This window comes from Cryobacterium sp. Y62 (assembly GCF_002929785.1).
In the GTDB taxonomy this organism is placed as follows: Bacteria; Actinomycetota; Actinomycetes; order Actinomycetales; family Microbacteriaceae; genus Cryobacterium.
On the sequence record NZ_PJJK01000104.1, the window covers coordinates 1 to 57671 of the forward strand.

Sequence of the window (57671 nt, forward strand, 5' to 3'; positions counted from 1 at the left end):
GAACTCGGGTGGGTAGGGCTTGGGCATGATGACATCTTTCCAGTGAAGACGAATCTCCACAGGTCAGGAGTCAACCAAACCGGGGGCAGTCCCTTCCTTGGCTCGGTCTCGGGTGCGTTTGTCTTTGATGTTGCAGAGCGCCAGCTAGAGCATCTTGATCGCGGCTTCGTCGCTGGGGAAGTGGCCGCGGTTCTTGGTCACTTTCCGAAGTTGGTAGTTCAACGATTCGATGCTGTTGGTCGTGTAAATGACGCGGCGCAAATCCGGCGGAGAGGCCAGGAACGGGGTGAAGCGTTCCCAGGCATCCTCGAACGTTTTCGCTGCTGCCGGATATTTCACACCCAGGGGTGACGCCGCGAACGTGAGATCAACGCGCTCCACGCTTGGTCGAACCGGCGACCATGCCCGCGCCTGATCGATAAACTTTGGATATGTCAGACCAGCACTTCGAGCAGGACGAAACCCTGCGCCTTCCCACTGTTCAGTTTCGCGTCGTTCTTGACCTAGGCGCCCGGCTCGCGGCGGCCATCACCCTGCCCCCGGAGCTGGCCCATCCCGACCTGTTTGCCGACCGCGACGATGAGGGTGAAGCCCTCAACCTGTCGATCGACTACGACAGCGGTCAGCTGCACGTGCTGCTCGACGAAGCCGGTCCCAGCTTTCACTATCACGGTACTGCCGACCCGTACGAGAGCCCGTGGCCGAAGGACCAAACCGCCATTCTGCTGGAATGGGCGCTCGTCTTGGTGCAGGAGATCGACGGCCAGGACGAGCTGCTCAACTCGATCTATGAGGCCGCAGAGTGGTTCGAACAGGGCTTCACGCTGTATGTACCCGAGACCGAACCGACCCAGCTCGAATTGATTGAGGTCGACATCATCGGCGAACTGTTGACCCTCCCGTGGCTCGGCTCCGGGCGGGTCGATCACGAGCACATCGACGGCGACAATCACCCGATCGCGTTGCTCTGGAACATGAACAACGACGACCCCGACGCGCCCATCGCTCGCGCCTGGCTCGACCCGACTACCGGTCTGCCGCGTACCGCTGCTGAGTCCGGCGTGGACTGGAACGCCGTCGCCATGAGCGAAGACGAGGTGCTGCAGTGGTTGGTCGGCATCTACACCAACCACCACGTGGCCGCGACACCAGAAGCGCAGATCATGCGCGCCGCGCTCGAACGCATGGGCGGCATTAGCTGAGCCGGCTCTTTCGCGACCCACGGGTGAGCGCCGTGAGCAGACGTTCGAGCGGACCCTTTCCCAGAAAATAGTGCCACAGACTGGTCAGGATGAATGTGAGCAACAGCATCCAGGTCAGCAACGGCCAGCCGGGGTAGTCAACCTCCCGGCCGCCCGCTACCACGATGGCCAGGACCATAATCTGCAGCGTGTAAACGGTCAGCGCCATCGATCCGGTCGCTGCGACCGGCGAGAGGATGCCGCGCACCGCACGACCCAGCCGGCCACGATTCACCGCAGTGAGCCAGAGCAGCGCGCCGATTAGCGCGATGGCGAGCCCGCCAGAGCCGATCACCTCGGCGATCGATCCCGAGTGCGCCTCAGCGCTGACTCCGGACAGCACGATGGCCGCACCGTAGCCGGCCACCGTCGCTGAAGCGCCGACACCGACGAGGGCGACCTGGGTTTTTACACGTCGCAGATCGGACCGTGCGACGATGAGACCGGCCAGGAGAAACGGCATCCAGATCAGCACCGGGTAGGTGCCGTTGAGAAAGAAATAGTCGACGAAATAGCCGAGCTCGGGCTGGTCGACATTCACGTCAGCTTGGGCGGCGCCGAGCATGGGCGCCCCCAGCAGAAACGCGACGCCGATCAGGCCGAGCAGCCACCGACGTAAAAAAAGCAGCGGCAGAAGTAGCAGAAACATGAGGGCGTAGAAATGCAGGATGATGGCGATGCCGCTGTGCAGGCTCGATAGCACCAGGCCGAGCAGAAACAAAAATAGCGCGCGCACCATAATGCCGAATACGCGATCTGAACGCTGACCCCAGCCCAGCGGATGTGCCGATCCGGTCATGATTCCGAGCGATATTCCGGCCAGGGTCGCGAACAGAATGGAGGAGCGCCCATCGACAAGCAATTCGGCATCACCCGCGCGCGGAACGGCATGGGCTACAAACATGCCGATGATCGCGAGCCCGCGAGCGATGTCGATGGCAACGACCCGTTTGCCCTGGTCAGGCCGCGTCTGCATGAGAATAGGCTACGGGTTCTCGCGGCCTCACGCAGACGGGTTCGCGCTTTCAGCCAGCGCGCCGGTCAGATGAAGGGCCAGCGTGGTCGGCTGTCATCAGCTATTGCTGGCTGGCAGATTGCTGCGCATCAAGCGCGACGCTGCAAGGCACATTCTGCACAGTCGCTGCCGCAGGCACGATCATATCGCTCTGGCCACGCTTCTTCGACACTGTACATCGATACGGAGCCGTCGATTTCGTAGTGCTCGGTGGTTTGAGCTGCTGCATCCGCTCGCCTAAAGGTGGCACGTGCTTGAGAAGTTGGCATCCGTGCAAACCTCTCAAACACGTGCCGCGAGCGCTAGCTAGTGTCACGAGTCTGCGCGTGATGGCTGGCAACCTCATGCCAGAAAGTGTGGCACCGTTCGTGCAACCCAGCGCCGATGGTAACGTCACCTAGGTCTGCCCAGCGATTGGCAGCAGTGCCCGTCTGTTTGCTCATCTCCTAGGAACTCCCTCATGCCGCAACGCCTGAACCTGTCCAAGAACCTACCGCGCAGCTTGGTCGGGTTGTCGCGCGAGATCCTGCAGGACTTGCAGCAGTTGGCGCGCACGCCCTCCCTGCTCGTGGCGTGTAACTACGGCGGCACCCTGTCGTATCACGGCGCTTCCGATGTGCCCTCCAAGCTGCTCACCGAATCGGCGCTCGCACTGCGGGCGCTTGCCGCGCTGCCCAACACTCACACGGCCGTGATGAGCGGGCGCACCCTGCGCGATCTTGCCGCTGATTCGCGGCTGCCCCGCGAGGTGCACCTGGTCGGCTCGAACGGCGCTGAGTTCGACTCGGAGTTCTTCGACACCGAGGACGGCGACGCGACCAGGCAGGATTCCGGTGCGGCCCTCGACCGGTTGCGCTCCCGCCTCGGCGTCAGTGCCGCCTTCTTCGCGGGCGACGGTGCGAGCGACGAGATGGCGATGAACACCCTGCACGGCCCCGACCTGGGAATTCACATCGGCGACGGCGAATCCGTCGCCGCGCACCGGGTCAGCGGTCCGGAAAAGCTCGCACAACTACTGGCCCTGCTCTTTGAACTGCGTAAGGACTGGCTGTTCGGCCAGCACGTCGTTGCCATAGAACGCCACTCCATGATCGGCGATGGCACGTCGACTGCCCTCGTGACGCCGGAAGCGCGCATCTGCTGGATGACGCATCCTCTGCCCGATTCTGGCTCACTGTTCGCGAGTATTCTGGGCAGTGAAGAGGCCGGTCACTTCTCGATCGAACCGGTCAAGAAGAGCCGCGTGCTCGGCCAGCGCTATGTCGACAACACCATGATCGTCGAAACCCGTTGGGCAGACGTGACTGTGACCGACTACATTGAGCCCTCGCCGCTCGGCATCACCAACCTCGTGCGCAAGCTCACCGGCACCGGTCTGGCTCGCATCGTGTTCGCGCCGCGCCCCGACTACGCCGTTGCCCACTTCAACATGCACGCGGACGGCGGTCTCGTCACCATCACCGGAACCCCCGACCCCATCGCGCTGTCGGCGCCGGGCGTCGAATTCACGGTCACCTCCGACGGACGCAACGAGACGGCCACGGCCATCGTCGACCTGTCGCAGGGCGCGGTCATGCTCAACCTGCGCTGCGGCGACACCGAGCCGTATATTCCGGATGCTGCCGGCGAAGCAGCCAGGCGCGGCGCGGTCATGAATGATTCCCGTGCCTGGGTGAACACACTCACCCTGCCGAGCGTGAAGCCGTCGCTCGTGAGCCGCTCCGCGCTCGTGTTGCGTGCCCTTTGCTACGAACCGACCGGTGCGGTGCTCGCTGCCTCGACGACGTCATTGCCCGAAGGTATCGGCGGAACCCGCAACTGGGACTACCGCTACTGCTGGCTGCGTGACGGATCGATGACGGTCAAGGCGCTCGTCGACCTCGGATCGACCAACGAAGCCGACGGCTTTTTGCACTGGCTGGCCGGCGTCGTTGAAGACAGCCCCGGCGCTCAGTGGCTGCATCCGCTCTATTCGGTCACCGGCTCGTCGCTGTCGACGGAGGCGAGCCTCGAATCACTGCCCGGCTACGCCGGATCTCGCCCGGTGCGCATCGGAAACGCCGCAGACAATCAGGTGCAGATCGACGTCTTCGGACCGGTCGCCGAGCTCATGGACACGCTCAGCGCCCGGCAGGGAACGCTCTCGGACTTTCAGTGGCACCTGCTCACCGAGATGGTCGAGGCCGTCACCAGCCGCTGGCAGGAACCCGACCACGGCATCTGGGAGGCCCGGCGCTCGCCGCGGCACCACACCTATACCAAGACGATGTGCTGGGTGACGGTGGATCGTGCCATTCGCACCGCCGTTCGGCACGGTCGCGAGGTCGGTGCCGGGTGGCAAGAACTCGCCATCACGATTCGCGACGAAGTGCTGCGCGAGGGCTGGAGCGAGGAAGCCCAGTCGTATACCGTCGCCTACGACAGCCCGGATCTGGACGCCGCCGTGCTCCATATCGGGCTGTCTGGCCTGCTCGACGTCAACGACGAACGATTTCAGAAGACGGTCAGCGCTGTCGAGCGCGAGCTGCGCGTTGGTCCGACCGTGTTCCGCTACCGCTACGACGACGGGCTGCCCGGGCTTGAAGGTGGCTTTCACATTTGCACGACCTGGCTGATCGAGGCCTACGTCCTGGCCGGGCGCCTCGATGAAGCTGAAGCGCTGTTCAACCAGCTGGTCATCCTGGTCGGCCCGACGGGGCTGCTTTCGGAGGAGTTCGATCCGGCCACCGAGAAGCACCTCGGCAACCACCCGCAGGCGTACTCGCACCTCGGCTTCATTCGCTGTGCGCAGCTCCTTGACGAGCACCGCGGGCGGTAGCGTGGGCCGGTTTTTGCGTGTCCGCAGTGAGGATGCGCCCGGGTCTCGGACACATGTCCGAAAAGTGCTATACTGAATGGATGAATTCGTTGACTGACCCTGGCCTCCTGGCCGAGGTGCCGGTCGACGTTCTCGTCGATTCGTCAAAGCTCACGCACGACCCGCGCGCCGAGCGCACCCGCGGGCTCATCCTCACGGCGATCCGTACGTTAATTGCCCAGCCGGCAGCATCCGTTTCAGTGGCCGAGATCGTTCGTCTGGCCGGAATCAGCCGCAGCTCGTTCTACGCGCATTTCGCTAGCCTCGACGTTCTTGCCGCCGAGCTGCTGCAGGCGCAGTTCGCCGACATCGGCTCGGCTGGCCTGGCTTTGCAGCCGGCGCGCGTCGGCGAGAGCGCGGCCCGATTCGGGTATGGTCGCCTTGTCGCGCACATGGTTGAAAATTTTCCCCTGTACGCGAGCGTGCTCGAGCTGCCGTTGACTCGCAGTGCGCACGATCAAATCATCGAGGCCTACGCCACCCGCATGCTCGAGTCGGTGCTTGTCTTCGACGAGACCGTGAACGCCGAGCTGGTCATGACCTATGTCGCCGGCGGTGCACTCACCCTGATCGGCTCCTGGATGCGTGGCCACCTCGACGTATCCGACGACGAACTTGTTGACCAGCTCGTGGCGCTGCTGCCCGGTTGGCTGCTCGACCCCCAGATCTCAAGCGCAACGCCCTTACGCGTTGCATCACCCACACAACACTGAAGGCGCATTCCATGAAGATTGAAATCGGCGAAACTCTGGTTTACCCACACCACGGCGCGGTCACCATCACGGCCCTCGCAACCCGCACGATCAAGGGCGTCGAAAAGCAGTTCATGACCCTCAACGTGCACACCAGCGCGCTGACCATTCAGCTGCCGGTCGACAACGTCGAGCTCGTCGGCGTGCGCGATGTCATCGATGCCGCCGGCGCAAGCGCCGTCTATGAAATTCTCCAGAACGCCTTCACCGAGGAGCCGGGCAACTGGTCACGCCGTTACAAGGCCAACCAGGAAAAGATGGCCAGCGGCAGCGTCTACCGGGTCAGCGAGGTCGTGCGCGACCTGTGGCGTCGCGACCAGGACAAGGGCGTTTCCGCCGGCGAAAAGCGGATGCTCGAAAAGGCGCGTCAGATTCTCGTCTCTGAGCTCGCTCTGGCCCAGGGCCTAACCGACCAGGAAGCCGGTGACCTGCTGCTCATCGAAATTCAGAACTACGTCGTCAGCGATGAGCCGGTGGAAGTAGCGGTCTAGTCTGACCGACCGCGCACCCAGATCGGGCGCGGTCGTCCGCTGGTCAAGCCGGGCCCGGGTAACTAGCCGGCAGGCTACGAGCGCGGCGCGGCGTGCGACTTGCGGATGCGGCGGCCGTCAGCAATGGTCTGCATCTCCTTCAGGGCGGCCTTCTGGCTCTTCCGGGTTCCGCGGGGCGGCAGCTGAATGTTCGCTTCGGCGGCGATGCCCGCCTGCAGTTGGCGGCCACGTTCGAGTTCGGCGTCGAACTCGGCACCGAACAGCAGAGCGAGGTTGGTCAGCCACAGCCAGAGCAGAAAGATCACGATGCCGGCCAGCGAACCGTAGATTTTGGCGTAATTCGAAAACGTCGTGACGTAGAATCCGAATCCCAGGGATGCGATGACGATCGCCACGAGCGCGACCAGCGCCCCGAGGCTGAGCCCGCGAAACTTCGGCTGCCGCACGTTCGGTGTGAAGTAATACAGCACCGCGATCAGCAGCACCACGGCGGCCGCGAGCAGCGGCCACTTGGCAATGGACCAGACCAGCTGCACGGTCTGGCCAAGCCCGAGGGCTACGCCGACGGCATCCGTTATGGGGCCGCTGATCGCCAGGATCAGCACGGAGACGAGCAGCAGGGCGATGCTGATGACGGTGACGAGCAGTTGCGTGGGTTTGAGCTTGAAAAACGTTCGCCCCTGGCCGAACACCCCGAGCAGCGAGACCAAGGCGATGAGCGCCGGAAACAGCGACAGCACGGCGTAATAGGTGAGCGATGCGGCAATGTCGGTGCACTGGTCGGTGCCGAATTCGCTCAGGGTGCGTTTGACGATGTACTTCCACGACCGCTTCGACACCTCGGCCGGTGTATCCGGTTTGCGGTCGTCGTCGGCGCCCGAAACCGCCGAGGTTGCGTACAGGTTCAACATTGTGCTTTCTTTCCTGGCGTGATGATTGACCCAATAGTCAGGGGAGTGCGGTGCGCGGCGGGCCTGAGTGCCCGACACGCACCGGAAACTGGCCTACTTTTTGAAGACGTCCTTGACGTCTTCGCCGACCTTCCTGGCGCTCGCTGAGGTTTGATCGGCACGGCCTTCGGCGACCTTGGAATCGTCGTTGATCGCCTTTCCGACGGCCTCCGTAGCTTTGCCCTTGAGGTCCTGCGCGGCGTTCTTGATTTTGTCTGATGCACTCATCGTGTTCTCTCTCTCGTGTGCTGTTTTCGGGGGAACGTTTCGGCGCGGGCGCGTCGAACGTAGGTAGGGGGCATCCAGTTGAGTCGCGATTTAGGGGATGCGGGTGTTGCGGCTGGCACGCACCCGGAAACCTCCGCTGATCTGCAGCAGGGCCAGGATGCGCAGGCCCAACAGCCCATCGAGGGCGTTCAGGGCCTGTTCGACGATGTGCACGACGTCCGTCGGGGAGGTTCCGCGACGACAGGTCACCGAGATCTTGAGTACGGCGTCGCGGGTGACCCGATAGGTCGAGACGCGGGTCGACAAAAATTCGGGGTGCTCGTCGAGCGCCCGCTGCAGCAATTGTTCAGCGACGGCGGAATCAACCTGGGTTGCACCCCAATTCGTCGTATTTTCGCTGATCAGGTGGCCGGAATGGCCGCGCCCCTGCCGCAGAATGAAGCTGAGCAGCAAGACAGTGACCGCCAGCAACACCGCGAGGGTGGCGATCCACAGCCAGCTGTGCGCTGTGCCATCCGGGTCGGTTCCGACGAGTGGCGTAGCCCGGAGCCAGCCTACGACCGTCGTGCGGGCTGTGTCGGCAACCTCGGTCCAGGCATCCCGAATCGCGGTTCGCGTGGCGAGCAGGCCGAGTAGTACGGCTGTGGCGAGCAACACCAGGCCGGCCACGAAAACGACGCTGCGGTTGAGCGCGCGGTTGGTGTTGTTCACGCTCCGACCCTTCCTCCGGCGGCCACGACGACGCGGGTCTCTAGCGCCGGTCGCAGTTGTAAACCGTTGAGCTGGTCGCGCACGGCCTGCTGCACCGCGTCGCGCTGCACCGTTCGGCCCGAGGTCGGGGTCAAGTGCACAGTGGCAAAGCGGCGCGAGACGCTGACCCGGGTATTGTCCGGGGCGATCCCGCCGACGCGAGCGGCGCGCCTCGCCACGGCGGATGCGATCACCTCGTCATCGACAACGGTCACCGTGCGCTCCGAGTCGATCAGGTGCCTGGCGCGGCGCCCGGGGGCAACCGCAACGACCAACAGCATGAGACCGAGCAGGGCGCAGCCCGCCGCGATCGCTCCCAGCAACGGAATGGACATGTTCGAAGCGGATGCAACGCCAGCGGCAAGTTCGGCCGGCGTCGCAAGCAGGGCCGGCTGGCCGAGCAGCAGCAGCACCATCTCGGTACCCAGCCAGCCGCACGACAGAATGACCACGACAGCCACGGCGATGGCCGCAGCCGACCGAGGCGAGTGAAGTTCGCGGCGACCGATGCGGGCGCTCCGCGCGGTCGTCGTCACGGCGGACCGGTCTATCCCGCCGTGCATGACGGTCGCGCTGCTCATCGCACTCGCCGTTCCCGCTGCACATCAACGCCAGTCAATCGCACGGTGACCCGGCCGATATCGGCGCCGGTCAGTTCACCGACGCGGCGACGAATCTGAATCTGGGCCGTGGCCGACCGAGCCAAAATGGTGCCGCCCGTGCGCGCGAGGACGGCCGGTTCGCGGCTGACGTGCCAGAGCGGAACGACGCGAATCGAGGTGCTGATCGTGAGCGCGAGCATACCGTGGTCGTCGCCGAGTTCGACACTGACCCGGTCTGGTGCCACCCCGAGCGACTCGGCGGTAGCCAGTCCGACGATCCGGCGCAGCGCGTTCGGCGCGATTCGAGTACGCCCGCGGGTCGCGGGCGGCGCGATTGTCGTGCCCGGCGCATCCGCTCTGGCGGTCGTTTCACCGAGAAACCAGTCGGTCGCCACGCTCATGACGAAGAACGCTTTCCCTGAAAGGCGCCGATCAGTGAACCGAGATCGAGGCGGCCGTCAATTACGCGGCCAACGAGCGAACCGACCAGCATGGCCAACGCCACGAATAGAAACACCCAAAAACCCAGAATGACCCAGGTCAGCGCCAGAATCGCTCCGACCAGCATGCCGGTGCGGGTTGCGCTGGTCACCGCAGTGCGGCTTTGTTCGGCTCAGCCTCGACCTCGTCGCTGGGCAGGTGAATGTCAACGATGGTCACGTTGACCTCGGTGACTTCGAGTCCGACGAGGTCTTCAATGGCCCGAATCACACTCGAGCGGATGTCGTCGGCCACCTGCTGCAGCTGCACCGGGTACTCGGCGACGATGGTCACGTCCACGGCGACCTGCGTTTCGCCGACCTCGACCGAGATGCCCTGGCTCACATCCGTGTTGTTCATGGCCTCGCGGATGGCGCCAAGCGCCCGGGCCGCGCCGCCGCCGAGGGCGTGCACACCGCTGACCTCGCGGGCGGCAATGCCGGCGACCTTGGCCACGACGCCGTCATTGATCACGGTTCTTCCCGTGCCGGTGAGCGGTTCGCCGGCCAGAGCCGTGCCGACGGGTAGGCGGTTGCCGGGCGGCGTGGTTGCAGAACTGGTGCCGTTGGTGTCGCTGAGGTCCATGGGTAGCTCCTTGAGATCGGGCCAGCTGTGCAGGCCGAAAGCGGATTGTTACCTGTAGGACGAAACCTGTGGCATATTCGTCACGCGAAGGTGAGGAAAATTTTTGAATCGTTCGCACGAGGAGGTGACGTGCCCGGAACAGTGCGTGAGCAGGTCGCCTCGCCGTTGGATACGGCAGCCGACCGGATGCTCGCCGACCGCGCCGCCGACGGCGACCTCCGAGCTTTCGAGGTGCTCGTGCGCCGGTATGGACCGCTCATGCGGGTCTACGCCACCCGGGTTCTCGGGTCTAATGACGAGACCGACGACGTGGTACAGGAATCGTTCATCACTGCCTGGCAGCAGCTCGGCCGACTCGAGGATGGCAACGCCGTGAAGAGCTGGCTGATGCGCATCGTCAGCCGCAAGAGCATCGATCGGCTGCGCGTTCGCCGCCAACACGTGAACATCGATGACACGGATGCCCCGGCGCCAGAGCGCACCGCCCCGCATGCCCTGGCCGAGGTCGAGTCGCAAACCGAAGCGCTGGCCCGAGTGCTCGCTGCTCTCCCCGAGGACCAACGGCGCTGCTGGACTCTGCGCGAAATCGCCGAGTACAGCTACGGTGATATTGCCGCCGAGTTGAACCTGCCCACATCGACCGTGCGCGGATTGCTGGCCCGGGCGCGCAAAACCTTGCTTCGCGAGATGGAGGAATGGCGATGACCGAACTGACGCCGGCAGATCGGCGCTTCGTCACCTTCGACCTCGACGACACCGATCGCGAAGAGGCCGGCCTGAACGGCCACACTATTGAACAACTCAGCGACTACCTCGACCGGGGCGGGCTACCAGCTGACCCGAGCATCGACGATTCGCCGGACTGCGAAATTGCCCTGCGCGGTCTCGAGCGCCTACGCCGAGCGCAGCTGTCGCTGCTTGAGCGCGACCTCAAGCGGGAATCCCTCCGCAACGACAGCTGGGTCGCATCGGTTCTGGAGAACATCAGCCTGGAGGCGCACGCCGGCCGGGAGATCCCGCTGGCGCACTCGTCACCGACGGCGCGTCTCGTTGTGACCGAGGGTGCTGTTCGGGGTATTCTGCGGGAGACCGGGGACCGACTGGAGAACATTTTGGTCGGACGGTGCGTGCTCGTCGGAGACGTCAGCGTGCCCGGTGAACCCATCACGATTTCGGTAGATGCGACTGTATTCCCGGGGCAGAATATTCCGGCGGTGGCCGAGCAATTGCGACAGGCGATGTATGTCGCTTTAGGAAAATACACGGAACTGGTCGTCGCGGCCATCGATATCACGGTGAGTAATCTGTATACCGCGCCCGATGCATCCGCTCATGAACAGGAGCGATGATGTCTCCGGTGCATCCCTCGACCGACGAACTCGACCAGGTGGTGCGTCGGGTTGCGGGCGTAAACTCTTTGTATCCCGCGGGGCCCCTCCGCGCGAAGGTGGTCACAGCCACCCTCGGTGCCCTGACGCATCGTCTGCCCGCAGCCTCGGTGGTGGTCAGGACCCAGGGTGCCGACGGCGTTCGGGTCACGGCCAAGATCGGCATCACTGCGGACGAGTCGGCCGGCGAAGTTTCGAGGCGTGTGCACGATGCGATCGCTGCGCACCTGCGGCAATCCGGCGATCCGGCGGTGGCCGAGATCACCGTGATCGTGGCTCGAATCGGGTGAGCGTCTGGACCTGCGCGGGGCCCGTGCTAGCTTGCCCCAGATAAAGCAGAGAGAAATGTTCCTCCAAGCGGATGCTGCGTTGCGCTGCGTCATCGACCAGATCACCCCAGCCCAGCTCGACCCCGACCTCGAGCCCGACCCCGACAGAATCCTGCACCTCAGCTACGGCGATTATCTGCTCAACGAAGCGCTGCAGCACACCACCCTGTATCGGGCCTTCCAAGCCTGGAGTATCGCCAGGCACATGGGCCTTGGCTACTCGCTGCCCGACGATCTGGTCGATAACCTGTGGAAGCAGGTCGCACCCAACATCGAAATGTGGCGCGGTTTCGGGGTTTTTCCGCCCGAGGTGCCGGTTTCCGAGGGCGCGAATCGTGAGGTCCAGCTGCTTGGCAAGGCCGGGTACTGGCGCGCCTAGCTCCGCTACACCCCGATGGCCATCCGCACGCCGAGGGCGATCATGACCACGGCGATGAACGCGTCCAGCACACGCCAGGAGGAGCGCTGGGCAAACAGGGGTCGCAGCATCCGCGCGCCAAAGCCCAAAGCGAAGAACCAGACAAAGCTTCCCGTGATCGCGCCGGCGCCCCACCACCAGCGTTCGCTCGCCCCCTGCTGATTGGCCACCGAGCCGAGAAAGATCAGGGTGTCGAGGTAGACGTGCGGGTTGAGCCAGGTCAGTGCGAGGGTCGTCGCGACGACTGCTCTGGTGCTCTCGTGCGTGATGGCCGCTGCTACGAGCACGCCGGGGCGAAAGGCGCGCACTGCGGCGAACATACCGTAGCTCAGGAGAAAGCCGACGCCGAGTACCTGCACGACGACCAATACAACCGGGGCGGTTCGAATGAGAGCGCCGATTCCCACAATGCCGGCCAGGATGAGCACGGCATCGGAGACCGAACAGATCAGCACGGCCGCGAGCACGGTGCGGTTTTTGCCCTCGATGCCGAGCCGCAGAATATACGCGTTCTGGGCGCCGATCGCGATGATGAGGGCGAGTCCGGTGCCGAAGCCGAATAGGGCGGGCAGAAGCGTATCGGCGAGGTTCATTTCTTGCTTAGTTTCGGGCGCTCTATTCGGGGGTTACACCGTTGTAGAAGTGCTCGAACACCATGCTCGTGCGGGTTGACGCCACGGCCGGATCGGCGGAGAGATGCTCGAGCACGAAATCGCGTACATCGTCGGTGTCGCGGGCCGACAGGTGAATGATGAAGTCCTCGGAACCGCCGAGAAAGAACAGCTGGACGACCCGGGGCATCACCCGGATCGAGTCGCGAAAGGCCGGGATGTGTGTGCGGGCCCCGGCGCGGATGCTGACGCTGATCAGCGCCTGCAGCCCGAAACCGATCGCCTTGGGATCGACCATGGCCGTGAAATCGGTCACGATTCCACGGCTGACCAGTGAGCGCACCCGGGAGACACAGGTGGACTCGGCGATTCCGGCCGCCGCAGCCAGACGACTGTTGGTGGTGCGGGAATCCGCCTGCAGCGCCGCGATCAGAATGCGATCGACCTCGTCGAGGGTTTCGACCTCCCGAATCCTCTTCGCGTCAGCCATGTCGCTTCTCCTCGTCACCGCATAATTCGTGAAATATTCTTAAAGTCTGGCAGATTCCACGGATTTTACCTAGTGGGAACGAATCAATAGCAGTCTTACCCCTGTCAAAGCCGATGCGTTCGGTACTGGTAACCCGAACCGGATCCCCTATGTTGGTCGGCCTTCCAAGCGGAGCTGTTGTTGGTCGCCGACGCGGTCGCCTGAGCTTTGGTGCCGGCCGGCAGCGGATGCGAATGCGGTCAGGAAGTCGCGGCGATGACGCGGTGCAGCGCATCGCGCAACACGACCAGCTCATCGAGCGGAAGATTGAGTGCTTCGACAACTTGCGGCGGGATGGTTTCGGCGACGGAGCGGAGGGCCTCTCCTTGTGCGGTCACGGTAATGTCGAGCGTGCGCTCGTCGGCCTCTCGGCGTTGCCGGCGCACGTAGCCGGTTGCTTCGAGCCGCTTGAGCAGGGGGGAGAGGGTGGCCGGATCAAGGCAGAGGGTCTGACCGAGGCCCCTAAGGGTGCGTGGGCTCTCGTCCCAAAGCGCGAGCATGACCAGATACTGCGGATGCGTAAGGCCGAGCGGCTCCAGAATGGGCCGATACAGTGAGATGACATTGCGTGAGGCGATCGCAAGGGCGAAGCAGACCTGGTTGTCGAGAGCGAGCGGATTCTCGAGCATTGGCGATGTCATGGGCGTTCCGTTCCCGCCGGTTGTTCTTCCGGCCATTAATTAGTACACTAACAGTTATGACACACGGTAAGGACAGCCGCCCGCGAATCAAGGGACGGGGCGGAATGACTGCCTGGCTCAACGGTCGTCTGTTTCCCATTCTGGGACCGCCGCCGGTCGGACTGAATGGGTCGGATCTAGTGCCTGCCGCACCCGCGCCGGTTCGTAGCTGCCCGGTCTGCGCCCAGCCGATGGATCAGCACGACATCGATCGAAGCGGCGCGCGCACCCAGCTGCACTGCCCGTCGCCGCGCACTAAACGGCAGCACTAAGCTGGGCGGCAATCAGGGGAGATCGATGACGACGGATCAGGCCGACCTCGACCTCGCTATTGCCGAGCTGGCTGCCGGCAGCGAGCGATGGGCGGCGACTACCCTCGCGGCGCGCGGCGATCTGCTGACGCGTGTCGCAGCATCCGTCGCCGCCGAAGCCGAGCCCTGGGTGCTCGCGGCCGCGCATGCCAAGAGGCTCGACCCGGCGTCGCCGCTGATCGGCGAGGAATGGCTGACGGGCCCGTACGGCGTGCTCACGTCGTTGACCGCGCTGAAGCGCACACTTCGGGTGCTCAGCACCGGGCGCAGCCCCATTGCGAACCGATGGCTGGGGCGGGCACCGGGCGGTCGGGTTACGGTTTCCGTACTTCCGTACTTCCGTACTTCCGCACAACGCCTGGGACGGGCTCCTGCTGCACGGATTCACCGCCCAGGCCTGGCTGCGACCGGGCGTCACAGCGGCACAGGCCCGCTCCCGGGCCGGACTGGGGCAGCGTGTTCCCGGCAGCGAACCCAGCGACCACTCTGGCCCTAGACCAGACCGTAGGGTAGGCCTCGTGCTCGGTGCCGGAAACATCAGCTCGATCGCACCGCTCGACGTGCTCTACGAACTCGTGGCACACAACCGGGTCTCCATCCTCAAACTCAACGCCACCTTCGATGGCCTGCTGCCGGTCTATCGCGCGGCGCTCGCCCCCCTCATCGACGACGGCCTGCTGCGCATCGTCACCGGCGGCGCGGATGTGGGCGGTTACCTCGCGCAGCACTCCGGCATCGGCCACGTGCACATTACCGGCAGCGCGACCACCCACGACGCCATCGTGTTCGCCGGTGCGAAAACGGATGCCCCGCGCCTGACCAAACCGATCACCAGCGAACTCGGCGGTGTTTCGCCGATCCTCGTACTGCCGGGCCGGTGGAGTGCCCGCGACCTGCGCTATCAGGCCGAACACGTCGCCACCATGCGGCTGCACAATGGCGGCTACAACTGCATCGCCGGGCAGGTGCTCGTGCTCAGCGCAGCCTGGCCGCAGAAGAACGCGTTTCTGGACGCGGTCGAGGCTGCCCTTGCTTTCGCACCGGCTCGGCCAGCCTGGTACCCCGGCAGTGATGAGCGGATGCTCGCAGCCCGCACCGTCTACCCGGCCGCGCGGTCGATCCCTGGCGGGCGCCTGCTCGTGGCAGCGAAGTCAGCTGTACCGGCCGAGGCGAGTCGTGAAGCACCGCAAACGGATGGTGTGGACTCAGCCGAGGCGCGGGCATCCGCTGTGCCGGAAGATATGCTCAGAACTGAATACTTCGCGCCGGTGCTCAGCGTCGTCGAACTTCCCGGCACCGGCCAGGCGTTTCTCGACACGGCCGTCGAGACCGTCAACCGCGACTTTCTGGGCACGCTCGGCGCGAATATTCTCGGGTCGCCAAGCAGTATTCGGCGGCTCGGAGCCGGGTTTGAGCAGGCCGTGGCGCGCCTGCACTACGGGACCATTGCGATCAACGCATGGACCGGCGTCGGGTTTCTGTCAGCGGCGGCGCCGTGGGGTGCGTTTCCGGGGCATACCCTCAGCGACGTGCAGAGCGGCATCGGCGTGGTGCACAATGCTCTGCTGCTCGATGACGTGGAGCGCACCGTCGTGTGGGGGCCTTTTCGGCCGTTTCCGCACTCGATCGTGCACGGGGAGTGGGCGCTGCTGCCGAAGCCTCCGTGGTTCGTGTCAGCCCGAAGTGGCGCGTCTACCGCCCGCCTGCTGACCGAATTCGCCGCGCGTCCCTCGATGCGCCGGCTGCCGGGCATCCTTGCCGCCGCCTTTCGCGCCTGACCCGGTGCAATAGATTGGCAGCACACCCAACGATGCGAGGTTCATTATGACTGGCTGGCGACTGCGCGATTTTCACTCCGACGATCTGGACGGCATTCTGCGCCTGTGGGACGGGATCAAGGCCGCCGACACCGAGCCGGTTTACGGCCTGTCCGAGGTGCTCGCCTCCTGCCAGAAGGACCATGCCGTCGTAGCCCTGCACGGAGATGAGTTGGTCGGTGCCGCCGTCGGCCGCGCCGCGCACGCGCAGGGCTGGATCGTCTTTCTGGCGACCGCGGAAAAATGGCAGAGCCAGGGCATCGGAACGGCTATGCTCGCCGCGCTCGAAGCCCGTATGGCGCCGCACGGCATGACCAAGCTGTCCGCGCTCATGCCCGAATCCGAGACCAAGGTCGACGCGTTTCTCAACCGCGGCTTCGAGGTCAAGAAGAACCTGCGCTATTTCGAACGACACATTCCAGTTCAGCGCGAGGAGCTCAAGCTGCTCGGCGAGCTCGGCGGCCGCGTGCTGCCCCGCGACCTCTGGCAGAAGGTCGGCGGCATGGCGCGCGAGAAGGAACTCCTCGAACGCCGACTGGTCATGCCCCTGGCCAAACCCGAACTGGCCGAGCGATACGGTGTTTCTCCGCCCAAAGCGGTCGTGCTGTTCGGCCCTCCCGGCACGGGAAAGACCACCTTCGCCAAGGCGATCGCTTCTCGCCTGGAATGGTCATTCATCGAGGTGTTCCCATCGCGCCTGGCGGCCGACCCGCAAGGCCTGGCCGGAGCGTTGCGCGAAACGTTCCTGAAGATCTCGGAGCTCGAACACGCGGTGGTGTTCATCGACGAGGTCGAAGAGATCGCGTCCCAGCGATCAGGCGAACCACCATCGGCGATGCAGGGCGTGACCAACGAACTGCTCAAGATTATCCCCGCCTTCCGTGACCAGCCCGGGCGCCTGCTGGTCTGTGCGACCAACTTTATTCGCGCGCTCGACTCCGCTTTCTTGCGTCACGGCCGGTTCGACTACGTCGTGCCGATCGGATTACCGGATGTCGCCGCGCGTCAGGCTATCTGGGAACGCTATATCCCCGAGGCGGTGTCCGACGAGGTCGACCTTGCGGTACTGGTCGAAAAGAGCGAGGGATTCTCGCCCGCCGACGTTGAGTATGCCGCGCATCGGGCGTCTCAGCACGCCCTCGAGAAGGCGCTGTACTCAGCCGACGACGGTCCGGCGATCAATGGGCCGCGCACCGAAGACTATGTCACGGCCATCTCGGAGACGCGCATGACCGTCTCCGCCGAGGTCGCGGCCGAGTTCCTCGAAGACATCGAGCGTCTTGCCCGATTGTAGTCAAACGGATGCCCGGGCCCACCTTCGGAACGTGGGCCCATGACCTATCACGGGCCCGGAAGGGATTGCTGGCTCAGGCGACGGAGTCAGTGATCTCGTCGTCCAGATCGGTGGCTGAGGCCCCGGGGATCAAAACCGTAACGGGCGCGCGCCCCGCTCGCGGGCGCTGCCCGGTCTTGACTCTCGCCTGGTAGAGGTGGGACTCAACCGTGCGTACCGATACGTAGAGTGCAGTCGCGATCTGTCGGTTGGTCAGGCCTCGCTCGGCCAGTATGGTGATCTCTTTCTCCCTCCCGGTCAACAAGCGAGCGCCGTCGGAGGCCACGAACGACTCAGTGCGTTTCGCGCTGTCGGTTGGTTCCAGAGCCGGCCTGGTCGCTGCGCCGTTCGGAAAGCTCGAGCCCACGTTTGAAACGCTCGGTGCATCGACAGCGATCGACGCGCTGCGGGCATCCGTTTCGCCGTCTCGCTCGGTGAGCAGTCGCGTCACGTGGCCAACGGGCTGCCCGAGCTGCACGAAGATCTCGATCAGCCAGGAACGAATGATGGGGGAACGATTACCGGCCGTTTCGTAGAGGTAGACGGCCAGTAGCTGAGCGCTGTCGGTGCCCGAATTGAGCAGAAACCCCAGATCGAACCGGTCGGTCGTCGTTGACCTGCGGGCAGCGGATGCCGCCGCCATCAGCCCCAGCCGGGCGAGCGAAGTCGCGCGCAGGCATTGCAGCCACGGCTGCCAGCGGTCCTGTTCGCTCCCGGCCGGCCGGCTCAATTCTCCGCCGACGAAGCCCAGCAGCGCCAAGCTGCCCAGGTCCCCCTGGCGGATGGCGCTGGTGATCCAACCGTCCACCTCCTCGAGTGCGCCGGAACGGTCGAAACAGGTCAGGCAACGGATGGCGGCGTCGGTCTGAAAAATCTCCAGGGCTAAACCCTCAGCCGAGTACACATCCGATTCGCGGAGCGACCGGTCGCGCTCATTGAGGTCGGTAGCGAGATCAAGCAGGCGCACTGCTTCGACGGCGCGCCCCAGCTGGGCGAGGCTTAAGGCTGTCAGGCAGGCCGCGTGAATGCGGGTGACGGTGTCGTAGCCGGGCGTGCGAGCGAGGCTTTGACCGGCGGTGACCGCGAGCGGCCACTGCTGATTCTGCACCGTTTCGGTCAGGCTAATGAAGGCCAACTCGCCGGCCATCGTGGGGTCGCCGGTAAACCAGCCTGCCGCCCGTACATGCAGCGCAGCAAAATCGATGCCGGTCATGACGCCGAAGGTTGCCAGTTCGCGCAGCCAGCGCAGCAACACAACGCCGTCGGCCGGCATGCGCAGGTACTCTTCCGCCTCGGCCAATTCCGCCAGGGCTGCTGCCGGGCGGCCGTCGCCGGCCAAGGCCCGAGAATACTCGATCAGCGTCGATAGCCCGGGGGCGAGCCGCAGAGCGAGGCTCGCGAGCAGCAATGAGCGGTCAGTGAGGCCTCGCCTGCCGCTGCGCTGGGCGGCGATGAGCAGAATATCGGCGACGGTGTCAGCGGGCAACCGGTCGAGTACTTCGGGAAGCAGGGCAGCGGATACCGTCCAGCTGTCGGCGATGACGAGGCTCTCGGCCGAGGTCATCACGCCGCCGTGCGTGCGGTCCATCAGCAGCAGGTCGACGATTTGGGCCGTCATGTTCCGTAGTAGGTCGGGATCACAGTCGGCCAGCGCGCCGTCGGAGAACATGGTCGGGGCATGCAACCGACCGGCCGGCCGTCGGTGTAGAAAGCCCCGACGCAGCAGGTCGCGCAGGGCTACCGGGCGGCACAGCAGAGTCGCGTGCGAGTAAGAAATGCCATCCAACCGGCCGATCAGGGCGAGCACGGCGAATTGGTCGGGCGTCAGATCGCGCAATTGATGCGCCACCACATCGAGAATTCTCCGCGACGGCGGGAATCGTGAGAAGGAGACCAGCTCCTGGTCGTCGGGCGGCTGTTGCTGGCGCATGACTTCGGCCGTGAGCTCCCGTAGTAGCATTCGAGACCCACCGCTGCGTGAGTGCAGCAGCGCGCGAGCACCGCGTTCGAATTGACCGGTCGGAGCGAAGTGGGTTACGAGCTCCGACGATTCAGCGGGGGAGAGCGCTTCCAAGTCGACGCGGTCGGCGCCGCCCTTGACCCATAGCTCGTCGACCAGGCGAACCGTGGCAGCGTCGGTCGCCGGCCCGGTCGGCAGCAGATCGCTCGCCAGAAGCAGTACGATCTCGCCCCCGACGGCCAGTCGATACAGGCAATCCATGGTCTGGGCATCGAGCAGGTGCGCATCGTCCACGCTGATGACCGGCCGCTCGCACTGGCCGTGATCGCGCGCGTACTTCAGCAGCCGAGTAGCGGTGACCGGCCTGGTCCCACCGAGTGCGAGGGCGAGACGCAGGTTGGAGCCGTTGCTGATCGACCCAAACGGTACCGCGTGCGAGAGTGCGGTGGCCGCGATATCGACCGGGTCGCCGCCATCCGAGCGCAGTATCGTTGCCACCGACCCGAGCAACTGGGATTTGCCGTAGCCAGGCGGTCCGAAGATGACGACGCTGCGCCCCGACTGTACGATGTCGGCGATGCCCCGAGCATTCCGACCAACGGTTGCGGGGGCGTTGACCGGCATCCGCTTCCCGTCCTGGTGCTTTTGGCCGTCCACGTCGCCCCCGGTTCGGCCGATGCATACCGCCTTGCGCCAGGACCTATAAAAAGATGTTGAGCATTACGATACCCACTTTTGAGGGGTATTGATCCGGCGGGGAGTCCTTAGGCTACTGGGATCGAGAAACTGACTACTGGTTTTTCCTGTCAAAGAACTGACCTTTGTTCAACTTGTGCTAGTGGGCGCTGGTAATGCCGCAGAGTCGTTCATCAAGACGGTGAGCGGATGCCGCCGCCGCGGCCCCAGCGCCCGCTACACGCTCGCGAGGACTTCGCGCGAGTTTCTGTCCGGCCTTGACTCGCGCGTGATAAAGATACGATTCGATCGTGCGCACCGAAAGAAACGGCGACTCGGCGATGTCCCCTTGCTCGGGCATTGTGTGGCGATCGACGTGACTTCCTTTTCCCGCTCGGTCAGCACAACCGGCTCGGTCAGCACAACCGGCTCGATCAGGAGCGAGGACGGCACTGTCTGTCATCGGCAGCTGGCGACTGGCCAGCGAGAACCCCTCGGTACGCAGTCGGCTGAGATCGGTGGCTCCCCCTCCCGCCCCGGCGGGGTGTGCATCTTCGAAATTTTCGCCCGCGCAGTATTCATCAGGCCTCCGCGGGCCAGTGAGCTGGCGTGTAGACCATGAATCCATGGGCGCCAGCCCTCACGGTACGGGCGTGCGAAGTGGGCTTTCCGCGGCGCACAGGTCGGCTCCAGCTCCGGATCCGCCGCTGCTGAGGGGGTACAAAAGGGCCAGAGTGACCCGGTCGAACTGGGTGGTTGGGTCGAATTCGCGCACGAGCTGGCCCGATTGCGACGCACTGAGCGGTTCGAGGCTGTTGTCGAACTCACGGGGCGTTACTAGCATGGCAACGAATCAGATTGCTGCACCCGATACCGCAAGGAAACCCCGTGATCATTGAGGCCCAGGGCTTGACCAAGACCTATCAATCCAAGAGCGGGCCGGTGCACGCGCTCGCCGGGCTCGACCTGTCCGTGCCGCGTGGCACGGTCAAGGCGCTGCTCGGCCCGAACGGCGCCGGCAAAACCACCGTCGTCAAAATGCTGACAACTCTGATTCGACCGGATGCCGGCACCGCCGTTATCGACGGAATCGACGTCATTCGCCACCCCAAATCGGTGCGGCGCATCATCGGGGTGTCCGGCCAGTACGCCGCCGTCGACGAGAACCTCACCGGGTTTGAAAACCTCGAAATGGTCGGTCGGCTGTATCACCTGGGCGGCCCGGCCGCCCGCAAACGCGCACAGGAGCTGATCGACCTGTTCGAGCTCACCGCCGCCGGCAATAGACCGGTCAAGGGTTTTTCCGGCGGAATGCGGCGCCGCATCGACCTCGCCGGGGCGCTCGTGATCAATCCCAAGGTGCTCTTTCTCGACGAACCGACGACCGGGCTCGACCCACGCAGTCGCATCGCCCTGTGGGACGTGATCAAACGCCTCGTCGCCGACGGCACGACGGTGCTGCTGACCACGCAATACCTCGAAGAGGCTGACCAGCTCGCCGATGACATCGTCGTGATCGACGACGGCCGGGTCATCGCTGAGGGCACTTCCGATCAGCTCAAGGCGCAGATCGGCGGGCACCGCGTGGTGGTCGCTCTCGTCGACGCTGCCGACGGCGCGGTCGCCCGCGACGTTCTCGCCCGGCACGGATCGGGTATCCCGACGATCTCCACCGACGGCCGGGGAGTCGAAGTTGCCGTCACCGACGGCCCCAACGCGCTGCAGAACATGCTCGCCGACCTGCGCGCCGCAGAGGTCAGCCTGCATGATGCCGGCATGCGCCGCCCAACCCTTGATGACGTCTTTCTCAAGCTCACCGGTCACAAGGCCGACCTCAGCGCGGCCGACGACGACGATTCCAGCGGGCCCAAGCTCTCGAAACGGGCGCAGGCCAAACGAGACAAGGCGCGTGCAGCGAAGGCCGCAGCTGCAGATTTGGAGAGCGTCAAATGAATGCCCGTCACGCTGATATCCCGGCTCAGCCCACACCGTCCGCGTCCGATGCCACTCCCACCGCGTTTGCGATGGCTGACTCTGCCACCACGAAAGCTGCATCGGCCGTAGCCGTCGCGAACGCTGTGCGGGCAGGCGCTCGAGCGGCCGCCCTACCCCCGCTCCCCACCTGGAACCCGTTCTCCCTCTGGTATTCCGACGGCTGGACCGTCACCAAACGCAACCTGATCAAGATCAAGCGTTCGCCGGATATGCTCGTCTTCGCCGTGATCCAGCCCATCATGTTCGTGCTGTTGTTCAGCCAGGTCTACGGTGGCGCCATCGCGGTCGAAGGCAGCGACTACACCCAGTTCCTGATGGCGGGTATTTTCGCGCAGACCGTCGTGTTCGGGGCCACGTTCTCCGGCGCCGCGATGGCGCTTGACCTCAAAGAAGGGATCATCGACCGCTTTCGGAGCTTGCCGATGAACGCATCCGCTGTGCTGATTGGACGCACAAACGGTGACCTAATGCTGAACACCATCTCCATGGTGATCATGATGGCCACCGGGCTCGCGGTCGGCTGGCGGGTCACCACCTCGCCGCCCGAATTTCTAGCAGGAGTCGGGCTGCTACTACTGTTCGGCTACGCGTTCAGCTGGGTGATGGCGCTGCTCGGCATGAGCGTGAAGAGCCCGGAGGTCATCAACAATGCGTCCTTCCTGATTCTGTTCCCGCTGACCTTCGTCTCGAATGCGTTCGTACCGAGTGAAACCCTGCCGACCGCGCTGCGCGTTTTCGCCGAGTGGAACCCAGTATCCTCGCTTGTACAGGCCGTGCGGCAGCTGTTCGGCAACCTCGGCACGGCGCCGGTTCCGGATATCTGGACCATGCAGAACCCGGTGCTGACCGTGTTGATCGGCATCACCGTGATGCTGCTCGTGTTCGTGCCGCTGTGCATTCGCAAGTTCGCGTCGATCAGCTCCCGCTGACCCGGCGAAATCCGAACCACTCTAGAGGGAGTCACTCATGACCGAACATGCCGTAGGTATTGTCGACGGCTTCAGCGGATTCGCCGTCGTCGATCTCGACGCCGCGCGAACCTTCTACGCCGAGACTTTGGGCCTCGAGGTCTCGGCGGGCGAGATGGGGATGCTGCGCATCACCCTGCCCGGCGGGGCGACCGTCATCGTCTACCCGAAGCCCGACTTCGTACCGGCCACCTATACAATTCTGAACCTAGCGGTCAGCGACCTCGATGCCACCGTCGATGAGCTCACCGAGCGCGGCGTGGAGTTTCTTCGCTACGACGCCTTCGAGCAGAACGACAAGGGCATCGCGGCCGGCGAAGGGCAGGGGCCGGACATCGCCTGGTTTACCGACCCGTCCGGCAACATTTTGTCGGTGCTGAAGAACCCATAGGTTCTTAGTGGCCGCGACCCTTGCCCTTGTTGGGGTTCTTGGTCGGACGGGTGCGCCCAGGGGCACTCTCGGTTCTCTTGCGCACGGCCGGTTTGGCCTTCGCAGCGGCAACCCGAATTACCTTGGCAGCAGCCTTGGCCTTGTCGGTCTTCTTGGGCTTGCGCGGTGGCTTGGGCGGGCGACCGTCGCTGCGAACCTCGGGCTGCTCGCCGTCTGCGGCGGCGTCAGCCGCGGCGGCGGCACCGGCATCCGTTCGCGAACTGGCCTTGGACCGACCGCGCACGATGCCGATAAACTCTTCGATGTCCGCGGTGGTTTCGCGGGTGATCCAGGCGAGGGCGATCTGGGTATCAGCCACGCCGGTGACCGGGCGGGAGACGACGTCTTTGCGGCCGTACAGCCGGGCGACCCCGTGCGGCACGATGATGATGCCGACGCCGGCGGCGACCAGCTCCATGGTTTCGTCGAGGTCTCGCATCAGCGGCAGGGGGCGGCGAGTTCCGTCGCGCACCTCGTCGGCGAGGTCGCGCCATTCGGGCACGTCGTCGGGGTCTTGCAGCAAGTGCTCCGCGGCCAGATCGGCCAGCAGGACGGTCTCGGCCTGCAGGGTCGCGTGATCCTTTGACGCCACCACGACCGGAATCTCGCTGTACAGGTTGATGACGCTCAGGTTGGTCTCATTGATCGGTAGGCGCACGAGGCTGACCTCGGCCCGACCGTCATGGAGCACCGTGATCTGCTCTGCCGTTTCGGTGCGAAACACGGTGAGGGGCACGTCGGGGCGGCGGTCGCCCCAGATCCGGGTCCATTTGGTGGGGGTGACACCGGCGACGAAGGCGATGGAAAAGCTCACCGGCATCCTTTCTGGGGCAGTTGAGACAGGCGCAGGGTAGTTGAGGGGCCATTTGCCCAAACGAGGACCCTCTCAGGCTATACGCTTGAGCAATGAGTTCCGAGAAGAAGCCCCAGACCATGAAGCCCGCCACGGCGGCCCAGAAACTCGGGATTCTGCTGGGCGGCGCACCGGTCGAGTTCCAGACCGAATTTGTCAGCCGCATTGAGCTCGCCGAGCTCATGGCCAACCCGCCGGAGTGGCTCACGCTGCTGCGCGCCAACGGTCCGCACCCGCGTCAGGTCGTCGCCGCCAAGCTCGGCGTCTCGATCTCCGGCCTGGCCCGCAGCAAAATCACCGACCCGCTGACCACCGCCGAGATATCCGCCCTGCTGCAGCAGCCGCCAGCCTGGCTCGTGCTTGAACGTTCCACCCAGGCCGGCGTGCGCGCCGACCAGATCGCGGTGAAAGACCGCGACGCGCACCGCGCGGCCAAGAAGGCGCACGTCGAGCGTCAGGCTTCGCAGGAGCAGGCCAAGCGCGACCGCTCCTAGCGTTTGAGCGCTGAGAGGTCGTAAATCGTCTGGTCGAGGGCAGTTTTAGGCCGATATGCGACCCCTCACCCGGGCTTCCGCGTCGGCGGGCGTCTGGTACGTCCGCTCGTTTTCGGCACATTTTCGGTACGTGTGCGGCGCGGTGGCGACCGCCTGCTGTCGTGACTGAAAGTGGATGCCGCGCTGTAGCATCCACTCGACTGAGCGTTTCTAGGCGGCCGGCTCCAGGTACTGCGTGCGCAAGAAATTGACGACGTCGCCGAGCTCGGCCTGCGAGATCGAGTGTGGCAGACCCTCGTAGATGCGCTCGGTGAGCGTGCTGTGCCCGGGCAACCACGCCTGGGTGCGTGTGACGGCGCTCGCGGGAATGACGCCGTCGACGGTGCCACGACCCCAGAACACGGGAAGCGGGCGCTCGGCCAAACGTGCGTCGCCGGACTGCGGGCCGCTGGCGACGAACCCGGAGAGGTTCACGGCGAAGCTGAACCGGTCTGGCGCCATGCGCAGCAACTGCAGTGCCATGGCGCCACCCTGCGAAAATCCGAGCAGACCGACGGTGGACGGCTGCTGCGGCAGGGCGTCGAGCCAGGCCAGCACGGCGGCAACGCCCGCGTCGACCGCGGCGTTGTCGGGGTTTCCGGGATCGTTGATTGGAAACCAGGCCCAGCCGTCGCCGACCGGCAGCGGCGCGCGCAGTGCCGCGATCACCGGCTCAAGCGGAAGGTGCGGCGTGAGCGAGAACAAGTCGCCCTCGTGCGAGCCGTATCCGTGCAACACGAGCAGGAGCGGGCGGTCAACTTGGTCGGCGCCGGACGCGGACCAGAGCACGGCGGCGGCGTCGATGGTAGTGCTGGTGGTCATGGGTTCCTCCCGGGTTTGCGCCGCGTGGGCGCCGTGTCCTCCCATACTTTCACTGCACGGCCCGTTTCTGGCACTTGGGAACGACGCCGGTGCACGCGCGGAGCCCACGTAGGACAGAATGGCCTCATGAGCGTGCGAACCCCTGATCCAGACCCGGACTGGACGCCAAAGCCCCCCGCGGGAGCCCCGAACACGAATCCGGGTTGGCTGAAGGATGTTGAACTTGCCGAGATTCGTCGTCGCCTTCCCATCTTGTACATCGAAGCCGTGCCAGTGCGGGTCGACAGTCTCGGCCAGGTCGTCGAGGTCGGCGTGCTGCTGCGCGCCCGGTCGACCGGCGAGATGACGCGCACGCTGGTCTCCGGCCGGGTGCTCTACGGCGAGACCCTGCGCGATGCGCTCTTTCGTCACCTCGAGAAGGACCTCGGCCCGATGGCTTTCCCGCAGCTTCCGGTCAGCCCGGTACCGTTCACCGTCGCCGAGTACTTTCCGATGCCGGGCATTACCGCTTATACAGATGACCGCCAGCACGCCGTCTCGCTGGCTTACGTCGTTCCCGTCACCGGCACCTGCGACCCGCGGCAGGATGCCCTTGAACTCACCTGGATGACCCCGACCGAGGCCGTGTCACCGGGAGTCTCGGCCGAGATGGAAGGCGGTCGCGGAGCGCTGCTGCGTGCAGCGATGGCGTCGGTCGGTCTGCTCTACTGAGGTGGCGGCGCGCGCCTCACGGCGCCACTGTGAGAAGGCGGCACTGGTTTGAACACGTGCGAACTTTTCTAACGCGTACCACGAGCTGTCCGGCGGCATCCGCTTGACGGGGCGTGCGGAATACACGAGCCGCTCGGACTGTACCGGGCGCGCTACACGGGCTGGGGCAGCGCCGAACTCAGGCCGAGCGTCTTGAGAAACAGGCGCGCGTAGCGGTCGACGTCGACGTCAAGCGCGACCTCGGCGGCCTCCCACTCGCTGGCCAGGCCGTGCACGATGTCCTCGCCGGGATGCGTGCGCTGGTCGACCAGGGTCTGGCCGCGACCGTATCCGGACAACTGCACGCGCAGGGGTAGCATCTCGGTGGTCACGCCATCCGGGTCGACAAGGGCGCACAGCGCCCCAGCGTCGCCAATGAGTCCGGTGTATTCTGCGTTGCGGCCAGCGCCGAGAGCGACCCTGTTGCTCAATAGTCGGCCGACGACCTGCGCGAGATTCGACTCTTTGCGCAGGAGCTCGAGAGCAACAGGCTCACCAATCGATACCTGGTTGAACACGTCCAGTCCGTACATGAACGTCGGTACTCCGGAATCGAGCACGATCGCTGCGGCTTCCGGGTCGTGCCAGACATTGAATTCGGCGACCGCTGTCGCGTTACCGACCGTGGTCGAACCGCCCATGAAGACGATGCGCTCAATGTTGTCGGCACACTCGGGGTACTGGCGCAGCAGCAGGGCGAGGTTGGTTTGCGGGGCGAGCCCGACCAGGGTGACCGGGCGCGGACTGGCCACAATGAGCCGGCGCATGAGCTCGATCGAGCTGATCGACTCGGCCTTGCGGCCGGTCGCCGGCAGCAGCAGCGTGCCGAGGCCGCTTTCGCCGTGCACGTGTGCGGCCGAGCGGGCCGGCTCCAGCAGGGGGCGGCGGGCGCCGGCGGCGACCGGCACGAGTGGAGCGTCTGCGACGTCGAGAATGCGCAGGGTGTTATCGACGACGCGTTCCAGTGAGGCGTTGCCCGCAACACAACTGATGCCGAGCACATTGATGGCGGGGTGCTTGATGGCGAACAGGATAGCCAGCGCGTCGTCGACGCCGGTGTCGACGTCGAGGATGACGGGGGTGGCGGCCGTGGAAATAGTCATCCGTTCACCCTATGGGCTTCCCCGCGCCCCAAAACCCCATTGAGGGGTTTTGGGCCATAACGTACCGCTGGTCGGCAATTTCTCCGCGGGCGACTCGTCGAGTGGGCGGCTGGAGCGCCGCCCGGTTGCTAGCGAACCAGTCGCACCTCGTGCAGCGTCTCGCCGAGCACCTCTTCGTTGCGCTCGAGGCCGTCGGCCAGATAGCCGTTGCGGGCATAGAAGGCGTGCGCTCGGGGGTTGTCGGCGGCCACCCATAGAGACGAGGCACCGGGGTCGACCACAGAGTCGAACAGTTTCTGGCCGACGCCTGAGCCGTGGTTTGCCTCAAGCAGGTACAGAAAAAACAACTCGTGCGGGGTGGGCTGGTCACCGTCGCGCGTCGGTCCGCTGCCAGCGAAGCCCACGATCTCGCCATCGATGAGCACGACGTTTTGGCGATATTCCGCACCTTGGGTCGTGAAGCGGCGCCAGAGAGCGGCGAGGCGCTGGGGCCGCAACTGTGACAGAGCGGCCTGGCTGAGCAGGTGATCGTAAGTTTCATGCCAGCAGGCGGCGTGTACGAGGCCCAGGCTTTCGGCATCGGCTTCTTCTACGGATCGAACGACAACGGTGGTGTTCATGATTCGACACTATCCGTGTTTGCGGGTGCCGCTTGACACGTCGCGGTGCGCGCAGAAAACGGGCCGGGCTCCGAAGAGACTGGCCCGCTTTCTTTACACGGATGCTGCTGGCTGGCTAGCCCTGCGAGCGGCGGGGAGCCGAGCGGCCAGCGCCACCCGAGCTCGGTCCGCGGACGAGTCCGCCGACCTGAAGGCTGCCGACTCGGGCTCCGCCCGAGCGGCCAGCGGCCGAACCGGAACGGGGTGCGCTGGTGGCAGCGCCGGCCGGACGGCCGGAGCGTTCACGACGCGCGCCACCGGCCGAAGCCGAGTCGCGGCTGGCGCCACGGCCGCCGTCGTTACGGTCGGTGCGGGCACCGCCCTGGCTTCCACCGGAACGGCTGGCGCCGGCGTCGCGGCCTCCATCTGAACGGCCACCCTGCGAGCGACCACCCTGGGAGCGACCACCTTGCGACTGGCGCTGCTGCTGCGGCGCCTCGACGCGGGGCGCGGGCTTGACATAAGCGGCCACGTTGCCCACGAGGGCGTCGACGGCGGGGGAGGAAGCGTCAACGCGTTGCGGGGTCACCTTGATGGCGGCCTTGCGCAGCAGGGCGTCGGTGTCGCGCTTCTGCTCGGGGAGCACGACGGTGACGACGTCACCAGCGCTGCCGGCACGGGCGGTACGGCCCGAGCGGTGCAGGTAAGCCTTGTGCTCGGCCGGCGGGTCAACGTGAATCACGAGTTCGATGTCGTCGACGTGCACACCGCGAGCGGCGACATCCGTTGCGACGAGAACCTTGACGGTGCCGGCGCTGAACGCGGCGAGGTTACGGTCGCGGGCCACCTGCGAGAGGTTTCCGTGCAAGTCGACGGAGGGAATGCCGGCGTCGGTGAGGCTCTTGGCGAGCTTCTTGGCCTGGTGCTTGGTGCGCATGAAGAGGATGCGACGGCCGGAGCCGCTCGCTAGCTTCTGCACGAGCTCTTTCTTGGCGTCGACGCCGGTGACCTCGAACACGTGGTGGGTCATGGCCGAGACGTGGCTGTTGGCTTCGTCGACGGAGTGCATCACCGGGTCGTGCAGAAAACGCTTGACGATCTTGTCCACGCCGTTGTCGAGCGTGGCGGAGAACAGCATGCGCTGGCCATTGCCTGGCGTCTTGTCGAGAATGCGGGTGACGACGGGCAGAAAGCCGAGGTCGGCCATGTGGTCAGCCTCGTCGAGCACGGTGATCTCGACCGAGTCGAGGTTGACGAAGCCCTGCTTCATGAGGTCTTCGAGGCGACCTGGGCAGGCCACGACGATGTCGACGCCGGCCTTGAGCGCGGTGACCTGACGACCCTGCGAGACGCCACCGAAGATGGTGGTGGTGTTGAGGCCGTAAGCCTCGGCGAGCGGCGTGATGGCGTTGGTGATCTGCGTGGCGAGCTCGCGGGTCGGCGCGAGGATCAGACCGAGCGGGCGACCGGGGCGACGCTTGCCGCCGGCGAGGTTGCCGCCGAGGCGAGACACCATCGGAATGGCGAAGGCCAGGGTTTTGCCCGAGCCGGTCTTGCCGCGGCCGAGCACGTCGCGGCCGTTCAGGGTGTCAGGAAGGGTGTCGACCTGAATCGGGAAGGCGGTGTCGATTCCCTGTGAAGAGAGAACCTTTACCAGGGGGGCCGGCACGCCGAGCGTGCTGAAAGTTGTAGACAAGGTGGTGCCTTTCAGGCATCAGTCTCCTCGCCCGTTCGGTTTACCGCGCAGCGGCAACCAAACCAGGAGGATTCACATGGCGAAGGTGCCGAGGGGCACATCCGTTCGCCGTAAGAATGTTTCATTCGAAAAATCAGATCAGCCTTGGTGGGCCGCCGGATAGAGAAGAGGGCGTTCTACGACGCAGCAAGCGCAACTACGCACTCGCAAGTAGTCCCACTCTAGCGGATGCTGTCAAATCGGCTCGCTGGCCGCTACGAGTGGTCGCCGTGGTACAGCTCGCCGACGGGCACCTCGACGTCGATGACATTGCCGCTTTGCGGCAGCGGACAGGCCCACATTGGATCGTAGGCGCAGGAGGGGTTGTAGGCGAAGTTGAAGTCGAGAATGAGGGTGTCGTCGTCGACGCCGGGGCCGAGATCGGCCCCCTTGATGGTGTCGAGCAGGTAGCGTCCGCCCCCGTAAGTTCCATCGCTTTTGCCGGCCAGAGCGTCTTTCAGCGGCAGGAACAGCCCGCCGCCATAGCTCGTGAGCCGCCAGATATCGAGCGAACCGAGGTAGGGTAGCCGCACGGTACCCACCAGGTCGAACGGCACCGTTCCATCGGTTCCGGTCTCCACATTCAGGCGGTACGGCTGCTCAGCGCGGTGCACCCGGGCCTCGAACCGCCAGTCCGGGTCGTAGGCCGCAATGGGTAGCCCGGTGAAGGCCGAACGATCGTCGGGCAGCAGCGGCGACGATGGATGCCCCGCAAACAGTTCATCACGCCCCGACCGCCACAGCTCATGCCCGCTTTTCGGGCTGTGCACATTGAGCTGGCGCACCCCCGCGTACAGGCCGGTGACACGGCGGCGCCAATCGGCGATCTGCAAGGCACCCAGAGAAGAACTCATGGTGGTTACGCTACCGCGCGCTCGACCTCGTGCGCAGGGCTGTCGTAGGTCGGCGATGCCTGCGAAAGGTATGGCGCTGAAGCATCCGTTAGTAATCTTCGGTCTCGGTGGGTGCCGAACGCTGTGACAGGGGCACGAAGTTCGAATCGTCGATTCCGACGTCGTGCTGCCAGGTCGGCGCGAGGTGCTTGAGCCGCAGCATCCGCCACTGCCAAAATGCCCAGAACGTCGGCCAGAGCGCGAGCGTGACCGGGCGGCCGCGAAAAATAAGCTGGTCACGGTAGAGCGTTTTGCCGGTGTCGGCCGGGTCGGGGGCGATTGCCATGCGGTGATCCCAGAGGGTGACCGCACTCAGGGCGCCGGATACTCCGCGGCCGGTGTCGCGCAGAATGCGCACCCCGTCGAGCCGGTGGGTGGAGTTGGCGAGCCGAATGATCTGGGTTCCCATCGGCACCAGGCCGAGCATGGAGAACACCGCGGGGTGCTCGCCGGGTTCCCAACGGGTGGGGAAGCCGTCGGCTTCGAGGGACTTGACGGCCATGAACGGGCTGCTCACCTCCCGAAAAACGGCGGGACTGTGGATTGCGTGCCAGGCGGCATCCGGTGTGCAGTCGAGGATCTCTTTCAGCAGTACGCGCATGGTTCCAGTTTGGTCTGAGCGTGGCATGCAGTACAACTGCGTGCGGTAGAAATGACGTGTGGCAATTCGGTTCTGGCTCGTTGTGGTGCACCGCGAGCACGTGCTGCGCGGTGTCGATTTGGGCATCGCGCGCGCCAACCGCGGCGTCGGGGACCTAATCTCGCACATGGGCGAGGCCGACGGTATCGTCTACTACTCGCCGAAAACTGCGATCGAGGGCGATCCACTCAAAGAATTCACCGCGATTGGCCGAATAGCGGATGCCCACGCCTACCAGGTCGGCGACCCCGCGAACGAGTATCGGCCGTGGCGTCGCCGGGCCGACTACGATCTGGATGCCTGGCCCACCAGCATCCGCCCGCTGTTGTCGGTGCTGCAGCTGACCCGAGGCAATCCGGATTGGGGCTTTCAGCTGCGCCGCGGCATGCTGGAGATCTCCCGGCACGACTTCGAGATGATTCGGCAGCAGATGCGCCGACCCTCTGCCGACGACCGGTAGGGGCACGCTGGCTCGGTGCCGATAGCGGGGGCGGTAGCGCGTCGGGTCCGGTCGCCCAGCAACCCTCATTAGACTCACGGCTATGAATGGCGATCTCTGGTGGGTACCCTCGGTCATCGTCATCGGCCTCGTGTTGGCCGGAGTCTGGGCGCTGGTGGCAGCTTCGCGGCGGCGCACCCGGGCTCGAATCGATCAGGTGAGCGCCGAGGCCGCCGAGCTGGCCCGCAGCGCGAATATCAGTCTGGTGCGCGCCGACGATCTGGTGCAGGACGCGACCGATGAGCTCGGCTTCGCCATCGCGCAGTTCGGCGAATCCCGGGCGCGGGAGTTCGCCAGGGCGCTCAGCACGTCGAAACGCCAGCTCAGCGATGCCTTCGCGCTGCAGCAAAAGCTCGACGACGCCGTGCCAGACACAGCTGCCGAGCGTACCCGCTGGAACCAGCAGATCATCCAGCTCGCCGATGAGGCCACCGGCCGGCTGACCGGCCAGGCGCGTAATTTCACCGCCAAGCGCGGCGTGGAACGCAACGCGCCGCAGCAACTCGACGAACTGCGCCGACGCCTCGATCGCGTGTTCGATCGGGTCGCCGGTGGAGCGAACACGCTCGCCCGGCTCGGCTTGAGTTATTTGCCACCGGCGCTCGCCCCAATCAGCGGCAACGTTCTGCGGGCGCAAACCGCACTCGACCTGGCCGTGGCTACCGCCGATACTGCCGCTGCGCGCCTCGAGGCCGCGTCGTCCGAACCGGTGGGGGAGCGGCTGCAGGCTGCCGAGCACTCCCTGTTTCAGGCGACACAACTGCTCGACGCGATTGAAACCGGTGAGGACCAACTGCACCGCGGTTTCGCGAACCTGCAGCAGGCACTGGATGCTGCCGGCTCGGAACTCGCGCAGGCGCGCGCCCTGCGCGATGGTCACGAGGAATCCGACACCAGCGCGTCCCTGAACCTCGTCATCACCGAGGCGGCCGCCGTGCAGGCGTCGTTGCGGGAGCCCGGGAGGCTCAGCGACCCATCCTCGGATCTCGTGAAGCTGGAGGCGGCGATGAACGGGCTGGACAGCATCCGTTCTGAGGCACGCAATCGGCAGTTGCGGCTCGAGAACGCCCGCACCGCCCTGGCCGGGGCGCTGCTCACCGCCCGCAGCCAGATTACAATCACCCGCGACTTTGTGGCCGCCCATCGCGGTCGGGTGCAGGCCGCCGCGCGCACTCGTTTGGCCGAGTCTGAACGGCAGCTCGCGCTCGCCGTGGCCGAGGCCGACCCAGTGACCGCACTGGACACCGCTCGTCGAGCGATGATGCACGCCACGGATGCCGACGCCCTCGCCCGCTACGACGTGCACTGACCTTGTGGGCGCCGACCTTGTGGGCGCCGACTGTGCCGGCGCTGAACGTCTGGGCGCTGACCCGCGGGCGCTGAGCCCAGGGTGTTGACCCGCGGGCGCTGAACGTCGGTCAGCCGAACGGCGGAAGCCGAGGACCGGCCGAGGCTGCGGCCCGACGCCGGATCGCCGGCGTAATTTCGCGCTGCAGCCAGCTGATGGCGTGGGCCTGATCAAACCGGCGGGCGCAGAGTCCACAGCCTAGCGGCCGGGTGGGCTTCCGATACCGAAAATGGGTGTGTCCGGCGGGGCAGAGACCCACCCAGGGAGCGAGCTCGTTGGCGATCTCACCATCGTGGGTGCGCTTGCCATCGTAGCCGAGGTCGTGGGCTATCTTCTTCCAGCGCGGACCATGCCCGGCGCGCGGCCCGGCCAGGGCATGCGCGAGTTCGTGCAACAGAATCTGGTGCACGTCGTCGTCGGCATAACGCGCGGCGAGGTAGCGCGACACGGTGATGTGTTTCGCGCTGAAATTGCACAGGCCGGCCCGCTTCTTGGCGTTGTCGAAGCCGAAGGTCCAGTTGGGGTCGAGGTGCAGCACGATAAGCGCGTCGGCCCATCGTCGCACCTGGGCGAGATCGGCCATCAGGGCGTCACCGTTCCCACGCAGCAATTGCGCGTCGGCGCGAGATCGGACGCCTGCATCACGAGGGCGCCACCGTTCCCGCGCCACCATCGGGTGCGAGGTCAGACATCAAGAACATCAAGGTGCCACCCCCACACGGCTCAAATTAACTGCGTACAGCCGGTCGTCGCCTTCCGCCGGGAAACCGCGGCCATCCGTGTTATTACTCACAAACCACAGTGTGCCAGCCGGCCCCGACACCACGTCGCGCAACCGGCCGTATCCGTTGACAAACCACTCGGTGGAGGTGTCGGTGGAGGAGGCGCTCAGAATCGGAATACTCCATAAGCGCTGGCCGCGCAGGCTCGCCAGGAAGATGGTGTCATTCACAATGGCGATGCCGCTCGGGCTAGCTTCGTCGGTCGACCACTGACGTTCCGGGTCGAGATACGCCGGGTCGCCGACCTGGCCCTCGACCAGCGGCCAGCCGTAGTTGCCGCCGGGAACGATGCGGTTGAGTTCGTCCCAAGTGTTCTGGCCGAACTCGCTCGCCCATAGCTGGCCGCGGGAATCCCAGGCCAGGCCCTGCGGGTTCCGATGCCCGAACGAGTACACCAGCGTGCCGAACGGATTATCCTCTGGCGCGGTACCGGTCGGTGTCATTCGTAAAATCTTGCCGCCGAGCGAGTCCAAGTCCTGGGAATTGGCAGTGTCTCCGGCGTCCCCGACCGTGGCGTAGAGCAGCCCGTCTGGGCCGAACGCGAGGCGCCCACCGTTGTGATTGCCGGCTCGGGGGATCGAGTCGAGCACGAGGGTGGGCGCTCCGAGGGTGTGGTTGCCGGGGGAGCCGGCCAACGGCATCCGTTCGATGCGGTTGTCGGAGGCCGTGGAGAAGTAGGCGTAGACCCAGCCCGCACCGCCGGGGGCCGCCGTGTCGGCCAGAAAAGTGAGGCCGAGCAGCCCGCCCTCACCGCTCGGCTGCGCTGCCGACACCGTGCCGGCGTCGCGCAGGCTGCCGTCGGGCAGTAACTCTCGAACCCTGGTTGTGTCGCGCTCGCTGACGAGCGTGGCGCCAGTGGGCAGCCGCAGAATCGACCAGGGAGCTTGAAGTCCCGTTGCGATCACGACCGGTTCGCCGACCGGATGCACCGGCGCGGGTTGGCCTTCGTCCGTGGCGGTAGCCGTCGGTGTTGGCTGGGCCGGAGTCGACGATGCGGGCGTAGTCCGGGGCGCCTCCGCGCTGCAGGCGGCCAGCGCCACCGCCACCAGCGAAGCCGTGACGATCGCACGCCATCGCCAAAAAGTCTGATTTGTCATTAGTCACCTCGCCTTCGTGCTGAACACAGCATGCCGCACATCGCACTGGGCGGCCAGTACTCGACCGGGACTTGCCGAGCGGCGCGGCGCCGCTTTACCACCGGTACGAGGTCTGGCATTCGCCCGGCGGCAATTACCGGGCAGAGAGTGCGCATAACTCCTGCAAATTCTGCAGGCGAGAAGCGGGTGCCGCGAAATTTGCGCGGATGTTCTGGTCACCGGCAACAAATTGCCGGAGTTATGCACAGCGATCAGCTCTGCGCGTCGCGGGCCGCGATGTGCGACTCGACCACGGCAACGGCCAGCAGCGAGCTGTCGAGTTCGTCGGCGTCGGCGCCGTCTTTCTCGCGCAGAAACACCGCTGCGGTGAAGTCCGCGAGTGCACCCTCGAGATTGCCCTGGTCGAAATACACCTTGCCGCGGTGCTGGCGGCCGTAGGCGGCGAGGCGGGTCCACTCGTGCACCTCGGAGTCGAGAATGCAATGAGTCAGCTCGCTCGCTGCCTCGACGAGCTTGCCCTGAAACTGCAAAACCTGTGCACGACGGATGCGACTGGCCACCGCCTGCTCCCTGTTGCCGGTGAAGCGCGACTGGCGGACGGCCTCGTTGGCAACCTCCCAGGCCTCATCGAGCCGGCCAACGAGGCGCAGCAGGGCGACCTTTTCGTTCAGCGCGGCGAGGCTGCGCAGTGTCCCGAGTTCTTCAAGCCGCTCACCGGCCGCCTGGAGGTCCACTTTCTCGCGCAGGGTGATGGGGTCGTAACCGATGATGAAACTCAGGGTGTGTTCCTGTAATGACGAAGGCGGCCGCGGCCGCGCGGAGAATTGACGGGTGCCCCTAGAATACCGCCGCCCGCGGGCCTCCGGTCGCCAGCGTGCCCGCCTGCCCGTGGCTTATTCAGGAAATCCGCCGCGCTGGTCGTGTCACCCTCGCCAGATCAGTGGATGCAGCCAGGGGCTTCGCGCATCGCTCCTGAATTAGCCCCCAGCCCGACGAGAATCTGGCGCCGGTCGCCGGTCGCCGGTCGCCGGTCGCCAATGGTCGCTGGCGCGGGCACGCTGGCGCGGGCACGGTGGCTTATTCAGGAAATCTGCCGCGCTGATTGTGTCACCCCCGCCAGATCAGTGGATGCCGCGCCCATCGCCGCGCACTTGTCCTGAATTAGCCACAGGGACGCCGGGCTAGTGCCCGATCTGAAAGACCGTGCGGCCGGGCAGCGGCGACTGCGTCGACGTCTCGTCGGTCGCCACGAGCGAACCGGCCATGAACTGCTTGAGTTCGGTGCCCTCGATCACCTTCGCCGGGTGGGGGCCGTTCGCGAGCAGCCGTGGAATCCAGTTGAGGTCGATCGGCGTGTGCGCCGCGATGAACACGATGTTGCCGAACCGGCGACCCTTGAGCACCTGCGTCTCGGCGAAACCGATCACGTGCGGAAACACCGCGGAGAGGGTTGTGGCCTGGCCGCGCGCGAATGCGAGGCCGGGGCCATCCGCTACGTTGACGGCGAGCACGCCGCGGGGCGACAGCAGCGGGGCGGCGAGCGCGAAGAACTCGCGGCTTGTGACGTGCTTCGGGGTGCGCGCCCCCGAGAAGATGTCGACCACGACGAGGTCGACCGCGCCGTGCAGCCCGGCCGGAAGCTTGCCGAGCACCTCGCGGGCATCGCCGTGTCGCACGCGCAGCTGGGCGCGCTTGTCCCAGGGCAGCACAGAACGCACCAGGTCGATCAGATCGCTCTCGATTTCGACCACCTGCTGGCGCGAGCCCGGCCGGGTCGCCTCGACGTAGCGCGGCAGGGTGAGGGCGCCGGCCCCGAGGTGCACGGCCGTGATCGGCTCGTGCGGGTCGCCGAGCAGGTCGATGACGTGCCCGATGCGCTGGATGTACTCGAAAAACAGCTCATCCGGGTGATCGATGTTCACGTGGGACTGCGGCGTGCCGTCGACCACGAGCTGAAAGCTGCCCGGGGTGAACCGGTCAGGTTCGATCACCGCAGTGTGTCCGCTCAACTTCAACACGACAGACGGATGCCCCTCTGCCACCTCACCCTTACGCCCAGTACTCATCGTCCTAGTCTGCGCCTTGTCAGCGTGCCCACGCCGCAGCATTCGTTTCGCGAAAGCGGGTAAACGGTTGGCTCAGCCTCGTGAACCAACCGCGTACCCGCTTCCGCGAGAATCGGCGAAGAATCGGCGAAGAAGCGGCGAAGAAGCGGCGTGGGATGAAAAAGAGGGTGTTATACCTGAGAGTTTGCAGATTTGCAACAATTGGGTGGACATGACGCGAATGGGGGCATATAGTTGATCCTTGCGCTCCCAGACAAACTATGCCTTCATATTGCGGTCGGCTTTGCGTGTTCAAGCCACCTTGAGGCACACCTCTTATGAGGGTCTGCGGAGTCATCACCAATAACAGTAACTAGACCTGACGGGGTCCACGGAGGTTATTTCCTTGGCTGCTGCGCGCAACGCAACCACCAACTCACCCAAGAACGGCCGCTCGCACGAGCGTCTGTCGTTCGCAAAGATCAGCGACCACTTGAACGTTCCGGATCTGCTTGCTTTGCAGACCGAGAGCTTCGACTGGCTCGTCGGCAACGACATCTGGAAGGCTCGCATCGCCGAAGCCCAAGCTGCCGGACGCCAGGACCTGCCGAATCGCACCGGGCTCGATGAGATCTTCGAGGAGATCTCTCCCATCGAGGACCTCGGCGAAACGATGCAGTTGTCCTTCACCAACCCGGAGCTCGAGCCGGAGAAGTACACCATTGACGAGTGCAAGGAAAAGGGTAAGACCTACTCTGCACCCCTCTACGTGAATGCTGAGTTCATGAACCACCTCACCGGTGAGATCAAGACTCAGACCGTGTTCATGGGCGACTTCCCGTTGATGACCCCCAAGGGCACCTTCGTGATCAACGGCACCGAGCGTGTCGTCGTGTCGCAGCTGGTGCGTTCCCCGGGCGTGTACTTCAACCGTGAGCAGGAGAAGACGTCTGACAAGGACATCTACTCCGCCCGTGTCATCCCGAGCCGTGGTGCTTGGCTTGAATTCGAGATCGACAAGCGCGACCAAGTTGGCGTGCGCATCGACCGCAAACGCAAGCAGTCCGTGACCGTGTTCCTGAAGGCTCTCGGCCTCACCAGCGAGCAGATTCTCGAAGAGTTCAAGGGCTACGCGTCCATCGAGCTCACCCTCGAGAAGGACAACATCCTCACCAAGGAAGAAGCCCTCAAGGACATCTACCGCAAGCTTCGGCCCGGCGAGCAGGTTGCCGCCGAGGCTGCGCGTGCGCTGCTCGACAACTTCTTCTTCAACTCCAAGCGCTACGATCTGGCCAAGGTTGGTCGTTACAAGATCAACCGCAAGCTCGGCCTCGAAGCTCCGCTGAGTGACTCCGTACTGACGCTGACAGACATCCTGGCCACCATCAAGTACCTCGTGGCACTGCACGACAACCAGACCACCCTTCCGGGTCTGCGCGACGGCAAGATGACCGACATTAACATCGACATCGACGACATCGACCACTTCGGTAACCGTCGGATCCGTGCTGTTGGCGAGCTCATCCAGAATCAGGTGCGTACCGGTCTGTCCCGCATGGAGCGCGTCGTTCGCGAGCGCATGACCACACAGGACATCGAAGCGATCACCCCGCAGACCTTGATCAACGTGCGCCCTGTCGTCGCCGCGATCAAGGAGTTCTTCGGCACGTCGCAGCTCTCGCAGTTCATGGACCAGAACAACCCGCTCGCAGGCCTCACGCACAAGCGTCGCCTGTCCGCGCTGGGCCCGGGTGGATTGTCCCGTGACCGCGCCGGCGTCGAGGTGCGAGACGTTCACCCCTCGCACTACGGCCGCATGTGTCCCATCGAGACTCCTGAGGGCCCGAACATCGGCCTGATCGGTTCGCTCGCCTCGTTCGCGCAGATCAATGCGTTCGGATTCATCGAGACGCCGTACCGTCGTGTGCTGAACAACAAGGTCACCGAGACGATCGACTACCTCACCGCGAGCGAAGAGGACGACTTCATCGTCGCCCAGGCCAACGCGCCACTGACCAAGGACTCGCACTTCGCCGAGACCCGCGTGCTTGCTCGTAAGAAGGGTGGCGAGGTCGACCTCGTTCCCGCTGAAGACATCGGCTACATGGATGTCTCGCCGCGCCAGATGGTGTCGGTCGCGACCAGCCTCATCCCGTTCCTCGAGCACGACGATGCAAACCGTGCGCTCATGGGTGCCAACATGCAGCGTCAGGCGGTGCCGCTGCTGCTCAGCGACAGCCCGCTCGTCGGAACCGGCATGGAGGTCTACACGGCTATCGACGCCGGTGACGTGCTCACCGCGCTGAAGCCCGGTGTGGTCTCCGAGGTGTCGGCTGATGTCGTCACCATCCAGCTCGATGAGGGCGGCACGCAGGACTACTACCTACGCAAGTTCTCGCGCTCCAACCAAGGCACGAGCTTTAACCACCGCGTGATCGTCAACGCCGGTGAGCGCATCGAAGCCGGCGAGGTTATCGCCGACGGACCCGCCACCGACCAGGGAGAACTCGCCCTCGGAAAGAACCTGCTCGTGGCATTCATGCCGTGGGAAGGCTACAACTTCGAGGACGCGATCATCCTGAGCCAGAACCTGGTCAAGGACGACACCCTCTCCTCGATTCACATCGAAGAGTACGAAGTGGATGCCCGCGACACCAAGCTGGGTAAGGAAGAGATCACTCGCGACCTTCCCAACGTGTCTCCGGACTTCCTCGCCGACCTCGACGAGCGTGGCATCATTCGCATCGGAGCCGAGGTTCGCCCCGGCGATATCCTCGTCGGCAAGGTCACGCCGAAGGGCGAGACCGAGCTGTCTGCCGAGGAGCGCCTGCTGCGCGCCATCTTCAACGAGAAGAGCCGCGAAGTTCGCGACACCTCGCTCAAGGTTCCCCACGGTGAGCGCGGCACCATTATCGGTGTCAAGGTGTTCGACTCGCAGGACGGCGACGACGAGCTCGGCTCGGGCGTCAACCAGCGCGTGGTCGTGTTCATCGCTCAGAAGCGCAAGATCACCGAGGGTGACAAGCTCGCCGGCCGTCACGGCAACAAGGGTGTTATCTCCCGTATTCTGCCGATCGAGGACATGCCGTTCCTCGCCGACGGAACCCCGGTTGACATCATCCTCAACCCGCTCGGTATCCCCGGTCGCATGAACTTCGGCCAGGTGCTCGAAACGCACCTCGGCTGGATTGCGAAGCAGGGCTGGAACGTCGAGGGCAAGCCGAAATGGGCTGCTCGTCTTCCGGAGCACGCCTTCAGCGCCGCCCCCGGCACGAAGGTCGCCACCCCGGTATTCGACGGTGCGCTCGAGATCGAGATCGAGGGCCTCCTGGACTCCACGACCCTGACCCGCGACGGCGAACGCCTCATCGGTTCCACCGGAAAGACCCAGCTCTTCGACGGTCGCTCCGGCGAACCGTTCCCGATGCCGGTGTCCGTTGGATACATGTACATCCTGAAGCTCCACCACCTCGTCGACGACAAGATCCACGCTCGCTCGACCGGCCCGTACTCCATGATCACGCAGCAGCCGCTGGGTGGTAAGGCGCAGTTCGGTGGACAGCGTTTCGGTGAGATGGAGGTGTGGGCGCTCGAAGCATATGGAGCCGCTTATGCCCTACAGGAACTCCTGACCATCAAGAGCGACGATATCCTCGGCCGTGTCAAGGTGTACGAAGCCATCGTCAAGGGCGAGAACATTCAGGAACCCGGCATTCCCGAGAGCTTCAAGGTTCTTATCAAGGAAATGCAGTCGCTCTGCTTGAACGTCGAGGTACTCTCGGCCGATGGCACCGCAGTCAGCCTGCGCGACACGGATGACGAGGTGTTCCGTGCTGCGGAAGAACTCGGCATCAACATTTCCACCCGGTTTGAGTCGTCGTCCATCGACGACATCTAAGCCCGGTCCAAAGAAACTTCGAAAACTTTCCAAGGAGAGAAATTGCTCGATGTAACAACATTTGACGAGCTTCGTATTGGCCTGGCTACTGCAGACGACATCCGTCGTTGGTCGCACGGTGAGGTCAAGAAGCCCGAAACCATCAACTACCGCACGCTCAAGCCGGAAAAAGACGGCCTGTTCGGTGAGCAGATCTTCGGACCCTCACGGGACTGGGAATGCTCATGTGGCAAGTACAAGCGTGTTCGCTTCAAAGGCATCGTCTGCGAGCGTTGCGGTGTAGAGGTCACGAAGTCGTCGGTGCGCCGTGAGCGCATGGGTCACATCGAACTCGCTGCCCCGGTCACGCACATCTGGTACTTCAAGGGTGTGCCCTCGCGTCTCGGTTACCTGCTGGACATGGCTCCGAAGGACCTTGAAAAGGTCATCTACTTCGCCGCATACATGGTCATCACGGTGGATGAAGACGGTCGCCACCAGGACATGCCTGGCCTCGAGAACGAGCTGCGTCTCGAACTCAAGACCATCGAGTCCAGCCGAGACTCGCGCATCGCCGATCGCCTGCAGCGCCTCGAAACCGACCTCGCAGCGCTGGAGGCCGAAGGCGCAAAGAGCGACCAGAAGAAGCGCACCAAGGACGCCGCCGAAAAGGAAATGGGCCAGATTCGCAAGTCTCTGGACGAGCAGGTTGCTCACCTCGAGCGCGTGTGGGAAGACTTCCGCACCCTCAAGGTCGGCGACCTGAAGCCGGAAGACTCCGTCTTCCACGAGCTCCAAGACCGTTTCGGCATGTACTTCGAGGCCTTCATGGGCGCCGAAGCCATCAAGAAGCGCCTTGAAGCCTTCGACCTGGTCACCGAGAGCGAAAACCTGCACCTGCAGATCGCCGAGGGCAAGGGTCAGAAGAAGATCCGTGCCATCAAGCGTCTGCGCGTAGTCAACGCGTTCATCATGACCGGCAACTCACCGGCCGGAATGGTGCTCGACGTCGTCCCAGTGCTCCCGCCCGAACTGCGCCCGATGGTGCAGCTTGACGGTGGCCGCTTCGCTACCAGCGACCTCAACGACCTCTACCGTCGTGTGATCAACCGCAACAACCGTCTGCGTCGTCTGCTTGACCTCGGTGCTCCCGAGATCATTGTCAACAACGAGAAGCGGATGCTGCAGGAGGCCGTCGACGCACTGTTCGACAACGGTCGCCGTGGTCGCCCGGTCACCGGAACCGGTAACCGTGCCCTCAAGTCCCTGAGCGACATGCTCAAGGGAAAGCAGGGTCGTTTCCGCCAGAACCTGCTCGGCAAGCGCGTGGACTACTCCGGCCGTTCGGTCATCGTGGTCGGGCCGCAGCTCAAGCTGCACCAGTGTGGTCTGCCCAAGCAGATGGCACTCGAGCTGTTCAAGCCGTTCGTGATCAAGCGCCTGATCGACCTGAGCCACGCTCAGAACATCAAGGCCGCCAAGCGTATGGTTGAGAGGAGCCGTCCGCAGGTCTGGGACGTGCTCGAGGAAATCATCCGCGAGCGCCCCGTCATGCTCAACCGTGCACCCACCCTGCACCGCTTGGGCATCCAGGCCTTCGAGCCTCAGCTCGTTGAGGGAAAGGCGATCCAGCTGCACCCGCTCGTCTGCGCGGCGTTCAACGCCGACTTCGACGGTGACCAGATGGCCGTGCACCTGCCGTTGTCGGTTGAAGCCCAGGCCGAGGCTCGCATCTTGATGCTCGCTTCGAACAACATCCTCAAGCCGTCCGATGGCCGCCCGGTGACCCTGCCCACCCAGGACATGATCATCGGTCTGCACCACCTCACCACGATGAAGGAAGGTGTGGTCGGAGAAGGCCGCGCGTTCTCCACCGTGTCCGAGGCGATTCTCGCGTTCGACCAGAAGACGCTCGACCTGAACGCCAAGGTGCGCATTCGCCTGACCGACAAGTTCTTCACCGAGGGCACGCAGCCCGATGGTGTCGAACTGGTCAACGGCCAGGCTGTCGGCACCGTTCTGGTCACTACGAGCCTCGGTCGCGCCATATTCAACGAAGCGCTTCCGGCTGACTACCCGTACTTCGAAGACGTTGCCAACAAGGTCACCATGTCGACCATCGTCAACGACCTCGCGGAGCGGTACGTCAAGGTTGAGGTCGCTGCAACCCTCGACCGGATCAAGGATGCCGGTTTCTACTGGGCAACCCGTTCCGGTGTGACCGTTGCGCTCAGCGACATTTTGACTCCTCCGAACAAGAAGGAGATCGTCGCCGGCTACGAGAAGCAGGCTGCCAAGGTTCAGGGCCAGTTCGACAAGGGTCTGACGACCGACCTCGAGCGTCGCCAGGAGCTCATCCAGATCTGGACTCGCGCTACGGAAGATGTCGCCGCAGCGATGCAGGCGAACTTCCCGGCCGACAACACCATCAACCGCATGGTGACCTCTGGTGCTCGTGGTAACTGGCTGCAAGTGCGTAACATCGCCGGCATGCGAGGCCTCGTGAACAACCCGAAGGGTGAGATCATCCCTCGCCCGATCATCTCGAGCTACCGCGAAGGCCTGTCCGTCGCCGAGTACTTTATTGCTACTCACGGTGCTCGTAAGGGTCTGGCCGACACGGCTCTGCGTACCGCCGACTCGGGGTACCTCACCCGTCGTCTGGTGGACGTTTCGCAAGATGTCATCATCCGTGAAGATGACTGTGGAACGACGAAGGGCCTTGAACTGCCCATTGCCGGAACCGATGCCACGACCGGTGCGCTCCTGCGGGGCGAAGACGGCGGTCTCCTGGTCGACTTCAACGTCGAGAACGCGGTCTACGCTCGCAGCCTGGCCGCAGCCGCGGTCAACGCTGCCGGTGAGGTCATCGCTGACGCCGGAGACGACGTCGGAGACGTGCTCATCGCGAAGCTCATTGCCGGTGGCGTCGAAACCATCAAGGTGCGTTCCGTACTGACCTGTGAGTCTGCCGTCGGTGTGTGTGCGGTCTGCTACGGCCGGTCGCTCGCCACGGGCCAGCTTGTCGACATCGGTGAGGCCGTTGGTATTATCGCCGCGCAGTCCATCGGTGAGCCCGGCACCCAGCTGACCATGCGTACCTTCCACACGGGTGGGTCGGCATCCGCTGACGACATCACCCAGGGTCTGCCGCGTGTTCAGGAGCTCTTCGAAGCACGTACCCCCAAGGGTGCGTCTCCCATCGTCGACTCCGCCGGACGTATCACCATCGAGGATTCGGACAAGGGCCGCAAGGTCATCCTGATTCCTGACAACGGTGACGAAGCGATCGCCTACCCGGTGCTCAAACGTTCAACCCTGCTCGTCGAAGACGGTCAGCACGTTGAACTCGGACAGCAGATCATCATCGGCGCCGTCGACCCGAAGGAAGTTCTTCGCGTCAAGGGTGTTCGCGCGGTGCAGAAGCACCTCGTCTCCGGTGTGCAGGAGGTCTACCGTTCGCAGGGTGTACCGATTCACGACAAGCACATCGAGGTCATCGTTCGCCAGATGCTTCGCAAGGTGACCGTCGTCGAACACGGAGACACCGGATTGCTCCCGGGCGAGCTCGTTGACCGGTTGAAGTACAACGACCTCAACCGCACCGCGCTCACCGAGGGCAAGAAGACGGCATCCGCTCGCCAGGAGGTCATGGGTATCACCAAGGCATCGCTGGCGACCGAGTCCTGGCTGTCGGCCGCTTCCTTCCAGGAGACCACCCGGGTTCTGACCCAGGCGGCCATGGAAGGCAAGAGCGACCCGCTGATGGGCCTCAAGGAGAACGTCATCATCGGTAAGTTGATCCCCGCCGGCACCGGCCTTCCCCGATACCGCGACGTCACCGTCGAGGCAACGGAAGAAGCCAAGGCTGAGCGTTACCCGAACCGCATCTTCACCGAAGATGCGTCGTTCAACGAGGGTGACCTGAGCTTCGTCGACTTCGACAGCTTCTCGTCGGATGACCTGACTCCGGGTACGTATAACTAATACCCACCCGTTCTAAACGGATGGCCCCTGCTTCGGCAGGGGCCATCCGTCGTTAACGTGCACGACCTGGCAAGTGGATGCCCGGGGCTAGCCGCCGCCGAAACCCTCATTCCGCTGGATGCCCCGTGACCGACAGTGCGCGATCCCCTGTGACAGAGGCGGAATCGGCAATCACCCTGATCGAACTCCTGGTTTATCTAGGTTTTGCTGTCGTCGTGCTTGCGATCATCGGCGGCGTACTGATGAGCTCGTTGGGAATCGAAGGGAACGTGCGCAGCACGACCGAAGCGACCAACCTCGGACCGCTGACCCTCCGTTTGCCGCCGGGCCCACCTTACGACTCAGGGCACCGGTCACCGAGCACGGGTTCGCAGCGCGCCCGGGGTACGCTCGGAGCACGGGTTTATCGCCGATGCGCCTGAACTCGAACCTGGGGGCTCACGTGCGGTTGAAAGTTACGTTGGCCCGGTCCAACGGTCAGAACGACGACATCGTCGTTACAACGGATGCCGCGGCAAGCATTTCCGACGTGGCCGGCACCATCGCCCGGGTCGATCCGCGCTCGCCACTCATGCCCGGTGCCGCCGACCAGCCGCTCACGCTGCGCACGGTCGCTCCCGGCGGCACCGACTGGTTGCTGCTGCCACCCGATGCCCTGATCGGCGAGGACTGGGTCGGCTCCGGCGCGAGCGTCGCGCTCGCCGATTCCGAGACCTTCTATGTCTCCGAGGAGCACGGCGGCGCCCCGACCCTGGCCGTCATCCACGTGTTGACCGGCCCGGATGCTGGAGCACAGATCGCCCTCGGCCGCGGGTCGACCATCATCGGTCGCGGGCCCGACTGCGACGTGGTGCTCAGCGACAAACTCGTCTCTAAACGTCACGTGCGCCTCGAAGTCGCCGCCGGCATCGATCTCGTCGATCTCGGCTCGGCTAACGGCGTCGTCGTGGACGGCGGGCTGGTCACCCGGCTGCGCATCGAGCAGGGCGAGACCGTGCAGATCGGTGACACCGAGCTGCGCATCACAGTCGTCGAGACCGTGGCCGCGACCGGAGACGAACACCGTGACGGCCCGGTCTACTTCAACCGCTCACCGCGAGTGGAAGGGCGCTACGCGGGTCAGGAATTCACAGCGCCCGAGGTGCCGACCGAGAAAGACGACCAGCCGTTTCCCTGGCTGGCCATGGTCGCGCCGGTGCTGCTCGGTGTGAGTATGTGGCTCATTTTCGACCGTCCAGCGGCGCTGCTGTTCGTGTTGATGAGCCCGATGATGCTCATCGGCAACTTCTTCATGAACCGCTCCAAGGACAAACGCCTGCTGAAACGCTCGATCGGCCGGTTCGACACCCGCCTGGCCGCGCTCCGCGCGCAGCTGTTCACCGAACGCGCCCTGGAGCAGCAGGCCCGCCTCGGCGAATCGCCGTCCACCGTCGAAGCGCTGACCGAGTCGCTCGAGCGCGGACCGCTCATGTGGACCCGACGGCCCGAGCACTGGTCCTTCCTCAACGTGCGGCTCGGCCTTGGCACCATGCGCTCTCGTAACACGGTCGATGCCTCTCTGCGCGGCGAACTGCTGCCCGAATTTCAGGAGCGGCTCGACGCTGTCATCACCGAGCACGCCACGGTGGATCAGGTTCCGCTCATCGACAACCTGTTCGATGCCGGGGCCCTCGGCGTGGCCGGCAGCGCTGCCGCCTGCACGGGCACAGTCAACTCCCTGTTGGTGCAGCTGACCGCGCTGCACTCACCGGCCGAGCTCGCCGTTGCCTCGCTCGTTACACCGCACTGGTCGAGCGAGCTCGAGTGGCTCAAATGGCTGCCGCACACCTCCTCGCCGCAGAGTCCACTCGCGGGCGGCCACCTGGCTGACAGCGCGTCGAGCGCCGCATCCGTTCTCGCCGCACTGGAAGAGGTCATTGCAGAGAGGCAGAAATCCAAGAAATCGGCGCGGCGCGGCGCTATGGAGCAGGAGCGTGCGGCGCTCGAGCGCGGCGAAGAAGTCGGGTCGAGTTACACCGGCGAGGGCACGAAATCGCCCATTCCGGCGATCATCGTGGTCATCGCCGACGATGTCGCCGTCAATCGCTCCAGGCTCGTGCAGCTCGCCGAAAACGGTGCGGATGCCGGCGTCTACCCAGTCTGGATCGCCCGCACGGTAGCAGCCTTGCCCGCTGTCTGCCGCACCGCCGTCGAAATCGACGAGAGCACCGGGCTCGGCACCGTCTCGTTCGTGCGGCTCGGTGAGACCGTAACGGATGTCGCGGTCGAGTCGGTCGACTCCGCCACGGCCCTGCACTTCGCGCGTCGTTTGGCCCCGGTCATCGACGCCGGTGCCCTCATCGCCGACTCGAGCGACCTGCCGCGCTCGGTCTCGATGGTCACCCTGCTCGGCCACGACCTGGTCGAGGCGCACGATGCCGTCATCGACCGATGGCGGCAGAACGCCTCCATGCATGACCGCACCCCCGGAGCGGTGCCGCACTCCAAACGCGCCGGAACCCTGCGGGCGATCGTCGGGTCCACCGGCGTGCAGGCGATGCACCTCGACCTGCGCACCCAGGGCCCGCACGCGCTGGTCGGCGGCACGACCGGTGCCGGCAAGAGCGAATTTCTGCAGGCTTGGGTACTCGGCATGGCCACCGAGTACAGCCCGGACCGGGTCACCTTTCTGTTCGTTGACTACAAGGGCGGTTCGGCATTCGCCGATTGCGTCTCGCTGCCGCACTGTGTCGGCCTGGTCACCGACCTGAGCCCCCACCTGGTGCGCCGGGCTCTCACCAGCCTGCGCGCCGAACTGCGTTACCGGGAACACTTGCTCAATTCCAAAAAAGCCAAAGACCTGATCGAGCTCGAGAAGCGCGGCGACCCGGACAGCCCGCCGGCTCTCGTGCTCGTCATCGACGAATTCGCAGCACTGGTAAGCGAGGTGCCCGAGTTCGTCGACGGCGTCGTCGACATAGCCCAGCGTGGCCGTTCGCTCGGCATCCACTTGATCATGGCCACGCAGCACCCCGCCGGCGTCATCAAAGACAACCTGCGGGCCAACACCAACCTGCGCGTCGCACTGCGCATGGCCGATGAATCCGACAGCAACGACGTCGTCGGAGTCAAGGATGCCGCACACTTCGACCCTGGCCTCCCCGGCCGCGGCATTGCCAAGACCGGTCCGGGCCGGCTGCAGCAGTTCCAGTCTGGGTACGCCGGCGGCTGGACCTCCCGCGAACCCGAGAACGCCGAAATCGGCATCGCCGAACTGCGCTTCGGCGGGGAAACCGCGTGGGAACCGCCGAGTGACCCGCTCGCCGGGCAGGAGCGCGAGCTCGGCCCGACTGACCAGCAGAAGCTCGTCGCCGCCCTCGTCGGAGCGGCTGGTTCGGCGCAGATTCCCGCGCCGCGACGGCCCTGGCTCGACGAACTGCCGTTTCTGTGCGACCTGGCACCCATTGTGACCCAAACGGATGCTGTCCTCGCGCTGGGCCTGGCCGACGCGCCAACCGAGCAAAAGCAGCGCCCGGTCTGTTTTCTGCCTGATGTCGACGGACACATCGGCATCTACGGCACCGGTGGATCCGGCAAGAGCGTCGCCCTGCGTACCCTGGCGATCGCGGCCGGCAGCACGAGAGCGGGCGGGCCCGTCGCGGTTTACGGCCTCGACTTCGCCGCCGGCAGCCTGCGCATGCTCGAACCGCTGCCGCATGTGGGCAGCATCATCGGCGGCGACGACACAGAACGCATCATTCGCCTGTTCCGACTGCTCAAGGCCGAACTCGAATCGCGCGGCAACCGCTTCGCCGAGGCCACCGCGTCAACCATCGCCGAGTACCGCGCGCTGGCGAACCGTCCGAACGAGCCGCGTATCCTGCTGCTCATCGACGGGTTCGCGGCCTTTCGGGAAGATTGGGAGGTCGCGAGCGGCCGGTCGAACTGGTACGACGTATTCCGCAGCATCCTCTCGGATGGTCGTCAGCTGGGAATCCACGTGGCTTTCACCGCCGACCGCTCCGGCTCGGTGCCGAGCTCCGTGCGCTCGAGCGTGCAACGTCGTGTGGTCCTACGGCTCGCCGACGATACCGGCTACAACCTGCTCGACGTGCCCGGCGACATTCTGAATGCGAAGTCGGCACCGGGCCGCGCAATTTTCGACGATCTGGAAACTCAAATCGCGGTCTGGGGCGGTTCCGCCGTAGCCGCGGAGCAGGCGGCCGCCGTGCGCGTGCTGGCCGCATCGTTGTGGGCAGAGGGGATCCAGGCCGCGCTGCCCATCGGCAGCCTGTCCCGCGACTATCCCGCCACCGAGCTTCCTGACCGGGTCAAGTCCCAGCCGACGCTGGGTCTGAGCGATGAGACGCTCGCCGCGGTCGGTTTTGAGCCGCGCGGCACGCTGTTGTTGTCTGGCCCCCCGGCCAGCGGGCGAAGCACTGCGCTGCGCGCCCTCATGCACGCCTTCGAGCGGTTTGACCCGACGGTCGCGCCGTATTACATCGGCAATGCGCGGTCAGGACTGGCCGGTCTGCCCGGCTGGGTCAGCACGGCCACGACCATCGTCGAGGCCGTGGAACTGGCCAAAGAGCTGACCAAGGCGGTGAGCGCCGACCTGGCCACCCCGCGCATGGCGATCGTCGTCGAAAACCTCGCGGACTTTCTGCAGACCCCGGCCGATGCTGTGCTGGTTGAACTCATCAAACAGGTCAAGCGCAGTGACCATTTTCTGGTCGCCGACGGTGAAACCGCGTCGTGGAACTCCTCTTGGCCGCTGTTCGCCGAGATGAAGAACACGAGGCGCGGCCTGCTGTTGCAGCCCGACACCATCGAGGGTGACATTCTGCTGAAGACGCCGCTGCCGCGACTGAACCGTGCCGAGTTTCCGCCCGGTCGCGGCATGATGGTGGCCAGCGGAAAGGTCGTGCGGGTGCAGCTTCCGCTCGTGGAGTAGCTGCTGGCCCCTGCACTGACAATCAGCCCTCGCCAGTCGGGCTCCTGAGGCGGTCTCCGAGAACGCTGACACCCGGGGCGAGGAGATCGACGGCGACATCGGCCCGCAACTGGCTGAAGGTGCGCAGTTCGCCCGTGCACCGCAGGCGGAGGGCGGTGTCAGCAAGCTCGAGCAACGAAAAGGGGTAGGTCTCGATCGCTCGTTCCTCCCGCCTCGACCAGCGAAACGGGCAGGGTGTCGGCGAGCTCGATGAGAACGACTGCAAACCGGCGCTGCGTCTAGACCGAGAGTTCACCCCCATTAGCCCCTTTCGGGGTATAGCCATTAGGTTAGGACCACACGCAGCCCGTTCGGGCTCAAACCTCTGGGGGACACCATGGCCAATCTCAACGTGACTTATTCCGACATGACCGATGCCGCTGGTCGTCTGAGTTCCGGTAAGGAAGACCTCATCACCAAGCTCGGCGAGCTGCAGACGCTCGTGAACAACCTGGTCGGCTCCGGTTTCGTGACCGATTCCGCCTCGGGGGCCTTTCAGACGGCCTATGACGCTTTCACCCAGGGCACGACCCTCGCGGTCAACGGTCTTGATGGTATGAGCCAGTTCCTCACCGCCGCTGCCGACGCCCTCGGCAACGCGGACACCGAGCTCGGCAACGCTATCCGCGGCTAAGTCCCCATCGCAGTCCACAGGGTCGAAAGAGAACTCTGTCTGATTTTCTGGTTGATACAACCCTGCTCCGAGACATGGCGAGCGACGTCTCGCTGATTCAAACCGAGTTCGATACGGCCAAGGCGACGAGTCAGAATTTGGCGGATGCCGTGGGTCGCCCTGGTCTCGCCGACCGCGTGACCGCATTCGCCAGCAACTGGGATTACCGTCGCGGCGAACTGGCGGACCAGCTCGCGACCCTGAGCGAGAACCTGCTCACCGCGGCCGACGGTCTCGAAAACACCGACAGTGAACTGGGTGAATGTCTCATCGAGGCCACCCAGCCCGCGAGCGCCGGAGGAACGGATGACCCGGCCCACCGACTGGTCGCCCCTGGGCTTTTACAGCGACCCGATTCCGGGCGATCCGAGCGCCGCACGGGCCATCGCCGGGGAATACTCGAGCGTTGCAGAGGCCATCACGCGGGTCGCGGTGAACCTGCGCGGTTTGTCGGGCTGTGAGGGCATGGTCAGCGACGTGGCAGCGACCCGCCCCGCCGCCATCGCCGTGACGACCGCCACCATTGTGAACGCTGCCGCTGAAACCGCGACTGGGTACAAATCACTCACCGAGGGCATCATCGAGGCCGCCTTTGCGATTCTCCCGTTCGGGGTGGGCAAGATCGCCGGGAGGCTGATCCGCCGCGATGTGACGGCTGTGCGTAATGCCACTGCGGGGGCTGCGGCCAACGCGCTCATGAAGAGTAAGGCCGGTCAGGGAATCTCCGGTTAGACCCTGGCTGCTGCGCGAACCGAGATCGATCAGACAAGGCGAGCACTGCTCCGCGCCTGCTCGCCCTTCCGGTGGTCGAATCACGTTCGGTGCCGCGCTCTCGCGCGGAGTGGCGCGCAATGTCCAGCCTCGAGTCGAAGTCCGGGCTCGTCTCTGACACGGTCATCGCTGCCTCACAGCCCAAAAGAATGTGGACACTAGGCGGCGCGTGGGCCGTCAACGAATTCAGTGCTCCCGTTGGCGAAAGTGTCGTCAAGGGCGTCGCCGAGCCGATGTACGTCGAAAAATTCACGGCACGGGATGAAAATTGATGATGAATCGCCCGCAGATGGAAGAGAAGACTCATGACCGACTGATCGCCGTGCGCAGTTAGTATGCCCTCATGGTGACGGCGTTCGTGATGGTCGCTGTTACTCCACTCGCACTCGTCTTCAATGTGATCATGGTCATCGTCCTGAAGATTCCGGGCAACACGGGGCCCGGGACATCGAGTCACGTGGGTCGCCTCGCGGGAACCCTGCCGTACCCGATACCGGCCTGGACGGCCCTGCTGTGTGCGGTGTCCTTTGCCGCACTTCTGATGATCTGCTGGATGCAGTCGAGCAATTGTTCGACGCGATGGCGCTGACGATCAGATTCGCCCCGACAGCTGCGCGAACCGCACCGGCAGGAGTTCCATGAGCATCTTCGTCGACCATCCGGATGACTGGATCGGAATCTCGTATTTCGACGCGGGTGAACGGTGGGAACGACCAGAGGACTGGGCGCGGGAACTGATCGACGCGATCGCTGACGGCGAGAACGTCTCCCGTGAACAATGCGACCACATCGAGAATGTCTTCTTCATGCTCGCCCAATCCGTTGCAGAGCGAGGGGCCTCCGCGTCCTTCCTTCGCCTCGGCAACTGGGACGGCCCGCTCGTTCTCGCGGACCTTCGGGTTGAATCACGCCTGGCGGCGGGAACGATCTCGGTCGAGGACTATGCCGGTGCAGCGGACCTCGACGCCATCGATCCCCCTGGTCGAGCCGTTCGTCACCACGAGCGGTTTGGGGGGAGTGCGGTGCATGCGGTATCTGACCCGTGAAATGTCGGTCCGGGCGTCATTGCGACCCGGGACTACGCATGGGAGGTCGATGAGACTCTGGTGGCGCTGCGCACAGCGAGCTACGACCTGCTCGAATTCGAGCAGACGCTGCCCTACATGGATGCGCTCGCCCGGACTGTCTACTCCATTTAGTGATACACCCCCATTTTGGGGGTGTATCATATCCCCGTGTGGGTGACGGGGTCGGGCGCCGTGGTTAGGCTTGATTGCGAGACCAGCTGAGTCTTTGCGAGTAAAAACAAAGACGCACCACAGGAACAATGCAGGTCGGGGGAGTAATGGGCAGGCGGCTTCCTTCTGCTCCGCCCGTTTTGTCGGGCTACAGCTATGTTCGCCCGCTTGGCACCGGCGGATTCGCCGACGTTTTTCTGTTCGAGCAGAACATGCCGCGCCGTTCAGTGGCCGTGAAGGTGCTGCTTCAAGACATCGTCGACGACGACGTGCTGCGCTCCTTCAACGCCGAAGCGGATGTCATGGCGCGGCTCAGCTCGCATCCGTCAATTCTCACCGTCTACAACGCGAGTATCTCCGCCGACGGCCGCCCGTATCTGGTGATGGAATTCTGCCCTGGCTCGTACTCGTCGCGCGAGCGCGCGGAGCCGCTGCCCGTGGCAACGGTGCTGGGCGTCGCGGTGAAGATCGCCTGTGCGCTCGAGACGGCACACCGTTCCAAGGTGCTGCACCGCGATATCAAACCCTCCAACATCCTCACCACGACCTTCGGCGGCCCGGTGCTCGGCGACTTCGGCATCGCAGCTTCGCTCGTCGGGGGCGCCCGCAATGAGCTGTTCGCCATGTCCCTGCCGTGGAGCGCCCCTGAGGTCGTCGACGAACGCACGACCGGCTCGATCGCTACCGAGGTCTGGTCCTTCGGCGCCACCCTGTACTCACTGCTGGCTGACCGGGCCCCGTTCGAGCTGCCGGCCGGCTCTAACGGGTCGCGCACGCAACTGAAGCAACGCATCCACCGCGCCAAATACACGAGCATCGGGCGAGCGGATGTTTCCCCAGCCCTCGAAACGATTCTCGCCCGCATGATGAGTCGCGACCCTGGCGCCCGCCAGGCGAGCCTGCTCGAATGTGCGCACGACCTGCAGCGCATGCAGCGCGATCTCGGACTGCCGATCACAGCGCTCGAGGTGGCCGACGCGGCCTGGGCTGAGGCCGGAGCCCCGGTGGACTTCAACAACAGGGAAGCCCGCGGCGCGGTCAACTCTGACGTGATCATTCCCATGCTGCGCCCCGGCCGCCTCACCCGCCGCCCGGCTTCGCAAACCCGCGAAGGCACCCTGACCGACGTGGATGAGCCGCGCCGCGCACGAATCTCGCCGCTCACCCTCGCGCTGCTCCTGGTCGGGGCTGTCGTTGTTGGCGGAGGCGTCACGGTCGGCACCCTCTTTCTCGTGGGGCTGATCTGATGGCCGGCAAGTGGGCGCGCGGTCGGCTGCGAGCCCTCTCCCCGAAGCGCCGCGGCATAGTGCGGATCGCCGCGGTCACCGCGATCGGCACGCTGCTGGCCACAGTGGCCATCGTCGTTGATGGTTTCGATGTGAAGCAGACGCCGGTGCACGCGAGCTCGATCTGGGCACTGCAGAGCGGCGACGGCAACCGGTACGCCCGTATCAACACCGACCTGCTCGAGTTGGATACCGTGAAAACCGTGCCGGCGCCGAGCGAATTGGTGCAGACCGACGCGACCGTGCTGCTCTACGCGCAGAACAACGAAAAAGTCGTCGACGTGAGCCTCGCGGCGCCGATCGACCTCGGCGACGACGCCGCCGACTACGACGTGACCCCGGCCGGCACCCGCACCGTCGTCTCCTCGGGGGCCTGGGTCGGCTACCTCACGAGCACCGGAGCGGTGTTCGTCGGGGCGGTCGGTGCGGCCGAATCCCCGCGCCCGGTCAACCTCTACGCCGATGACGAGGTCATCGAGGGCGAAACCGCCCGCTCCTACGTCTCCGATGCCGTTGCGATCACCCCCGACGGCGTGCTCTACAGCTATTCCAGCGCGGCAAGCAGCGTTCTGAGCTATTCCATTGTGGACGACGAAATTCTGGGTGATGACACCGTCACCGACGGTCCGACCGAGCCAGGCACCCAGCTGAGCGTCGTCGGCGATACCTGGGCGCTGCTCGGCGTGGCCGGCGACGAACTTTGGCTGGCCGGCCGGAACGAACCGGTCGAGACGAACCTGAGCGAGCTGGCCGTATTGCAGCGCCCGAGCGGTGGCGCCGACGCCCCGCGTAGTGCCGACGGCCTGCTCGTGGCCGACCAGACCGGCCTGGTCTCCTTCGCCCTCGATGACGGTGCCCGCACCGAGCTGGTCGGCGATTCCGAAACTGTACTCGGTGCCCCGGCCGCGCCGACCCCGTTCCACGGCGACCGTTATGCAGCGTGGCTGCCGTCCGGCGGCACCGGCGGCACCCTGTTCAGCGAGAGCGCCGGAGAAACGACGCTCAGCTACGGCACGGCCACACCGAACGGCGACGCAGCCCCCGCGTTTCGGGCCAACGACTCTCTCATGATTCTCAACGACATCCAGAGCGGATGGGTGTGGACCGTTCCCGACGGCGCCCTGGTTGCCAGTTCGCAGGACTGGACCCTCGCCGCCGTCGAAGAGCCGCAGCGCCAGGACGACGTGCAGGAAGCTTCAGAGATCGTCGAACCCAAGCCTCCCGTCGCCGTGCCCGACGCCTTCGGGGTGCGCAGCGGCCAGCTTGCCCTGCTGCCGGTGCTGCTCAACGACCACGACGCCAACGACGACGTGCTGACCGTGGTCCCGGCCTCGGTCACCGGACTCGACCCGTCTTGGGGCACCATCAGCGTTACTGACCAGAACCAGGCCATCGCCGTGCAGGTCGCGGCCGACGCCCGAGGGTCAGCCACGTTCAGCTACGCCGTCACCGACGGATCCCGTGCCGACGGACTCAACTCGTCGACGGCGACAGTCACCCTGACCGTGCACGGCGACGACGTGAACGCCGCACCGGTATGGTGCGGCACCGAGGGCTGCCTGCACGACTGGCCGAGCCCCGAGGTGCAACCCGGCGGTACGGTCACCGTTCCGGTGCTGCCCGGCTGGGTCGATCCAGACGGGGATCCGATTTTCGTCGCATCCGTTCTGAACACGACCGACGTCGGCTCGGTCAGCGTGACGCCGGCCGGTGTACTCGTCTACAAACACCCCAACGCGGCCGACCAGACCGCGCAAGCGGCCACCATTCTGGTGCGCGTCTCAGACATTCACGGTGCCACGGCCGAGAAAGTGCTCACGATCACGGTCACGCCGACCCCTCAGCTCACCGTCGAACCGTTCGCACTGCTCGCCTCGGTGAACGAGCGCCTCACGGTCAGCCCGGCCGAGTATGTCTCCAGCGCAGCCGGCCTGTACCGCATCGAATCGGCGACCACCCCGACCAGCTCCGCGGGAGTCACGGTCGGTATCACCGCCAACGGAACCTCGTTCGACTTCGTCGCCACCACGCCCGGCAACTACACGGTCAGCCTCACCATCGCCGACGACGCGAGCGAAGTCGTCTCGCTCGTGCGCATTTCGGTGGTCCCAGCAGATGCGCAGGCCCTCACCACCTCCCCGGTGACCGTTTTCGTGCGCCCCAAGGCCGACACGAGCGTCGACGTCTTCACCGCCGTCTCCAATCCGGCCAGTCGGGTACTGCTGCTCGGTGAAGCCATTCCCGACACAGTGTTCGGTGCGTCCCTCAGCGTTGACGTGGTCGGTCAGAATGTGCTGCGCGTGCGCGGCTCGACCGCCGACGAACGGCCGGGCAAGCTCGGCACCGTGCGCTACACAGTCTCTGACGGCACCGAAAACCCCCTATACACAGTGCGCGGCGAGGCGACCGTCTACCTGCTTCCGGCTTCAGTTCCGCAGGCGCCGATCGCCAGGAACGACAGCGTATCGGTGCGGGTCGGCGCCCAGATCGACATTCCCGTGCTCGCCAACGACGTGGCGCCCGACGGCAACATCGTCATGCTCGACCCCGAGTCGGTGCAGAACCGCGAGCGACAAGGCCTCGCCTTCGCGGCCGGAGCCGAACTGCGCTACCTCGCGCCGGACCAGCCTGGAAGCTACGAACTGGGCTACAGCGTCTATGTCGCCGGCGCCCCCGAACTCATCGATTCGGCCGTCGTCTCGATCGAGGTGCTCGCCGACGGCGACAACACGGCTCCACAGCCGCATACCCTTTACGGCCGGGTGTTGTCGGGGGAGAGCACCGAGATTCCCTTCGACAGCTTCGGCGTCGACCCCAACGGCGACACCGTCGTGCTCGACCGGGTACTCACCCAGCCGGCTCGCGGAACCGCCTCGATCAACGCCACTGGCGACGCCATCGTTTATTCGAGCCCGCTCGACTACAGCGGTGCCATCGAATTCCAATACCGCGTGCGCGACACCAGCGGCGCCACCGGCATCGCCCTGGTACGCGTTGGTGTGCTCGACCAGCGCTCCAATCCGAGCCCGATCACGTTCAGCGACTACGTCGAGGTGCAGGTCGGTACCGACAACCAGGTGGTTGTGCACCCCGCCGCCAACGACATCGAACCCGGCGGCGGTCGCCTCACTTTGACCGGAGTCACGCCCGACGCCCCGGCCGACTCGCTCGAATATGACGCCCTGCAACAGCGCGTCGAGCGGGTCACTGACAATCAGGTGGTCTTCACTGCCGGCGACGAGCCCGGACTACTCACCTTCGTCTACTCCGTCGCAAATGCGAACGAAGACGTCGGCCAGGGCCTCATCGTCGTTAAGGTGGTGCGCGCCTCCGTTCCAGATTTTCCCATCGTCATCGACACCACCGTCGCCCTCGATGACCGCGACTCGTTCCCCACGGGCATCGACGTCGTCACCGACAAGGTCTCCTGGAAGTCCGGCGACGTCGGGGGTCTGACCCTCGCACTGTGGGGCGACCATCCCGGCCTCACAATCTCCGGCTGGAAGATCAGCGGTGACGTTCCTGACGAGGGACTTCTCGCCCCGTTCTCGCTGACCGGCCTCAATTTTCAGGGTGTCGAAGTCACCACCTACGGGTTCCTGCGCATTCCTTCAGCGGATGCCATCATCCTCGCGCTCAAACAGGGAAATGTCGAACAGAACGTGCGCGAAGACGCCGCCGTCACCTTCGACCTGACCAGTCTGGTATCGATTCCGGCCGGGACCGAGCTGCAACTGGAACGCGCCGGCATTCGTTCGTCGGGGGAACGCGTG

The 57671-nt window shown here is 64.9% G+C and carries 53 protein-coding genes and 1 pseudogene (1 of these 54 running past the window's edge); 27 read left to right on the forward strand and 27 right to left on the reverse strand.

Annotated features, from left to right (window positions below; translation table 11 throughout):
• Nucleotides 1-147: 147 nt before the first annotated feature.
• A pseudogene (locus CXY71_RS09005) lies at nt 148-360 on the reverse strand (transposase); the annotation flags it as partial.
• A gap of 71 nt (nt 361-431) precedes the next feature.
• Between CXY71_RS09005 and CXY71_RS09010 the strand changes: the two are divergent.
• Nucleotides 432-1202 (forward strand): hypothetical protein, encoded by a 771-nt coding sequence (locus CXY71_RS09010; RefSeq protein ID WP_104135307.1) that lies wholly within the window; start codon nt 432-434, stop codon nt 1200-1202.
• On the opposite strand, the gene CXY71_RS09015 is transcribed toward CXY71_RS09010, so the two are convergent.
• Complete coding sequence (locus tag CXY71_RS09015) at nt 1195-2217, reverse strand: acyltransferase family protein (RefSeq protein WP_104135308.1); 1023 nt, start codon at nt 2215-2217, stop codon at nt 1195-1197. The two genes, CXY71_RS09010 and CXY71_RS09015, sit on opposite strands and share 8 nt — an antisense overlap.
• 499 nt (nt 2218-2716) lie before the next feature.
• On the opposite strand from CXY71_RS09015, the gene CXY71_RS09020 reads away from it, so the two are divergent.
• The 3 genes from CXY71_RS09020 to CXY71_RS09030 all read left to right on the forward strand — a co-directional run bounded on the left by CXY71_RS09020 (nt 2717) and on the right by CXY71_RS09030 (nt 6356).
• Nucleotides 2717-5074 carry a trehalase-like domain-containing protein gene (locus CXY71_RS09020; protein ID WP_104135309.1) on the forward strand — a complete coding sequence of 786 codons (2358 nt, stop codon included), beginning with the start codon at nt 2717-2719 and terminating at the stop codon, nt 5072-5074.
• 80 nt (nt 5075-5154) lie between these two features.
• Entirely contained in the window at nt 5155-5826 is a 672-nt protein-coding gene (locus tag CXY71_RS09025) for a TetR/AcrR family transcriptional regulator (RefSeq protein WP_158253035.1), read from the forward strand.
• Nucleotides 5827-5837: 11 nt separating this feature from the next.
• Entirely contained in the window at nt 5838-6356 is a 519-nt protein-coding gene (locus CXY71_RS09030) for a CarD family transcriptional regulator (RefSeq protein ID WP_104135311.1), read from the forward strand.
• Nucleotides 6357-6430: 74 nt separating this feature from the next.
• On the opposite strand, the gene CXY71_RS09035 is transcribed toward CXY71_RS09030, so the two are convergent.
• From CXY71_RS09035 to CXY71_RS09065, 7 genes are all read right to left on the reverse strand, one after another.
• Nucleotides 6431-7267, reverse strand: coding sequence for a YihY/virulence factor BrkB family protein (locus CXY71_RS09035; RefSeq protein ID WP_104135312.1), 837 nt, complete (start codon nt 7265-7267; stop codon nt 6431-6433).
• Nucleotides 7268-7360: 93 nt separating this feature from the next.
• Nucleotides 7361-7534 (reverse strand): CsbD family protein, encoded by a 174-nt coding sequence (locus CXY71_RS09040; protein WP_104135313.1) that lies wholly within the window; start codon nt 7532-7534, stop codon nt 7361-7363.
• Nucleotides 7535-7624: 90 nt separating this feature from the next.
• The gene (locus CXY71_RS09045) at nt 7625-8245 is read right to left on the reverse strand and encodes a hypothetical protein (RefSeq protein WP_104135314.1); all 621 of its coding nucleotides are present in this window, start codon (nt 8243-8245) and stop codon (nt 7625-7627) included.
• Nucleotides 8242-8865, reverse strand: a complete 624-nt coding sequence (locus CXY71_RS09050; RefSeq protein ID WP_104135315.1) for a DUF6286 domain-containing protein — start codon at nt 8863-8865, stop codon at nt 8242-8244. The genes CXY71_RS09045 and CXY71_RS09050 overlap by 4 nt, the downstream gene beginning before the upstream one ends.
• A complete protein-coding gene (locus CXY71_RS09055) occupies nt 8862-9287 on the reverse strand; it encodes a hypothetical protein (protein ID WP_104135316.1) in 426 nt (141 codons plus the stop codon). Before CXY71_RS09055 ends, CXY71_RS09050 begins: the two co-directional genes overlap by 4 nt.
• The gene (locus tag CXY71_RS09060) at nt 9284-9478 is read right to left on the reverse strand and encodes a DUF2273 domain-containing protein (protein WP_233198231.1); all 195 of its coding nucleotides are present in this window, start codon (nt 9476-9478) and stop codon (nt 9284-9286) included. Before CXY71_RS09060 ends, CXY71_RS09055 begins: the two co-directional genes overlap by 4 nt.
• Nucleotides 9475-9951 (reverse strand): Asp23/Gls24 family envelope stress response protein, encoded by a 477-nt coding sequence (locus CXY71_RS09065; RefSeq protein ID WP_104135317.1) that lies wholly within the window; start codon nt 9949-9951, stop codon nt 9475-9477. The genes CXY71_RS09060 and CXY71_RS09065 overlap by 4 nt, the downstream gene beginning before the upstream one ends.
• 186 nt (nt 9952-10137) lie before the next feature.
• Here CXY71_RS09065 and CXY71_RS09070 point away from each other — a divergent pair, with 186 nt between their 5' ends.
• The 4 genes from CXY71_RS09070 to CXY71_RS09085 are packed head-to-tail and all read left to right on the forward strand — an operon-like array spanning nt 10138 to nt 12047.
• Entirely contained in the window at nt 10138-10656 is a 519-nt protein-coding gene (locus CXY71_RS09070; protein WP_104135369.1) for an RNA polymerase sigma factor, read from the forward strand.
• The gene (locus CXY71_RS09075) at nt 10653-11300 is read left to right on the forward strand and encodes an Asp23/Gls24 family envelope stress response protein (RefSeq protein WP_146072785.1); all 648 of its coding nucleotides are present in this window, start codon (nt 10653-10655) and stop codon (nt 11298-11300) included. The genes CXY71_RS09070 and CXY71_RS09075 overlap by 4 nt, the downstream gene beginning before the upstream one ends.
• Nucleotides 11297-11629: a hypothetical protein gene (locus tag CXY71_RS09080; protein WP_146072786.1), complete on the forward strand. Its 333-nt coding sequence runs from the start codon at nt 11297-11299 to the stop codon at nt 11627-11629. The genes CXY71_RS09075 and CXY71_RS09080 overlap by 4 nt, the downstream gene beginning before the upstream one ends.
• A 55-nt stretch (nt 11630-11684) precedes the next feature.
• Nucleotides 11685-12047, forward strand: coding sequence for a hypothetical protein (locus tag CXY71_RS09085; protein ID WP_146072787.1), 363 nt, complete (start codon nt 11685-11687; stop codon nt 12045-12047).
• A 5-nt stretch (nt 12048-12052) separates the two neighbouring features.
• Here the strand turns inward: CXY71_RS09085 and CXY71_RS09090 are convergent, their stop codons facing one another.
• From CXY71_RS09090 to CXY71_RS09100, 3 genes are all read right to left on the reverse strand, one after another.
• Complete coding sequence (locus CXY71_RS09090) at nt 12053-12679, reverse strand: LysE/ArgO family amino acid transporter (protein WP_104135321.1); 627 nt, start codon at nt 12677-12679, stop codon at nt 12053-12055.
• Between the two features lie 22 nt (nt 12680-12701).
• Nucleotides 12702-13187 carry an Lrp/AsnC family transcriptional regulator gene (locus tag CXY71_RS09095; protein ID WP_104135322.1) on the reverse strand — a complete coding sequence of 162 codons (486 nt, stop codon included), beginning with the start codon at nt 13185-13187 and terminating at the stop codon, nt 12702-12704.
• A gap of 239 nt (nt 13188-13426) precedes the next feature.
• Complete coding sequence (locus CXY71_RS09100) at nt 13427-13867, reverse strand: MarR family winged helix-turn-helix transcriptional regulator (RefSeq protein ID WP_233204570.1); 441 nt, start codon at nt 13865-13867, stop codon at nt 13427-13429.
• 336 nt (nt 13868-14203) lie between these two features.
• Here CXY71_RS09100 and CXY71_RS21990 point away from each other — a divergent pair, with 336 nt between their 5' ends.
• From CXY71_RS21990 to CXY71_RS09115, 3 genes are read left to right on the forward strand one after another with little or no spacing between them, the layout of a single operon-like run.
• A complete protein-coding gene (locus CXY71_RS21990; RefSeq protein ID WP_233204571.1) occupies nt 14204-14713 on the forward strand; it encodes a hypothetical protein in 510 nt (169 codons plus the stop codon).
• Between the two features lie 22 nt (nt 14714-14735).
• The gene (locus tag CXY71_RS09110) at nt 14736-15995 is read left to right on the forward strand and encodes an aldehyde dehydrogenase family protein (RefSeq protein WP_233204572.1); all 1260 of its coding nucleotides are present in this window, start codon (nt 14736-14738) and stop codon (nt 15993-15995) included.
• A gap of 46 nt (nt 15996-16041) precedes the next feature.
• Nucleotides 16042-17328, forward strand: a complete 1287-nt coding sequence (locus CXY71_RS09115; protein WP_104135325.1) for an ATP-binding protein — start codon at nt 16042-16044, stop codon at nt 17326-17328.
• Between the two features lie 73 nt (nt 17329-17401).
• Here CXY71_RS09115 and CXY71_RS09120 read toward each other — a convergent pair whose 3' ends face one another.
• Complete coding sequence (locus tag CXY71_RS09120; RefSeq protein ID WP_146072788.1) at nt 17402-19984, reverse strand: LuxR C-terminal-related transcriptional regulator; 2583 nt, start codon at nt 19982-19984, stop codon at nt 17402-17404.
• Between the two features lie 658 nt (nt 19985-20642).
• Nucleotides 20643-20846 carry a hypothetical protein gene (locus CXY71_RS09125; RefSeq protein WP_104135327.1) on the reverse strand — a complete coding sequence of 68 codons (204 nt, stop codon included), beginning with the start codon at nt 20844-20846 and terminating at the stop codon, nt 20643-20645.
• Nucleotides 20847-20890: 44 nt separating this feature from the next.
• Here CXY71_RS09125 and CXY71_RS09130 point away from each other — a divergent pair, with 44 nt between their 5' ends.
• From CXY71_RS09130 to CXY71_RS09140, 3 genes are read left to right on the forward strand one after another with little or no spacing between them, the layout of a single operon-like run.
• Nucleotides 20891-21955, forward strand: coding sequence for an ATP-binding cassette domain-containing protein (locus tag CXY71_RS09130; RefSeq protein WP_199184263.1), 1065 nt, complete (start codon nt 20891-20893; stop codon nt 21953-21955).
• Nucleotides 21952-22926 (forward strand): ABC transporter permease, encoded by a 975-nt coding sequence (locus CXY71_RS09135; protein ID WP_233204573.1) that lies wholly within the window; start codon nt 21952-21954, stop codon nt 22924-22926. Before CXY71_RS09130 ends, CXY71_RS09135 begins: the two co-directional genes overlap by 4 nt.
• Nucleotides 22927-22963: 37 nt before the next feature.
• Entirely contained in the window at nt 22964-23356 is a 393-nt protein-coding gene (locus CXY71_RS09140; protein WP_104135328.1) for a VOC family protein, read from the forward strand.
• Between the two features lie 4 nt (nt 23357-23360).
• Here CXY71_RS09140 and CXY71_RS09145 read toward each other — a convergent pair whose 3' ends face one another.
• The gene (locus tag CXY71_RS09145) at nt 23361-24209 is read right to left on the reverse strand and encodes a LysR family substrate-binding domain-containing protein (RefSeq protein WP_158253037.1); all 849 of its coding nucleotides are present in this window, start codon (nt 24207-24209) and stop codon (nt 23361-23363) included.
• A gap of 92 nt (nt 24210-24301) precedes the next feature.
• On the opposite strand from CXY71_RS09145, the gene CXY71_RS09150 reads away from it, so the two are divergent.
• Nucleotides 24302-24742: a DUF5997 family protein gene (locus tag CXY71_RS09150; protein WP_104135330.1), complete on the forward strand. Its 441-nt coding sequence runs from the start codon at nt 24302-24304 to the stop codon at nt 24740-24742.
• A gap of 210 nt (nt 24743-24952) precedes the next feature.
• Here CXY71_RS09150 and CXY71_RS09155 read toward each other — a convergent pair whose 3' ends face one another.
• Nucleotides 24953-25603: an alpha/beta hydrolase gene (locus CXY71_RS09155; protein WP_104135331.1), complete on the reverse strand. Its 651-nt coding sequence runs from the start codon at nt 25601-25603 to the stop codon at nt 24953-24955.
• Between the two features lie 126 nt (nt 25604-25729).
• On the opposite strand from CXY71_RS09155, the gene CXY71_RS09160 reads away from it, so the two are divergent.
• The gene (locus tag CXY71_RS09160) at nt 25730-26314 is read left to right on the forward strand and encodes an NUDIX hydrolase family protein (RefSeq protein ID WP_104135332.1); all 585 of its coding nucleotides are present in this window, start codon (nt 25730-25732) and stop codon (nt 26312-26314) included.
• 152 nt (nt 26315-26466) lie between these two features.
• On the opposite strand, the gene CXY71_RS09165 is transcribed toward CXY71_RS09160, so the two are convergent.
• The 5 genes from CXY71_RS09165 to CXY71_RS09185 all read right to left on the reverse strand — a co-directional run bounded on the left by CXY71_RS09165 (nt 26467) and on the right by CXY71_RS09185 (nt 31284).
• A complete protein-coding gene (locus CXY71_RS09165; protein ID WP_233198228.1) occupies nt 26467-27456 on the reverse strand; it encodes a nucleoside hydrolase in 990 nt (329 codons plus the stop codon).
• 128 nt (nt 27457-27584) lie between these two features.
• Nucleotides 27585-28076, reverse strand: a complete 492-nt coding sequence (locus tag CXY71_RS09170; protein WP_104135333.1) for a GNAT family N-acetyltransferase — start codon at nt 28074-28076, stop codon at nt 27585-27587.
• Between the two features lie 115 nt (nt 28077-28191).
• The gene (locus CXY71_RS09175) at nt 28192-29751 is read right to left on the reverse strand and encodes a DEAD/DEAH box helicase (protein WP_104135334.1); all 1560 of its coding nucleotides are present in this window, start codon (nt 29749-29751) and stop codon (nt 28192-28194) included.
• 254 nt (nt 29752-30005) lie between these two features.
• Nucleotides 30006-30644, reverse strand: a complete 639-nt coding sequence (locus tag CXY71_RS09180; RefSeq protein WP_104135335.1) for a DUF1684 domain-containing protein — start codon at nt 30642-30644, stop codon at nt 30006-30008.
• Between the two features lie 88 nt (nt 30645-30732).
• On the reverse strand, nt 30733-31284 hold the full coding sequence (locus CXY71_RS09185) for a hypothetical protein (protein ID WP_199184264.1): 552 nt from the start codon (nt 31282-31284) through the stop codon (nt 30733-30735).
• Nucleotides 31285-31342: 58 nt separating this feature from the next.
• Between CXY71_RS09185 and CXY71_RS09190 the strand changes: the two genes are divergently transcribed.
• Together CXY71_RS09190 and CXY71_RS09195 are read left to right on the forward strand one after the other, a co-directional pair.
• Nucleotides 31343-31783: an EVE domain-containing protein gene (locus tag CXY71_RS09190; RefSeq protein WP_104135336.1), complete on the forward strand. Its 441-nt coding sequence runs from the start codon at nt 31343-31345 to the stop codon at nt 31781-31783.
• An 82-nt stretch (nt 31784-31865) separates the two neighbouring features.
• The gene (locus CXY71_RS09195; protein WP_104135337.1) at nt 31866-33131 is read left to right on the forward strand and encodes a hypothetical protein; all 1266 of its coding nucleotides are present in this window, start codon (nt 31866-31868) and stop codon (nt 33129-33131) included.
• Nucleotides 33132-33240: 109 nt separating this feature from the next.
• Here the strand turns inward: CXY71_RS09195 and CXY71_RS09200 are convergent, their stop codons facing one another.
• The 4 genes from CXY71_RS09200 to CXY71_RS09215 form a co-directional block, all read right to left on the reverse strand.
• Complete coding sequence (locus tag CXY71_RS09200; RefSeq protein WP_104135373.1) at nt 33241-33753, reverse strand: SprT-like domain-containing protein; 513 nt, start codon at nt 33751-33753, stop codon at nt 33241-33243.
• A 117-nt stretch (nt 33754-33870) separates the two neighbouring features.
• Nucleotides 33871-35049 (reverse strand): sorbosone dehydrogenase family protein, encoded by a 1179-nt coding sequence (locus tag CXY71_RS09205; RefSeq protein ID WP_104135338.1) that lies wholly within the window; start codon nt 35047-35049, stop codon nt 33871-33873.
• A 251-nt stretch (nt 35050-35300) separates the two neighbouring features.
• A complete protein-coding gene (locus CXY71_RS09210; protein WP_233198227.1) occupies nt 35301-35783 on the reverse strand; it encodes a hypothetical protein in 483 nt (160 codons plus the stop codon).
• 447 nt (nt 35784-36230) lie between these two features.
• Nucleotides 36231-37115 carry a spermidine synthase gene (locus tag CXY71_RS09215; protein WP_104135339.1) on the reverse strand — a complete coding sequence of 295 codons (885 nt, stop codon included), beginning with the start codon at nt 37113-37115 and terminating at the stop codon, nt 36231-36233.
• A gap of 385 nt (nt 37116-37500) precedes the next feature.
• On the opposite strand from CXY71_RS09215, the gene rpoB reads away from it, so the two are divergent.
• The 3 genes from rpoB (at nt 37501) to CXY71_RS09235 (ending at nt 49891) form a co-directional block, all read left to right on the forward strand.
• A complete protein-coding gene (gene rpoB, locus CXY71_RS09220; protein ID WP_104135340.1) occupies nt 37501-40992 on the forward strand; it encodes a DNA-directed RNA polymerase subunit beta in 3492 nt (1163 codons plus the stop codon).
• Nucleotides 40993-41034: 42 nt separating this feature from the next.
• Nucleotides 41035-44958 carry a DNA-directed RNA polymerase subunit beta' gene (locus tag CXY71_RS09225; RefSeq protein WP_104135341.1) on the forward strand — a complete coding sequence of 1308 codons (3924 nt, stop codon included), beginning with the start codon at nt 41035-41037 and terminating at the stop codon, nt 44956-44958.
• 442 nt (nt 44959-45400) lie between these two features.
• On the forward strand, nt 45401-49891 hold the full coding sequence (locus CXY71_RS09235; protein ID WP_104135375.1) for an FtsK/SpoIIIE domain-containing protein: 4491 nt from the start codon (nt 45401-45403) through the stop codon (nt 49889-49891).
• 22 nt (nt 49892-49913) lie between these two features.
• On the opposite strand, the gene CXY71_RS21995 is transcribed toward CXY71_RS09235, so the two are convergent.
• A complete protein-coding gene (locus CXY71_RS21995) occupies nt 49914-50066 on the reverse strand; it encodes a hypothetical protein (protein WP_233204574.1) in 153 nt (50 codons plus the stop codon).
• Nucleotides 50067-50282: 216 nt separating this feature from the next.
• On the opposite strand from CXY71_RS21995, the gene CXY71_RS09240 reads away from it, so the two are divergent.
• Entirely contained in the window at nt 50283-50564 is a 282-nt protein-coding gene (locus CXY71_RS09240) for a WXG100 family type VII secretion target (RefSeq protein WP_233204575.1), read from the forward strand.
• Here CXY71_RS09240 and CXY71_RS20680 read toward each other — a convergent pair.
• Complete coding sequence (locus CXY71_RS20680) at nt 50561-50923, reverse strand: hypothetical protein (RefSeq protein ID WP_104177460.1); 363 nt, start codon at nt 50921-50923, stop codon at nt 50561-50563. The genes CXY71_RS09240 and CXY71_RS20680 overlap by 4 nt on opposite strands.
• Here CXY71_RS20680 and CXY71_RS20685 point away from each other — a divergent pair.
• The 5 genes from CXY71_RS20685 to CXY71_RS09275 all read left to right on the forward strand — a co-directional run.
• Nucleotides 50910-51335 carry a hypothetical protein gene (locus tag CXY71_RS20685; protein ID WP_146072789.1) on the forward strand — a complete coding sequence of 142 codons (426 nt, stop codon included), beginning with the start codon at nt 50910-50912 and terminating at the stop codon, nt 51333-51335. The two genes, CXY71_RS20680 and CXY71_RS20685, sit on opposite strands and share 14 nt — an antisense overlap.
• A gap of 382 nt (nt 51336-51717) precedes the next feature.
• Nucleotides 51718-51963, forward strand: coding sequence for a hypothetical protein (locus tag CXY71_RS09260; RefSeq protein ID WP_104135347.1), 246 nt, complete (start codon nt 51718-51720; stop codon nt 51961-51963).
• A gap of 49 nt (nt 51964-52012) precedes the next feature.
• Nucleotides 52013-52420 carry a hypothetical protein gene (locus CXY71_RS09265; RefSeq protein ID WP_104135348.1) on the forward strand — a complete coding sequence of 136 codons (408 nt, stop codon included), beginning with the start codon at nt 52013-52015 and terminating at the stop codon, nt 52418-52420.
• A gap of 299 nt (nt 52421-52719) precedes the next feature.
• Complete coding sequence (locus tag CXY71_RS09270; RefSeq protein ID WP_104135349.1) at nt 52720-53859, forward strand: serine/threonine-protein kinase; 1140 nt, start codon at nt 52720-52722, stop codon at nt 53857-53859.
• A protein-coding gene (locus tag CXY71_RS09275) for an Ig-like domain-containing protein (RefSeq protein WP_104135350.1) crosses the window boundary here: on the forward strand, nt 53859-57671 show its 5' portion. It continues 2208 nt past the right edge of the window; 3813 of the gene's 6021 nt are visible here — the first part of the coding sequence; its start codon is at nt 53859-53861; its stop codon lies off the right edge, out of view. The genes CXY71_RS09270 and CXY71_RS09275 overlap by 1 nt, the downstream gene beginning before the upstream one ends.

Coding starts and splice junctions, on each gene's coding strand:
- CXY71_RS09040 (WP_104135313.1), bottom strand. CDS start 7,534: ATGAGTGCATCAGACAAAATCAAGAACGCCGCGCAGGACCTCAAGGGC.
- CXY71_RS09265 (WP_104135348.1), top strand. CDS start 52,013: ATGAGCATCTTCGTCGACCATCCGGATGACTGGATCGGAATCTCGTAT.
- CXY71_RS09115 (WP_104135325.1), top strand. CDS start 16,042: ATGACTGGCTGGCGACTGCGCGATTTTCACTCCGACGATCTGGACGGC.
- CXY71_RS09160 (WP_104135332.1), top strand. CDS start 25,730: ATGAGCGTGCGAACCCCTGATCCAGACCCGGACTGGACGCCAAAGCCC.
- CXY71_RS09165 (WP_233198228.1), bottom strand. CDS start 27,456: ATGACTATTTCCACGGCCGCCACCCCCGTCATCCTCGACGTCGACACC.
- CXY71_RS20685 (WP_146072789.1), top strand. CDS start 50,910: ATGACCCGGCCCACCGACTGGTCGCCCCTGGGCTTTTACAGCGACCCG.
- CXY71_RS09020 (WP_104135309.1), top strand. CDS start 2,717: ATGCCGCAACGCCTGAACCTGTCCAAGAACCTACCGCGCAGCTTGGTC.
- CXY71_RS09080 (WP_146072786.1), top strand. CDS start 11,297: ATGATGTCTCCGGTGCATCCCTCGACCGACGAACTCGACCAGGTGGTG.
- CXY71_RS09035 (WP_104135312.1), bottom strand. CDS start 7,267: ATGTTGAACCTGTACGCAACCTCGGCGGTTTCGGGCGCCGACGACGAC.
- CXY71_RS09010 (WP_104135307.1), top strand. CDS start 432: ATGTCAGACCAGCACTTCGAGCAGGACGAAACCCTGCGCCTTCCCACT.
- CXY71_RS09170 (WP_104135333.1), bottom strand. CDS start 28,076: ATGAACACCACCGTTGTCGTTCGATCCGTAGAAGAAGCCGATGCCGAA.
- CXY71_RS09085 (WP_146072787.1), top strand. CDS start 11,685: ATGTTCCTCCAAGCGGATGCTGCGTTGCGCTGCGTCATCGACCAGATC.
- CXY71_RS09260 (WP_104135347.1), top strand. CDS start 51,718: ATGGTGACGGCGTTCGTGATGGTCGCTGTTACTCCACTCGCACTCGTC.
- CXY71_RS09030 (WP_104135311.1), top strand. CDS start 5,838: ATGAAGATTGAAATCGGCGAAACTCTGGTTTACCCACACCACGGCGCG.
- CXY71_RS09205 (WP_104135338.1), bottom strand. CDS start 35,049: ATGACAAATCAGACTTTTTGGCGATGGCGTGCGATCGTCACGGCTTCG.
- CXY71_RS09015 (WP_104135308.1), bottom strand. CDS start 2,217: ATGCAGACGCGGCCTGACCAGGGCAAACGGGTCGTTGCCATCGACATC.
- CXY71_RS09135 (WP_233204573.1), top strand. CDS start 21,952: ATGAATGCCCGTCACGCTGATATCCCGGCTCAGCCCACACCGTCCGCG.
- CXY71_RS09140 (WP_104135328.1), top strand. CDS start 22,964: ATGACCGAACATGCCGTAGGTATTGTCGACGGCTTCAGCGGATTCGCC.
- CXY71_RS09155 (WP_104135331.1), bottom strand. CDS start 25,603: ATGACCACCAGCACTACCATCGACGCCGCCGCCGTGCTCTGGTCCGCG.
- CXY71_RS09150 (WP_104135330.1), top strand. CDS start 24,302: ATGAGTTCCGAGAAGAAGCCCCAGACCATGAAGCCCGCCACGGCGGCC.
- CXY71_RS09065 (WP_104135317.1), bottom strand. CDS start 9,951: ATGGACCTCAGCGACACCAACGGCACCAGTTCTGCAACCACGCCGCCC.
- CXY71_RS21990 (WP_233204571.1), top strand. CDS start 14,204: ATGACGACGGATCAGGCCGACCTCGACCTCGCTATTGCCGAGCTGGCT.
- CXY71_RS09075 (WP_146072785.1), top strand. CDS start 10,653: ATGACCGAACTGACGCCGGCAGATCGGCGCTTCGTCACCTTCGACCTC.
- CXY71_RS09100 (WP_233204570.1), bottom strand. CDS start 13,867: ATGACATCGCCAATGCTCGAGAATCCGCTCGCTCTCGACAACCAGGTC.
- CXY71_RS09200 (WP_104135373.1), bottom strand. CDS start 33,753: ATGGCCGATCTCGCCCAGGTGCGACGATGGGCCGACGCGCTTATCGTG.
- CXY71_RS09215 (WP_104135339.1), bottom strand. CDS start 37,115: ATGAGTACTGGGCGTAAGGGTGAGGTGGCAGAGGGGCATCCGTCTGTC.
- CXY71_RS09180 (WP_104135335.1), bottom strand. CDS start 30,644: ATGAGTTCTTCTCTGGGTGCCTTGCAGATCGCCGATTGGCGCCGCCGT.
- CXY71_RS09185 (WP_199184264.1), bottom strand. CDS start 31,284: ATGCGCGTACTGCTGAAAGAGATCCTCGACTGCACACCGGATGCCGCC.
- CXY71_RS09025 (WP_158253035.1), top strand. CDS start 5,155: ATGAATTCGTTGACTGACCCTGGCCTCCTGGCCGAGGTGCCGGTCGAC.
- CXY71_RS09270 (WP_104135349.1), top strand. CDS start 52,720: ATGGGCAGGCGGCTTCCTTCTGCTCCGCCCGTTTTGTCGGGCTACAGC.
- CXY71_RS09125 (WP_104135327.1), bottom strand. CDS start 20,846: ATGCTAGTAACGCCCCGTGAGTTCGACAACAGCCTCGAACCGCTCAGT.
- CXY71_RS09070 (WP_104135369.1), top strand. CDS start 10,138: ATGCTCGCCGACCGCGCCGCCGACGGCGACCTCCGAGCTTTCGAGGTG.
- CXY71_RS09195 (WP_104135337.1), top strand. CDS start 31,866: ATGAATGGCGATCTCTGGTGGGTACCCTCGGTCATCGTCATCGGCCTC.
- CXY71_RS09055 (WP_104135316.1), bottom strand. CDS start 9,287: ATGAGCGTGGCGACCGACTGGTTTCTCGGTGAAACGACCGCCAGAGCG.
- CXY71_RS09090 (WP_104135321.1), bottom strand. CDS start 12,679: ATGAACCTCGCCGATACGCTTCTGCCCGCCCTATTCGGCTTCGGCACC.
- CXY71_RS09095 (WP_104135322.1), bottom strand. CDS start 13,187: ATGGCTGACGCGAAGAGGATTCGGGAGGTCGAAACCCTCGACGAGGTC.
- CXY71_RS09050 (WP_104135315.1), bottom strand. CDS start 8,865: ATGAGCAGCGCGACCGTCATGCACGGCGGGATAGACCGGTCCGCCGTG.